General features: G+C 53.7%; 39 protein-coding genes and 1 riboswitch. Of the genes, 21 read left to right on the top strand and 18 right to left on the bottom strand.

Going from position 1 to position 41,292, the window contains the following annotated elements; genetic code table 11:
- Positions 1–140: 140 nt before the first annotated feature.
- Both ACP5D4_RS09085 and glyA read right to left on the bottom strand, forming a co-directional pair.
- Positions 141–1,202 carry a glycosyltransferase family 4 protein gene (locus ACP5D4_RS09085; RefSeq protein WP_428011304.1) on the bottom strand — a complete coding sequence of 354 codons (1,062 nt, stop codon included), beginning with the start codon at positions 1,200–1,202 and terminating at the stop codon, positions 141–143.
- Between the two features lie 171 nt (positions 1,203–1,373).
- Positions 1,374–2,657, bottom strand: a complete 1,284-nt coding sequence (glyA, locus tag ACP5D4_RS09080) for a serine hydroxymethyltransferase (protein WP_428011303.1) — start codon at positions 2,655–2,657, stop codon at positions 1,374–1,376.
- A gap of 296 nt (positions 2,658–2,953) precedes the next feature.
- Here glyA and ACP5D4_RS09075 point away from each other — a divergent pair, with 296 nt between their 5' ends.
- From ACP5D4_RS09075 to ACP5D4_RS09060, 4 genes are all read left to right on the top strand, one after another.
- A complete protein-coding gene (locus ACP5D4_RS09075) occupies positions 2,954–3,151 on the top strand; it encodes a hypothetical protein (RefSeq protein WP_428011302.1) in 198 nt (65 codons plus the stop codon).
- A 518-nt stretch (positions 3,152–3,669) separates the two neighbouring features.
- Positions 3,670–5,283 (top strand): NAD(P)H-quinone oxidoreductase subunit 4, encoded by a 1,614-nt coding sequence (locus ACP5D4_RS09070; protein WP_428011301.1) that lies wholly within the window; start codon positions 3,670–3,672, stop codon positions 5,281–5,283.
- 163 nt (positions 5,284–5,446) lie between these two features.
- Positions 5,447–6,739: a PAS domain-containing protein gene (locus ACP5D4_RS09065; protein WP_428011300.1), complete on the top strand. Its 1,293-nt coding sequence runs from the start codon at positions 5,447–5,449 to the stop codon at positions 6,737–6,739.
- A 72-nt stretch (positions 6,740–6,811) separates the two neighbouring features.
- Positions 6,812–7,714 (top strand): putative bifunctional diguanylate cyclase/phosphodiesterase, encoded by a 903-nt coding sequence (locus ACP5D4_RS09060; RefSeq protein ID WP_428011299.1) that lies wholly within the window; start codon positions 6,812–6,814, stop codon positions 7,712–7,714.
- Here ACP5D4_RS09060 and ACP5D4_RS09055 read toward each other — a convergent pair.
- From ACP5D4_RS09055 to ACP5D4_RS09025, 7 genes are all read right to left on the bottom strand, one after another.
- Positions 7,711–8,124: a DUF1636 domain-containing protein gene (locus tag ACP5D4_RS09055; RefSeq protein WP_428011298.1), complete on the bottom strand. Its 414-nt coding sequence runs from the start codon at positions 8,122–8,124 to the stop codon at positions 7,711–7,713. The genes ACP5D4_RS09060 and ACP5D4_RS09055 overlap by 4 nt on opposite strands.
- A 27-nt stretch (positions 8,125–8,151) precedes the next feature.
- Positions 8,152–8,309, bottom strand: a riboswitch (cobalamin riboswitch).
- A gap of 70 nt (positions 8,310–8,379) precedes the next feature.
- The gene (locus ACP5D4_RS09050) at positions 8,380–10,050 is read right to left on the bottom strand and encodes a serine/threonine phosphatase (RefSeq protein ID WP_428011297.1); all 1,671 of its coding nucleotides are present in this window, start codon (positions 10,048–10,050) and stop codon (positions 8,380–8,382) included.
- A gap of 37 nt (positions 10,051–10,087) precedes the next feature.
- Positions 10,088–10,720: a pseudouridine synthase gene (locus ACP5D4_RS09045; protein WP_428011296.1), complete on the bottom strand. Its 633-nt coding sequence runs from the start codon at positions 10,718–10,720 to the stop codon at positions 10,088–10,090.
- Positions 10,721–10,795: 75 nt separating this feature from the next.
- On the bottom strand, positions 10,796–11,125 hold the full coding sequence (locus ACP5D4_RS09040; RefSeq protein WP_428011305.1) for a DUF760 domain-containing protein: 330 nt from the start codon (positions 11,123–11,125) through the stop codon (positions 10,796–10,798).
- 444 nt (positions 11,126–11,569) lie between these two features.
- Entirely contained in the window at positions 11,570–11,713 is a 144-nt protein-coding gene (locus ACP5D4_RS09035) for a hypothetical protein (protein ID WP_428011295.1), read from the bottom strand.
- Positions 11,714–12,005: 292 nt separating this feature from the next.
- Complete coding sequence (locus ACP5D4_RS09030; protein ID WP_428011294.1) at positions 12,006–12,596, bottom strand: DUF4178 domain-containing protein; 591 nt, start codon at positions 12,594–12,596, stop codon at positions 12,006–12,008.
- Positions 12,597–12,668: 72 nt separating this feature from the next.
- Positions 12,669–14,213, bottom strand: coding sequence for a polyamine aminopropyltransferase (locus ACP5D4_RS09025; RefSeq protein ID WP_428011293.1), 1,545 nt, complete (start codon positions 14,211–14,213; stop codon positions 12,669–12,671).
- A 168-nt stretch (positions 14,214–14,381) separates the two neighbouring features.
- Here ACP5D4_RS09025 and ACP5D4_RS09020 point away from each other — a divergent pair, with 168 nt between their 5' ends.
- The 4 genes from ACP5D4_RS09020 (at position 14,382) to hisS (ending at position 17,359) form a co-directional block, all read left to right on the top strand.
- Positions 14,382–14,717: a helix-turn-helix domain-containing protein gene (locus tag ACP5D4_RS09020; protein WP_428011292.1), complete on the top strand. Its 336-nt coding sequence runs from the start codon at positions 14,382–14,384 to the stop codon at positions 14,715–14,717.
- Positions 14,718–15,070: 353 nt separating this feature from the next.
- Complete coding sequence (locus tag ACP5D4_RS09015) at positions 15,071–15,346, top strand: hypothetical protein (protein ID WP_428011291.1); 276 nt, start codon at positions 15,071–15,073, stop codon at positions 15,344–15,346.
- 42 nt (positions 15,347–15,388) lie between these two features.
- Positions 15,389–15,961, top strand: coding sequence for a Uma2 family endonuclease (locus ACP5D4_RS09010; RefSeq protein WP_428011290.1), 573 nt, complete (start codon positions 15,389–15,391; stop codon positions 15,959–15,961).
- A gap of 129 nt (positions 15,962–16,090) precedes the next feature.
- Complete coding sequence (gene hisS / locus ACP5D4_RS09005; RefSeq protein ID WP_428011289.1) at positions 16,091–17,359, top strand: histidine--tRNA ligase; 1,269 nt, start codon at positions 16,091–16,093, stop codon at positions 17,357–17,359.
- Positions 17,360–17,541: 182 nt separating this feature from the next.
- Here hisS and ACP5D4_RS09000 read toward each other — a convergent pair whose 3' ends face one another.
- Positions 17,542–19,113: a hypothetical protein gene (locus ACP5D4_RS09000; protein WP_428011288.1), complete on the bottom strand. Its 1,572-nt coding sequence runs from the start codon at positions 19,111–19,113 to the stop codon at positions 17,542–17,544.
- A gap of 133 nt (positions 19,114–19,246) precedes the next feature.
- Here ACP5D4_RS09000 and ACP5D4_RS08995 point away from each other — a divergent pair, with 133 nt between their 5' ends.
- Positions 19,247–20,941, top strand: a complete 1,695-nt coding sequence (locus ACP5D4_RS08995; protein WP_428011287.1) for an ArnT family glycosyltransferase — start codon at positions 19,247–19,249, stop codon at positions 20,939–20,941.
- A 47-nt stretch (positions 20,942–20,988) separates the two neighbouring features.
- Here ACP5D4_RS08995 and ACP5D4_RS08990 read toward each other — a convergent pair whose 3' ends face one another.
- Entirely contained in the window at positions 20,989–21,363 is a 375-nt protein-coding gene (locus ACP5D4_RS08990; RefSeq protein ID WP_428011286.1) for a hypothetical protein, read from the bottom strand.
- A 323-nt stretch (positions 21,364–21,686) separates the two neighbouring features.
- On the opposite strand from ACP5D4_RS08990, the gene ACP5D4_RS08985 reads away from it, so the two are divergent.
- From ACP5D4_RS08985 to ACP5D4_RS08970, 4 genes are all read left to right on the top strand, one after another.
- Positions 21,687–23,006 (top strand): SWIM zinc finger family protein, encoded by a 1,320-nt coding sequence (locus ACP5D4_RS08985; RefSeq protein WP_428011285.1) that lies wholly within the window; start codon positions 21,687–21,689, stop codon positions 23,004–23,006.
- A 62-nt stretch (positions 23,007–23,068) separates the two neighbouring features.
- Positions 23,069–23,233, top strand: coding sequence for a type II toxin-antitoxin system HicB family antitoxin (locus ACP5D4_RS08980; protein ID WP_428011284.1), 165 nt, complete (start codon positions 23,069–23,071; stop codon positions 23,231–23,233).
- A gap of 559 nt (positions 23,234–23,792) precedes the next feature.
- Positions 23,793–24,524, top strand: a complete 732-nt coding sequence (locus tag ACP5D4_RS08975; protein WP_428011283.1) for an alpha/beta hydrolase — start codon at positions 23,793–23,795, stop codon at positions 24,522–24,524.
- Between the two features lie 18 nt (positions 24,525–24,542).
- Entirely contained in the window at positions 24,543–25,190 is a 648-nt protein-coding gene (locus tag ACP5D4_RS08970) for an alpha/beta hydrolase (protein WP_428011282.1), read from the top strand.
- Between the two features lie 98 nt (positions 25,191–25,288).
- Here the strand turns inward: ACP5D4_RS08970 and ACP5D4_RS08965 are convergent, their stop codons facing one another.
- From ACP5D4_RS08965 to ACP5D4_RS08945, 5 genes are all read right to left on the bottom strand, one after another.
- Entirely contained in the window at positions 25,289–26,650 is a 1,362-nt protein-coding gene (locus ACP5D4_RS08965) for a DUF4335 domain-containing protein (protein ID WP_428011281.1), read from the bottom strand.
- A 15-nt stretch (positions 26,651–26,665) separates the two neighbouring features.
- Positions 26,666–27,298: a DUF3038 domain-containing protein gene (locus ACP5D4_RS08960; RefSeq protein ID WP_428011280.1), complete on the bottom strand. Its 633-nt coding sequence runs from the start codon at positions 27,296–27,298 to the stop codon at positions 26,666–26,668.
- Between the two features lie 166 nt (positions 27,299–27,464).
- Positions 27,465–28,583, bottom strand: coding sequence for a phospho-N-acetylmuramoyl-pentapeptide-transferase (gene mraY, locus ACP5D4_RS08955; RefSeq protein ID WP_428011279.1), 1,119 nt, complete (start codon positions 28,581–28,583; stop codon positions 27,465–27,467).
- A gap of 150 nt (positions 28,584–28,733) precedes the next feature.
- The gene (locus ACP5D4_RS08950) at positions 28,734–28,976 is read right to left on the bottom strand and encodes a DUF3134 domain-containing protein (protein ID WP_428011278.1); all 243 of its coding nucleotides are present in this window, start codon (positions 28,974–28,976) and stop codon (positions 28,734–28,736) included.
- A 119-nt stretch (positions 28,977–29,095) separates the two neighbouring features.
- Positions 29,096–30,265, bottom strand: a complete 1,170-nt coding sequence (locus tag ACP5D4_RS08945) for a class I SAM-dependent methyltransferase (protein WP_428011277.1) — start codon at positions 30,263–30,265, stop codon at positions 29,096–29,098.
- Between the two features lie 283 nt (positions 30,266–30,548).
- Between ACP5D4_RS08945 and ACP5D4_RS08940 the strand changes: the two genes are divergently transcribed.
- Positions 30,549–31,631, top strand: coding sequence for a class I fructose-bisphosphate aldolase (locus ACP5D4_RS08940; RefSeq protein ID WP_428011276.1), 1,083 nt, complete (start codon positions 30,549–30,551; stop codon positions 31,629–31,631).
- A gap of 92 nt (positions 31,632–31,723) precedes the next feature.
- Here the strand turns inward: ACP5D4_RS08940 and ACP5D4_RS08935 are convergent, their stop codons facing one another.
- Complete coding sequence (locus ACP5D4_RS08935; RefSeq protein WP_428011275.1) at positions 31,724–31,867, bottom strand: hypothetical protein; 144 nt, start codon at positions 31,865–31,867, stop codon at positions 31,724–31,726.
- Between the two features lie 109 nt (positions 31,868–31,976).
- Between ACP5D4_RS08935 and metH the strand changes: the two genes are divergently transcribed.
- Together metH and ACP5D4_RS08925 are read left to right on the top strand one after the other, a co-directional pair.
- Positions 31,977–35,525 carry a methionine synthase gene (metH, locus tag ACP5D4_RS08930; RefSeq protein WP_428011274.1) on the top strand — a complete coding sequence of 1,183 codons (3,549 nt, stop codon included), beginning with the start codon at positions 31,977–31,979 and terminating at the stop codon, positions 35,523–35,525.
- Positions 35,526–35,597: 72 nt separating this feature from the next.
- Positions 35,598–35,969: a DoxX family protein gene (locus ACP5D4_RS08925; protein WP_428011273.1), complete on the top strand. Its 372-nt coding sequence runs from the start codon at positions 35,598–35,600 to the stop codon at positions 35,967–35,969.
- A 41-nt stretch (positions 35,970–36,010) separates the two neighbouring features.
- Here the strand turns inward: ACP5D4_RS08925 and ACP5D4_RS08920 are convergent, their stop codons facing one another.
- Complete coding sequence (locus ACP5D4_RS08920; protein ID WP_428011272.1) at positions 36,011–36,598, bottom strand: Uma2 family endonuclease; 588 nt, start codon at positions 36,596–36,598, stop codon at positions 36,011–36,013.
- Positions 36,599–36,770: 172 nt separating this feature from the next.
- On the opposite strand from ACP5D4_RS08920, the gene ACP5D4_RS08915 reads away from it, so the two are divergent.
- The 5 genes from ACP5D4_RS08915 to pseC form a co-directional block, all read left to right on the top strand.
- Positions 36,771–37,628, top strand: coding sequence for a DUF2887 domain-containing protein (locus tag ACP5D4_RS08915; protein ID WP_428011271.1), 858 nt, complete (start codon positions 36,771–36,773; stop codon positions 37,626–37,628).
- 30 nt (positions 37,629–37,658) lie between these two features.
- Complete coding sequence (locus tag ACP5D4_RS08910; RefSeq protein WP_428011270.1) at positions 37,659–38,309, top strand: Uma2 family endonuclease; 651 nt, start codon at positions 37,659–37,661, stop codon at positions 38,307–38,309.
- A gap of 31 nt (positions 38,310–38,340) precedes the next feature.
- Positions 38,341–38,907 (top strand): Uma2 family endonuclease, encoded by a 567-nt coding sequence (locus ACP5D4_RS08905; RefSeq protein WP_428011269.1) that lies wholly within the window; start codon positions 38,341–38,343, stop codon positions 38,905–38,907.
- Between the two features lie 270 nt (positions 38,908–39,177).
- Positions 39,178–40,167 (top strand): UDP-N-acetylglucosamine 4,6-dehydratase (inverting), encoded by a 990-nt coding sequence (gene pseB / locus ACP5D4_RS08900; RefSeq protein ID WP_428011268.1) that lies wholly within the window; start codon positions 39,178–39,180, stop codon positions 40,165–40,167.
- A gap of 4 nt (positions 40,168–40,171) precedes the next feature.
- The coding region (gene pseC, locus ACP5D4_RS08895) for a UDP-4-amino-4,6-dideoxy-N-acetyl-beta-L-altrosamine transaminase (protein WP_428011267.1) at positions 40,172–41,292 on the top strand (1,121 nt) is incomplete at its 3' end.

Genomic DNA, 41,292 nt, shown 5'->3' with positions numbered 1-41,292 from the left:
ACGGAGACTCGTAGAACGATGAATCCCCCTGCCTTTAGGCGGGGGAGAACGTCAAAAGAATCTTTTTAACAAGAATCTTTGGAGTTCGAGATCGAACAAGACATCTCGAATCTTTTTGATTTCGCGTTGGATTTCACGTTTTACTTGGCGTGTTTCCAGGCTCTCCAAACCGCGTATCCCAGTAACGAGGTCGATCCCAACGCATAGGCCGGACCGCTGGGAAGTCCCGCAAAGGCCAACGCCAACCCGCCCACCCACAGGGTCAAGGCATAAATCAACAATACCGTGAGACGGTGAGACAACCCCGCATCCAGTAAGCGGTGGTGGAGATGTCGCTTGTCGGCGGCGAAAGGAGAAATCCCGTTACGAAGTCGATCGACAATCACCGCCGACATATCGAAAATGGGAACCGCCAGAATAATATAGGGCAGTAACACCGCCGTCACTGCCGCACTTTTCACCAATCCAATAACGCCCACCCCCGCCAGAGTAAAACCGAGATAGTACGCCCCTCCATCTCCCATAAAAATCTGAGCGGGATTAAAGTTGTAGCGGAGAAATCCCAACGCCCCCCCAGCTAAGGCGGCGGCGATTAAAGCGGCGGCGGGTTGTTCCATAAACAAACTCACCACCAGCATCACCACCGCTGCAATTCCCGAGACGCCAGCGGCTAAACCGTCTAATCCGTCAATCCAGTTGATGGCGTTCGTCATCCCCACCAGCCAAATCACCGTGACGGGTAAACTCACGGCGTCGGCGAGTTCCACCACGCCCAGAAAGGGAATCGATAAAAACTCGATGCGAACGCCGCAAATGGACCAAACTAAGCTGGAGACGAGAACTTGGAGTAACAGCCGAGTGACGGGAGAAAGGCTGAACAAATCGTCCGCCAAGCCGATGATGAAAAAGAACAAGCCGCCGATGGTGACGCCCCAAATTTCGTATTCCGAGGCGGGATCGAGGATTTGTCCGTCTGTGTCGATAAATCCCCCCAGTCCCCAAACTAACAGAAGGGCGACGAGGGTTCCCAGGAAAATCGAAACGCCGCCCAACCGAACCATCGGGCGATCGTGAACTTTTCGATCGCCCGGAAGATCGACTCGTCCGCTTCGCAATCCGATCGCTTTCACGATGGGCGTTGTAACGAGAACGACAGCAGCCGAGACCAGAAATGCGAGAACGTGATACAGATGTTGCGGCATCTGAAATGTTGGGGGGACGAGATCGCGCTTAGTGTACCGCGATCGAGGGAGATCGCGCTATAAAAAAACCGAGTGTAAAATTGACGCGGGTCACTTTTTGCGTCCAATTTGCCTGAAAAAAAGGGCAGCCCGCAAGACTGCCCAACAACTCTGTTATCGCGAGAATTTAGGTTACGCCAGAGCCGCAACCGGAATCCGTAAATGTGGATACAACGGGAACCGCTCGCATAAGGTAGCGACACGCTGACGGCATTGTTCGGCGATCGCCTCATCTTCAGGGTTCAACAGGTGATCGGCGATAATATTGGCGATTTCGGTAAACTCTTCGCTGCCCATGCCCCGAGTGGTCATGGCCGGCGATCCCAGACGCAAACCGCTGGTGACAAACGGCGATTCAGGATCGAAAGGAACGGTGTTTTTGTTGGCGGTAATATTAATATCGCTAACCAGGGCGTCGGCTTTCTTACCCGTCATGCCGATCGATCTCAAGTCTAGCAACATTAAATGGTTGTCGGTGCCATCTGAAACGATTTTTAACCCGCGATTTTGCAGTTGCGCGGCCATGGCTTGGGCGTTTTCGATGACTTGGGCGGAATAGGCTTTGAATTCCGGTTTCAGGGCTTCGCCAAAGGCCACGGCTTTCCCGGCGATAACATGCTCTAAAGGACCGCCTTGGCTTCCGGGGAATACTGCTTTGTCGAATTTTTTACCCAAATCGGCGTCGCGGGTCAAAATCAAGCCGCCGCGAGGTCCGCGAAGGGTTTTGTGAGTGGTGGTGGTGACGACATCGCAGTAAGGGATGGGGTTGGGATGGTGTCCCGTCGCCACTAACCCAGCGATGTGGGCGATGTCCGCCAGCAGGTAAGCCCCCACTTCGTCGGCGATTTCGCGGAATTTATCGAAGTGGATGGTTCGGGGATAGGCTGAGTAACCGCAGATGATGAGTTTGGGGCGGTGTTCTAAGGCCAGTTCGCGAATTCGATCGTAGTCGAGTTGTTCGGTTTCCTGGCTGACGCCGTAGTGTTGGACGTTAAACCATTTCCCCGAAACGTTGACGGGGGAACCGTGGGTGAGGTGTCCGCCGTGAGACAAGTCCATCCCCATGATGGTGTCGCCGGGTTTGAGGAGGGCGAGGAACACCGCGAAGTTGGCTTGGGCGCCGGAGTGGGGTTGAACGCTGGCGTGGGCGGCGCCGAAGAGTTCTTTGGCGCGATCGATGGCCAATTGTTCGATACCGTCGATGAATTCGCAACCGCCGTAGTAGCGTTTTTTCGGCAGTCCTTCAGCGTATTTGTTCGTCAGTACCGATCCCTGGGCGGCGAGAACGGCGGCGGAGGTAAAGTTTTCGCTGGCGATGAGTTCGAGGTGATCCCGTTGTCGTTGCAGTTCGCGTCCGATGAGATCGGAGACGGCGGGATCGGTAGTCGCGAGGAAGTCTAAGTTCGTCTGAGTCATAGTTTCGGGTTTCTGACGATTGGGCAGAGGAAGGTGTTACGGACGAGACCGGGCGATCGAGCGAAAAACTCGAGGTCGAGAGCTTGCAGAGAACCACTTCGGAGCGATCGAGACTCTCCCACCTTCTCAACGCCTCCAAATTTACTATTTTACCTTGTTTGTGTGTGGCAAGGAAGATGAGGTGATGGGGTGATGAGGTGATGGGGTGACACGGCTCGCTGTTCGCTGCTCCCTGTAAAAGTCGGCGTCTACAATGGAACTAGGGCAATTTAGCCAGAGTCGGAGGTGTCGGAAAGATGCTTGTAATTTTGATGGAGGATCGCGTGCTTCCCCCTTGTCAAGTGTGCCAAGGTTGTTTGCTTGCCGATCGCAACGGACAACCCCGGTGGCACCACGGAAAACTTGACTGCGGACACGCTGTCGGGAAACTCAGTGACAAACATCCCAATCGATATGAGTGCATGATGGGATTTTCGATCGCCGATATCGATTAATCTTTTTTAATCTTGTCGTTTTTTTCCTGGGTGCTGAAATCACAGATTTTCCGGTTTGACCGGGTTTCTGCATCAGTCCTCAACCGTTACTCAACCGTTAAATCCACAAAAAACTATAGCAACCATAGAAAACGCCCCCACTCGATCGCCCGTTTGCGACAACAGGGGGGGCGTATTTTAACCGTTATATCTGGATATTTCGACCAACACGATCGAACCGAAACCTCGATCGAGCCTCGAGGCGTCCAGTTGAGAACAAGCGTTCTCTACGAGCTTACACAGTAAATCTTGTATCGACAACGAGTCCCATCTGTATAAATACAGATGTCAGGTGAGAGTGACACTCTCGGGCGATCGCTCGAAGCTCTTTCCCTGGGGTACTCGTTCCCTTTTATTTCAATAAGTACAGATTATTTTCTGTATTAAAATTTAATATATTGCAAAAAAAGTTTGCATAACTTCATCTGAGTCCATACAATGGAGTCTAAGACATAAGTATATATGCTCATTTTAGATCGATGACACAGTTTCCTTGGCTCACCGCCATTCTCCTCCTGCCCCTCGTGGCGGTCGCCGCCGTTCCGATTTTGCCAGATAAAGGAGGCAAAACGCTACGTTGGTACACCCTGGGCGTAGGACTGGCCGATTTTGCCCTGATGCTCTATGCCTTCGGACGATTTTACGACTTTGACGACCCCAGCTTTCAACTGGTGGAGCAAGTGTCGTGGATTCCCCAACTGGGTTTGAACTGGTCTCTGGCAGTGGACGGACTCTCCGTTCCGCTCATCGTCCTCACCGGACTGGTGAACGTTCTGGCAATCGCGGCCGCCTGGAACGTCGATCGCAAACCCCGTCTTTTCTATAGTTTAATGCTCGTGCTGCTGAGCGCCCAGATCGGGGTATTCGCCGCGCGAGATACGCTACTGTTCTTCCTGATGTGGGAAGTAGAACTGGTTCCGGTGTATCTCCTCGTCTCCATCTGGGGCGGCGCCAAGCGTCTGTACGCAGCCACCAAATTTATTCTCTATACCGCACTAGCTTCTATCTTTATCCTGGTTGCCGCCCTGGCCATGGCCTTCTACGGCGACACCGTAACCTTCGACATGGCGGAACTGGGAGCCAAACACTTCCCCGTCGCCTTCCAAATCTTCACTTACGCAGGCTTGTTAATTGCCTTCGGCGTGAAGCTGCCCATCTTCCCCCTCCATACCTGGTTGCCCGACACCCACGGCGAAGCCTCCGCCCCCGTGTCGATGATTCTGGCGGGGGTGCTGCTGAAAATGGGCGGTTACGCACTCATCCGCCTCAACGTGGAAATGCTGCCCGACGCCCATATCTACTTCGCCCCCGCCTTGGTGATTTTAGGGGTTGTAAACATCGTGTACGGGGCGCTGACGGCGTTCGCCCAAGACAACCTGAAACGTCGTTTGGCCTGTTCCTCCATCTCTCACATGGGCTTCGTCCTCATCGGTATTGCTTCCTTCACGGATGTTGGTATGAACGGTGCAGTCCTGCAAATGCTGTCCCACGGACTGATTGCAGCGATGCTCTTCTTCCTGGCTGGCGTCACCTACGAACGGACTCATACGCTTTCGATGGAAAAAATGGGCGGTTTAGCTAAAACCATGCCGAAAACCTTTGCGTTGTTCACCGCTGGCGCGATGGCGTCCCTGGCACTCCCGGGAATGAGCGGTTTCATCGGCGAACTGACGGTGTTTATCGGTATCTCCTCCAGCGACGCTTACAGCAACATCTTTAAAGTGGTGGTCGTGCTGCTGTCGGCGGTGGGACTGATTGCAACGCCGATTTACTTGCTCTCGATGCTGCGTAGTGTGTTCTACGGCAATGAAACGGGTATCGAAATCGATTCTTGGTTGGATGCCAAACCTCGGGAAATTGTCATCACCGCTTGTCTGTTGCTGCCGATTATCGGAATTGGTTTCTATCCCAAAATCGCCACCCAAACCTACGACGTGAAAACCACCGAGGTGGCGGCCGAAGTTCGCAACGCTTTACCGGTGTTCGCCCAACGTCGCCAACAGAACCAACTGTTCTCGGGCGGTTTGTTCGCTCCCGAAACGGCAAATTCGCAAGGATTGTTGAGTGTCGCCGATTTAGGAAAAGGCGCCTAGGGGTTCGATCGCTTTCTTTCAATATTGCTCTCGAGGCAATTTTCTCTCGATGCAGAATATGCCTCTCTCGATTTCGAGGGAGGTATTTTTTTGTGCCAGTGCCGCCAATTTCAAGCTGTGCGATTCGCTATGCTGGATGGTTAAGCAGCTTTTTCGATCTATCGTGAAATTCGATCGATTCCAACCGAATTACTCTGCTGTCGAAATCGCGTTAATTTACGCCATCATCGGCAGTTTGTGGATTGTCCTGTCCGATCGCGCCATCGATGCCGTTTTTGAGACGCCTCATATCGTCACCGAACTCCAAACCCTAAAAGGCTGGGGTTTCGTGTTGGTCACGAGTTTACTTTTATATGGGTTGGTACGGCGGAGCGTTCGATCGCTCCAACGCAGTTACAATTTGCTTTACACCGTCCTCGAAAGTACCACGGACGCCATTTTTGCCAAAGATATCGAGGGGCGGTACGTCCTGGCGAACTCCGCCAGTGCCAGAGCCTTAAAGCTCCATCTCGAGGAAATGCTCGGCGCCACCGATGAGGAGCTGTTGGAGGCGGAAACCGCCCGTCAAATCCGCCAAAACGACCGACAGGTTCTCGCCCGAGGAGGCACTCAGCTATTTAAAGAAAACGTTCTCGTCGAGAACCGACCGACCACCTTTCTCACTACGAAAGATGTTTGGTACGACCCTCGGGGTAAGGCCATCGGAATTATCGGCATTTCGCGAGACATTACGGAAATCGATCGAGCGCGTCAAGCTCTGGCTGAGTCGGAACGTCGCTATCGGCTGTTGTTCGAGTGCCACCCACAACCCCTGTGGGTTTACGACCTGGAAACCTTGGCATTTTTAGCCGTCAACCATGCGGCGATCGATGCCTACGGATATAGCGAAGCGGAATTTCTCGAGATGACCATCGCCGACATTCGCCCCTCGGAAGACGTACCCCAGTTACTCGACAACGTGGCTCAGGTGGGGGAGGGAATCGATCGCGCGGGACTTTGGCGACACATCAAAAAAGACGGCTCGACGATCGATGTTGAAATTACCTCCCATCCGCTGGAATTTGACGGACGCCGGGCTGAAGTCGTCCTGGCTAACGACGTGACCGAACGCTTAGCCGTCGAACGCCGCCTCGAACGTTACGCCTTTTGCGATTTGGTGACGGGACTGCCCAACCGCAACAATTTTTTAACCTATGTCGAACGGGCGATGACGAGGGTGCGACGGCGCGAAACTTCCCAGTTTGCCGTGTTGTACCTGAGTTTAGACAATTTCGTGCGGCTGAAATTCAGCCTCGGTCACGATCTGGTGGAACAAATGCTCGTGCAAGCGGCGACGCGCCTGGGGTCTGTTGTTCCCGAAGCGGTGGTGACGCGGGTTGAAAGCAACGAATTCGCCGTTCTCCTTGAAGCAACGCCGTCGGACATCGACGCCAGCGCAGAACGGATACAGGCGTAACTGTCCCAGGAATACGTTATCGGCAACCACGAAATCTTTACCGATGTCAGCCTCGGAATCGTGTTCAGTTCCATGAGGTTCGATCGACCCGAAGACTATTTGCAAGCCGGAGATACGGCGATGCACCGGGCGCAACTGTCCAAACGCCACCGGGACTGTTTGACCTTTACCCCGGCCTGGCAAGAAGAAGCCAGACGTCGCATCGAACTCGATACCGCCCTGCGTCGGGCGTTGGAACGACGAGAATTTCAACTGCACTACCAACCGATTTTCGAGTTGGAATCGCGGCAACTGGTGGGATTCGAGGCGTTGGTGCGCTGGTACAGTCCTCAGCGAGGTTTGGTGTCGCCGAACGAGTTCGTTCCGCTGGCGGAGGAGACGGGGTTAATTGTCATTTTGGGAGAGTGGATTCTCGAGGAAGCCTGTTGGCAGTTGCGGGATTGGCAGTTACGTTTTGGCTGGCCGAGACTGTCGCTGTCGGTGAACGTGGCGGCGGTGCAGTTGACGCAACCGGGGTTTGTGGAACTGGTCGATCGCCTGTTGCGGGAAACGGAGATTGCGCCCGCTTCCTTGCGCCTCGAAATTACCGAGACGGCGTTGATGGACAACACGCAGCGATCGCAAATCTGTTTGCAACAGCTCAAACAGCTCGGCGTCTCGTTGAGTATCGACGATTTCGGGACGGGGTACTCGTCGTTGAGTTACCTGCACTCGTTCCCCTTCGATGTGATGAAGATCGATCGATCTTTTGTCATGCAACTGTTGGAGAATCCCAAAAGCTTGGAAATCGTCCGTAACATTTTGCTGCTGGCGCAAAATTTGCGGTTGCAGACCATCGCCGAAGGGGTCGAAACTGAGTTGCAATTGCGCCAACTCGAGCTTCTCAACTGTGATTTCGGACAGGGATATTGGTTCGATCGACCCCTTCCGGCAGAAGACGCCCGAAAACGCATCGAACGACATCTTTCCAGTTAACGGTTGTCCGCCACCGGGGGAATTTTAGCAATAATGCGTTTTTTGAGGAGTTTCGGACGTTCCGACCAGCGCAACAAGCCCTGGGGGGACTCGCAATAGCGATCGACGAATTCCAATACTGAGGCGGAAAGGCTGTCGAGTGCGCTGTCGTCGGCATTTAAGTCGCCGAAAAGATAAGTGTATTTACCCGAAGCCGAAAGAGACACCGTACAGCCGCGATCGCAGGCGTCCATACATTCGACGGGACAGACGGACAATCGGTCTTTTAACGGAGAAGTTTCGGCGTTCGATCGCAAGCGATCGAGGAGTTTCTCGCCATTGCTTCGACCGATACGGCGTCCGTTTTCCCAGGCGATACCGCAGGTCGTGCAGACGAACAGCGTCGGTTCTGCTTTAGAAAAATCCATCATCTGTACCTCGCAGACGTGATGTGTATGGTGGATCGATCGTCAGCGGCGGGCATCCTGACTCAGAGGCATCGAACGGGAACCGTTCCACCTCAACACAGTTGCGGGACAGCGTCGGATTTTCACCGAACTTTCCCCCTTACGTTTGACGGCTGATCCCCGCCAAAACCGCTCAATTTTTCGATTCTAACACCTTGGAACCGGGAACCGGGAACGGGGAACCGGGAACCGTTCCTCCTCGATCGCACCATCACCCCCTCAAGGCTGCGATCGAACGCTGACGCGAACCAGAACAGCGGTGATATTATCGCGTCCGTTTTGAGTATTGGCTAAATTAATGAGTTCGGTGGCGGCGGCGTCGAGGTCGCTAGATTCCCTGAGAAACGGTTGTAAGTGGGTTTCCCAGTAGATTTCCACGAGGTTGTTATCGGTGAGGCCGTCCGAGGCCAGAAGAAATAAAGTATTTTCAGAAAGATTGAAAAAGCGAACGTCCGGCCGCAGGGCGTCGTTATCGCGAGGTCCGAGGGCTTGGGTCAGTTGGTAGGCTTCCGGACGACTGTAGGCCACAGCGGGGTCGATTCCTTGTCGGATGGCGTGTTGTCCCACTTCGTGATCGGTGGTGAGTTGTTGGAGTCCCCCTCGGGCGGTGAGGCGATACAGGCGGGAGTCTCCCACATGGGCGACAGCAGCGCGATCGCCGTTGACCAAAAGCATGACGAGGGTGGTTCCCATGCGGCCGCTTCCCTGGCGGCTTTGGTCTTGATTCAGGTCGTAAATGGCGCGGTTGGCGCGATCGATGGCCTCGCGAATAGCGGTTTCGTTGGGGAGGTCGTCGCCCCACTGCTGAGATAGGGTTTCGACGATGATTTCCGCAGCCATGCTACTGGCGATATCGCCGCCCTCGTGGCCGCCCATTCCGTCGCAAAGGACGTACAAGCCCCGGGAGGTGACGGTTCGAGCGGCGGGGGTTTCGCGGAAGTCTCGTTGCGTCCAAATGGCGAAGGTGTCTTCGTTGCGGGGGCGATGGCGTCCGATATCAGTTTTTCCGCCGTGTTCGAGATAGACGACGGGGGCGATGGGGGCGGTTACGGTGATGTCCTCTTCTTCGAGGGACTCGATATCGTCCCAGGCGGTGGGTTCGCTATCCTCTTCTTCGCGCCTGTCGATGAGGTCGTCGAGTCCGTCGCCGATGCTTTGGGGATGGTCGAGGATAGCCCGTTCGACTTGCTGTAAAAACCGAGCGATATCGGACGGGGGCGGTTCGGAGAGGGATTGAAAGAGCGTCCTCCAGGCTTGTGCGAGGACGGTCAAGGTCAGGGGTCGATCGCTCGGGTCGGAATACAGCCGTTGCAAGCAGATGGCGCGATCGCCGTCGAGGTGAAGGTTGTGCAGTTGGGTCAAACTGCTGCGACAGGAGAGCGCCGTTAAAATCGACCACAAATCGAGCATTTGGTACATCCAATACAAGCGTTGCAACGACGAAACGGTTCGCCATCGATCGAGAACGCGGGGAAGGGTCGATCGATCTTCAAGGAGAACTACCGTATGGCCGTTATTGTGCCAGGTATCTTGAAGTCGCGGCAACGCGGAGTTGGACTGACAGCGGGGATGGAGATAGGGTCGCGCTAAGTCGGGAACTTGATTGTCTGTACTGTAGGAACTGACGCCGTTGGTGAAATAGGGAGGAAGTTGGGGGTGAAGGTCGTAGGCGCGGGTTTCGATCTCGCCGTATTCGTTGAGTTTTCCCAGGTCGAAGAAACGGTAGCGTTGTTGGGAATCGAGATAGGGGGGAAGGGTGGAGGCGGTGAACTTGGCCGAGACCACCGCTGCAAACCAGATCGGGTTTTGGGAGGGGAGAGGCGCACCACATTGGGAACAGGATTCGCGATCCTTGGGGTTGAGGGTGTGACAGTGGGGACAGACCAGCATGGCGACGGCGATCGAAATTGATATCTTCTATGGTGCGCTATTTCCAGCTTCGCGATTTCGATCGCCGAAACGGGACGCTCCGGCGTTTTTCACCACACCGCCGTTGCAGTTCGGAGAGTTCGGCGGCGCTGAGGTCTCGCCACTGTCCCGGTTGTAGGGTCTCTATCTTCAGATTTTCCATCCCGACACGCACCAGTCGCAAGGTGGGATATCCCACGGCGGCGGTCATGCGTCGGACTTGGCGGTTGCGTCCTTCGGTGAGGGTCATTTCCAGCCAGCCGGTGGGGACGTTTTTACGAAAGCGAACGGGGGGATTTCGCGGCGGTAAGTCCGGTTCCACGCTTAACCGTCGCACCTTCGCCGGTCGAGTGCGATACTGACGGATGGTCACGCCGTCTCGCAGCCGTTGCAAACTCGCCTCGTCGGGAATGCGTTCCACCTGTACCCAGTAGGTGCGATTTTTGCCAAATTGCGGGTCGAGCAGTCGATGTTTGAGCCGTCCGTCGTTCGTCAGCAGTAACAGACCTTCGCTGTCGCGATCGAGCCGTCCGACGGAATACACTGAGGGAACGTCGATGTAGTCTTTGAGGGTACGCCGAGGGCTGTCGCTGTCGTCCGTAAACTGACACAGCACGTCATAGGGTTTGTAAAACAGAAGATATCGATACAAGGTTGGAAATCTCGAATCAAAACGGAAACACTGGCGCCGGACGGACGCCAATGGGGGGTTCCCACCTCGGAGAGGTCAATCCTCTGTTTCCTCCGAACGCGGCGAAGGGGGTCGATGGATGGACTGCTCGAAATTGAGGCGTTGTTCGACGTTGCGGAGGAAGTAGCCGCTAATCATCGCCGAAGCCAGCAACCGCCCTAAGTTTTCGCGACTGGTGGTCACGCTGACGCCGAAGTGTTCCGGAGGTAAACTTCCCAGCAAACCGACGATGTTCCGTTCCATCACTTGTACCACTTCTGTGGAGCCAGGTTTGGAGAGATGAGAAACCACTTCCGGACTGAGCGACTGGACGTAATCCCACAGTAGGTTTTGGGCTTCGTCGTCGCTGTCTAAAAATTCGGGCATCTGGTTTCGATCGAATGGGTTCGTCAAGATGGCCTCCTCGCAGCCGAGACTGCTGCCTCGCTACTTTCGTCCTATACCGCTAGTTTGCCACATTTTTCCGGGCGATCGAAAATCTGGAAGCTAAGTTTTGTGGTTGTCTCTGTTGAAATTTGCTCGGTTTCCACCGACCTGGCTCCTCTAATTTTTAGCCCGTATTTTCTCTGCACCCTCTCCCTTTGAAAGGGGCTTTTGCCGGAGGTTAGAGTCGCTTCGCTTCTCGGGACAATGAGGTGGGAGATTGTCGGTTTGACCGCTCGACTTTTTTTCGCAGGTTCCCTGATTTTAAAGTTTCGTTGCCTGGGGCGATCGCACTTCTCAAGAAACAGCCAACCTCGTCTTTGATGGGGTTGGCTTCCGAAGATTTGATGGCCACCGGTTAAATCGGCTCTGTTTTTCAAGATCGGGTTAAACAATGCCGCTGACGATGGCAACGGTGGCGAGGCAGATGACGATGCCCATTATCAAGGCAATGGTAAAATAAGGGGCGTGGTTTACGTTGTGAAGATAGCGATTCACTTCTTCATCTTCTGGCTCTGGATGCCAAATCATAGGCTTCATAATACGTTCTCCGTAAATTCTGCTAGAATCTTTGTATTTTTAAATTAGTCAATTTTACGGAGAAATGCCAGTATTGAAGTTAATCTTAAATTTTCTTCTTGAAAATTAATAGGATTTTCTGTTAAAATAAGCAGAAAGACTTTTCTATGAGAGCGACAAAATTTTCGATCGCATCTCATATAGACTCGGAAGATCCCCGGCATCTCCAAGATGCCGGGGATATAGAGCGAAATCTAGAGCGAAACGCAGTAAGTTCGATTGAGATGCGAGCTGTCGATCGCATCTATCGATAGACGCTTCCGCCGCCACCGGGAAGCAAGGACAGTTGCGAGGGACGAATACTGTAACCGACGCTAACCTCAATATCGCCATCCCAATTTTCAACAGACAAGCGGCGATCGCCGTCACCTTCGTAATCGTAATAGCGACAGGATTCCGCCTTGCGTTTTTGAATCGTTCCCATACGACTCATATTCGCTTTTCCCGACTCCACCCGAGTAAAAGTTTCGCCGCCGTATTCAAGAGATTTCGGCGGTTTCCCCGAAATCCCCAAATCCTCAGAAACCGATTCCAACCAAGACACCTCGATGGTGTCGTCTTCGGAGACAGACAGCCAGCGAATATCGTCGCCATCTTGCAGCATATATTCCAGCCACACGAAGCCGTCATCGTCGTAAGTCAGTTTTCCCTCAACCACCCAATCGCGCTCTTCAAACTGCACGATATCGCCAATTTGCAGCGTAAACAGCGTTCGGTTGAGGGGCGGAAGTTCCTCCGCGAGGGGACGTTGAGACGCGAGACGTTTCTGATTGGTGACGAGGTAAACCGCCACGCCAACCACGACCACAACAGCAATCCAGAATAAAAAAACCATAGTTTTTAAGATGGGGAAGACGGAAGAGGGAAAAGCGAAGACAGTTATCAATTATCAATTATCAATGGTCAATTAATACATCTGCCATCGTCCTTCGGTTTGATATTGAACGATTTTAGGATGGACGAGTCGGTTAATTTCAACGTTGTCGAGGGAAATGTCGGCGGGGAGGTGGAACAGTCCCGGTAGGATATCGGCGGTGAGGAAACGGGTATTGATGGGAAGATCGAGGGTGGCGGGGTTGAATTCCCCTTGGGTGGCGAGGACGAATCCCCAAGGTCCGAAACTGGGTACGTCGATACTGTAGGGATGGGATGAAAAACCGGCGGACTCTAGGGTGGCGGCGATGCAGGCGAAGGCTTTGGTGGCGAAGAAGGGACTCGAGGCTTGGGTGACGAGGACGCCGTTGGGACTCAGGCGCGATCGCAGTCTCAGATAAAATCCCTGGGAATACAGTTTGGCGATCGCGTCGCGATCGGGATCGGGAAAGTCGGCGATAATGACATCGAAGGTTTCCGATAAACTGGGGGCGACGGAAAAGGCGTCGCCGTAACGGATTTCAACGCGAGGGTCGGAAAAGGAATTTTGGTTCGATCGCACCAAAAAGGGATGTTGACTCGCCAGTTTGACCATCTTGGGATCGAGTTCGAGTAACACCACCTTCTCGACGGAATCCCATTTCAATACTTCTCGCAAGGCGAATCCGTCTCCAGCCCCCATCACTAACACCCGTCGGGGAGTTCCACTCGCACTCAGGGCTGGGTGAACCAAGGCTTCGTGATAGCGGTATTCGTCCAGGGTGGAAAACTGAAGTTCTCCGTCGAGATAGAGTCTCACGTCTTGGTTCCAACGGGTGAGGACGATACGTTGGTATTGGGTTTGAACTCGCGCCACCACGGGAGCGTCGTAAAGGCGGTTTTCGAGTCGATCGCCGAGGGGGACGGTCAGCGGTGCGATCGCCCACAAGGCCGCACAAGTGGCTAATCCCGCGATTCCCCAGCGTTTCATTTCGGGGAACGATCGACCGATGAGAAACACCATCAACGCCGGAAAAGACCCCAGAATGGCGGCGGTGGGAAACATTCCGAATACTGGAAGCAGCAACAGGGGAAACGCCAGCGATCCCACCAAGGCCCCGGCGTAATCCAACGCCAACACTCCAGCCAGGGCGTCTTTCACGCTGCTATCGCTCTCCATCATCCGCGTCAGCAGGGGAACTTCTAACCCGGCGAGAATTCCCAACAGGATGGTCACGAGAATCAGTCCCAACCATAGGGAACTGTTGGCCACGAAGAGAACGAACAGCAGTAACGGTAAAAACGCCGAAGCGGGAGCGATAGCCAGTTCCACTTGCACGAATCGCGTTAAAAGTTGGGTTTTGAGGGGGTTTTCGGGGGAGTCCTCTACGGCGACGAACTGACTCAGATAGGACCCCAATCCCATCGCGGCGAGAAAACCTCCCACGGCGACGCCGAAGGAGAGGGCTTGGTTTCCCACGAGATAGCTGGCGAGGGTGCCGAGTAGTAACTCGATGGCTAAGCCGCAGGCGGACGATACGGCGGCCGCTGCGAGGATGACGTTCCGCTGTCGTCGGTTCAATGTCCACACTTGCATCATGGTTTGGGTTGGAATCTGCGCGATTTTTTCCGTGACATCTACCGCAAAGCGGTCGATCGCACCTCCGGACGAGAAATTTCAGCGATTTGAATCCCCGTGGCGGCGTGAGTTTTCGCGCAAAATTGCCTAGAATGGTAATAAGTAGATATACACGGATAAGTAAAGGTTATGTCCGGAACTGAATCCCACGCCTTGCCGCTCTTGTCAGATCGAGAGTTACAGGTTATCGAATTGGTTGCATCGGGATTAACCAATCAAGAAGTTGCCGATACTTTAGAAATTAGCAAACGGACGGTCGATAACCATATTAGTAATATTTTGAGTAAAACGGAAACGGAGAACCGCGTGGCTTTGGTGAGATGGGCGTTGCGCTGGGGCAAAGTCTGTTTGGACGATGTGAATTGCTGTACGCTCCCGCCGTCGGCGGTCTCTTCTAACGCCAACAGTTCGATGGAATCGGCGGAGGGTTCGGCGGATAGTGTCGAGCCGGAAGTGGCGTCTTAAGGACGCGGTTCGATCGATTTTTTCGTCGGTTCTCTCGTCAAAAAAACATCCTCTTGCATTCAGAATCATTCGGACTCGATTGGCGAAAAAACGTCGATCGGGGCGTTTTCTATGTTTTGGAGTTTTGGAGAATTCCTTTAACTGATGGATATTTTTGACGTAAAATGTGGCAGAGAAATTGGCTCAAAAACACGAGAATCTATGGTGAATAAATGATTCACCACAGAGACACAGAGGACACAGAGGGTTGAGTATAGAAACGATCGAAGCTTGTCAAGGCTATAATGTTTGTGGTACAATGTAAGTTTTATTCTGTAAAATTATTGAATTCTAGAACTTATCGTTGAAGAAAGATGACCGATCGATCTCGTCAGTATTTTTCGATTTCTACGTTACCCCTGGCTCTGTATCGGGAAGTGGTCGCCCATTTACGGCAAATTGAAGGGGTCGATGCGGGGTTGTTACCGCAAACGGCGACGGATTTCGATTACTATCGCAGTCAAATCGGCGGTTTGTGGGTGGAAACCGCGCCGGAGACCGACGCCAAGAGTCGATCGACCCTCGAACGGGTGTTAGCCTATTACGGCGATCGCTTCGGACCTTGGCAGGCGATCGAAATCGAGGGCTAACGATGGCAGAACTGAAACATTAACCCCCAAGGAGAACTCGCCATGACCGTCACAGTAGACAGCCGACAGTTGAGTTTTGAAGAATATTGCCAACTCAACGATTCAGATCGACGCTACGAATTAGTTAATGGGGAGTTGCACTTGATGAATCCGCCCACGATGCGGCATTTTTTTATCGCGAAGTTTTTAGAACGAGCGTTCGACGCTGAAATTCAACGCCTACAGCAACCCTGGACTTGCGTTCAAGGGGCAGGAGTTCGGACGGGACTGGCGAAATCGCGCCTGCCAGACTTGATGGTGGTATCTATAGACGCCGCAATGGAACTCTTGGATCGCTCGGCCGTGTTTCAAACGGCGCCGTTCCTGGCGGTCGAGATCGTCAGTCCCAGTTCGTCCGTGGATGATTACCGCTACAAACGGTCTGAGTACGGCGCGATCGAAATTCCCGAATATTGGATCGTAGACGGACACGATCGCAAAGTGACAGTGTTGCACTTGGACGAAGGGTTTTACGAGGAAACGATCTACGCCGACGACAAGGCGATCGCCTCAAAAGTGTTTCCCGAGTTAAACGTGACCGCAACTCAAATATTCGCGATCGGCGAAAAAAAGTGAGATGCCCCCCGATCGGGTGGCGAGCCAACGTGAGGTACAATCGAGTCGCTAATTGGTTGAAGCCCTTACTGGATAGGAATTTCAGCTTTTTTGCCGAACCCAAACTGACGTTAGAATTACGGTTGGTTGATGTCTAAACTGCAAGCAATTCGAGGAACGCGAGATATCCTTCCCGACGAAGCCGCTTATTGGCAAACCGTCGAAGATACGGCGCGAAATATTCTCCAAAAAGCCGCTTACCGCGAAATTCGGACTCCCATTTTCGAGCAGACGGAACTGTTCGAGCGGGGAATTGGGGAAGCCACGGACGTGGTGGGGAAAGAAATGTATACGTTTGTCGATCGCGGCGATCGATCGATTACCCTGCGTCCCGAAGGCACCGCCGGGGTGGTTCGCTCCTACATTGAAAACAACCTCCACGCCGCAGGTGGCGTTCAGCGTCTCTGGTATTTGGGGCCGATGTTCCGCTACGAACGTCCCCAAGCCGGACGCCAGCGTCAGTTTCACCAAATAGGCGTCGAGGTGTTGGGAACGGACGACCCGCGAGCCGATGCGGAAGTTATCGCTTTGGCGACGGATATTTTCAAAACCCTGGGGTTAAAAAACCTGCATTTGGCAATTAATTCCATCGGACGGGGCGAAGATCGCGATCGCTACCGTCAGGCGTTGGTAGACTACTTCACCCCTTACCAAGAGGACCTCGACCCGGATTCTCAGGATCGCCTGACGCGCAATCCCCTGCGAATCCTCGACAGTAAAGACCCAAAAACCATCGAAATCGCCAAAAACGCCCCCAGTATCCTCGAGTATCTCGGCGACGACTCCAAACGGCATTTCGATCGCCTGTGCGCCTTACTCTCCCAGTTCGGCATCCCTTACCAACCGACGCCGACCTTAGTACGGGGACTCGATTACTACACCCATACCGCCTTTGAAATCCAATCCGACGACCTCGGCGCCCAAGCGACCGTGTGCGGCGGCGGCCGTTACGACGGTTTGGTGGAACAACTCGGCGGAAAACCCACCTCTGCGGTAGGTTGGGCCATCGGTTTAGAGCGATTGATTTACCTGTTGCAACAGCTTGGAAAAACGGTCGATCGAACCCTGGACTTTTATCTCGTCTCCCGTGGCGAAAACGCCGAAAATGCCGCCGCCTCCTTAAGCCAGCAGTTACGGCGAAGCGGATTCAGCGTCGAAATGGACTTAAGCGGAAGTGCCTTCGGGAAACAGTTTAAACGAGCCGATCGCAGCGGCGCCGCAGCCTGTTTGGTTCTCGGCGATGCCGAAGCCGAAGCGGGAACCGTCAACCTCAAATGGTTGAAAACCGGAGAACAGGAAACCTGGATGCAATCGGACTTGTTAGCGAAAGCCGACGAATTGCGAGAGAAGCTGGGTTAGACAGACAAGTTGTCGGGTGCGTGACTTGAAAAATCCGGTGTCGAACCTGAGACAGAGAAATCGTCACGCACCGACAAAGTACGCCGCCAACAGACAAGGGGATGTGACGCAGCTAGAAAATGGACTCGAAGTCAGGCCAAGGGTACGTTACCGCGTCACGCACCGCCCCCAATCGGGAGCTATCAATTGTCAATTGTTTTGCTGCCTTGGTCTCCGGTATTCTTGACGTTAATCACTTTCTTGAGCAAGTCGTACCAGAACGCCGACCCCATGGAAATGGCCACGCCACTGATAAACCAGCCAAAAATACGGCGCAGATAGGGCATGGGATTGGGGAGGCTGAGTTGGGTACGGGGAATCGACACCATCGTGGCTTGTTCGGCGGGAATTTGTTGTTTTCGGAGATCTTCGGACCATCCCAGAGGGAGGGATAGATCGTTGAGGGCGTCGCGAACGTTGGTTTTCAGGGCGTCCGGACTGACGTTGCGATTGGCTTGACTTTCGGCGTATGCGTTGACGGTTTCTCGCAGGGTGGAATTTTTCGAGAGACTGTCCACCATGAATAAGGTATCGGCGTTGGTGGCGATGGCGACGAGAAAACCGATGGCGATGGCGATTCCTCTGGCGTTGCGGCGATAGACGCCTTTGGCTCGAGCCATGGAATTGTCGAACCAGCGTTCGATTTCCGTTTGTAAGTCTTGAACTTCGTCTTCGATGTTATCTTTCGTGGTTTTAATGCGGGACGTGAGGGCGCTGAGGCTGCGTTGGACGGGTTCGGGAAGGTCGGGCAAACTGTCGATAATTTGCACGAATTTTTGATAGGCGGGGCTATCTTTGTCGCGAACGGCCTGTTCGAGTTCTTGATAAAGCCGGGGTTTTTCGCGCACCAGTTCCACGAGTTCGTTTAAACTGGGTTTTAAGGCAGCGATAACGGCTGGTTTTTCGGTGGGACTGTAATATTTGTTTTTAATGAATTTGAGTTCGTGAATAAAGAATTTTTTGACGTTTTCGGGTTCTTGGATAAATTCGTGACAATAGCTGATATAGGCGTCGAAGGTGTTTTCCATGCGATCGAGCGTCGCCGGAAGCGGCGTGATGCCGTTTGAAAAATCGTCTCGCGCTCGATTCCATTCCCGCGTGGATTGGCGCGAACGCTCCGTTGCCAAGCGTCGCGATTCGGGATCTGTGAGGTAGCGAATTTGTTTGAGAACTTCCGAAGTTTGCCGTTGTTGGAACTTTTCGAGCCGCGACAGACTGACGAGTTTTCCGACTTCCGACATTTGGAAGGTTTCGATAATCGTTGAGGCAAATACCTGAGCGGGAATGTACGACGGGGCGCTCGGTTGTTTGGAAAAGGGGTTTTGTAACGGTGTTGATTTCCGCCCGAAGAGCCGATTGACGGCTTGATAAATCCACGAACTGATTCGATAAAATCCGTTAATAATTTTATTAAAAATATCGCGATTTAAGGTTGCGACTTTCCCCTTTGCTTCTTGATTGAGCGTATTAATTAAAGGGTGAGAATACAGGCGCTCTGTGAGTTGTCCGACTTCCTGGGCAAGGTGATCGCTTTCACGATAGCGATCGGTTTTTCCGCCTCCTTCTAATAAAGTTTGAATCGATTGGCGTAAATGCTCGGCACGCCATTGAAAAATGGTGGTCAGCAGTTCTTGTATCTCAGATGCTAGTAAGCTTAAAATGAGATAGATAAAAATAATACCAATAGCAATATCAACAACAAGTGGTAAATTCATCGCTTATGCCTCGATCGAACAGAACCTCGGGAGAAAACGAACAAACTGAACAGCGAACAAACTGAACATAGTTTAAAGCCTAATTTCCCGATCGCTTCGCTTTGTTAACAAATTTGTCTCGAACTGTCTCCCTATGATGCGTCCGCAATTTAAAGGAAGAACCTGGGGCTTCGTCCCCCGTTCGATCGATCGCGCCGCCGATCGCGCTTGGGGCGTGGCATTGCTCTTAGCTGCCCTCCTCCTGTTTGGCATTCATCTCGGGGATGTCCCCTTACGGGATTGGGACGAAGGTACCGTGGCTCAAGTGGCTCGCGAAATTTGGCGATATCCGCAATCCTGGCTGTATCCCACCCTGCACGGGGCGCCCTACACCAACAAACCCCCCTTAATGCACGGCTTTATTGCCTTAGCCTATCAGTTCGGCGGCGTCAGCGAGGCGATGGCGAGGCTGCCGGGAGCCTTGCTGACGGCGGTTTCGGTGCCGTTGGTGTACGGTATCGGACGGGAACTCTGGCCTCGTCGATCGATGGCGGTCTTCTCGGCGTTAGTGTATCTTACCTGGCTTCCGGTGGTGCGTCACGGCCGTTTGGCGATGCTGGACGGGGCGATTTTATGTTTTTGGACGTTGTTGGTGTGGTGGACGTTGCGATCGCGTCGGGATTTACGTTACACCCTGGGCGTCGGCTTCGCCTTCGGTGCCATTTGTCTGACGAAAGGGGTGATGCTGGCGGTGTTGCTGGGGGCGATCGTCGTGGCGTTTCTGCGGTGGGACACGCCCCGTCTGCTGCGAAGTCCCTGGTTGTGGGGCGGCCTGGTGTTGGGAACGGTTCCCGCCGCCGCCTGGTACGTGGCTCAAGTCCACCTCTACGGTATCTCGTTTCTCGAAGGAAATTTACTGTTTCAGTCCGCCGAGCGAGTGTGGACCTCTGTGGAAAATAACGGCGGCCCGCCCTGGTATTACCTGGGGGAACTGCTGAAATACGGGCTTCCCTGGCTGGTATTCGTTCCCTACGGCCTCAAACTGGCCTGGGGCGATCGCGTCTTGAGTTGGGCGAAATTGCTGTTAGTGTGGAGCGGCCTGTATTTCGCGGCCATTTCGCTGATGGGGACGAAATTACCTTGGTATATTTTGCCCCTATATCCGGCCTTGGCGCTGTTGTGCGGGGCGGCGATCGATCGCTTTTGGTGCGAGTCGGCGGTGACGGGGATGTTAGACGACAAGCCCAAACCCTATCCGAAACTGTGGTTGGCAAGCTTTTCCCTGTTAGCGGTGGCGGGATGGGGCGCCAGTGCAGTTTTGGCGCGACAGTATTTCGCCGACACCGCCACCGTAGACGCGAATTTAGTGGTCGCCTTGCTCTCTGTCGCCATGACGATGACGTTGGCGGCGCTGTTGACTTGGCGGCGAGACGCCCAGGTGATACTGGTGTTGGTGTGGGGGTTGTACCTGTCGCTGTTGCTGTTCGTCACCTCGTCTCAGTGGGTATGGGAGTTGAACGAAGACTATCCCGTGAAGCCGGTGGCGGCGATGGTGCGCCAGGGAACCGATACCCGTCCGATTTATACTTCTCATCCCTACAGTCGTCCCTCGTTGGATTTCTACGCCGATCAACCCGTCGTCCACGGGGAACTCGAGGAATTACAGCAACGGTGGAACCAAGACGAGGAAACCTGTCTGTTGCTGGATGTGAAGGCGTTAGAGACGCTGTCGCTGCCCCAAGCGGACTATCGCGGTTGGGCGGAAGGATGGCATTTGCTCTGTCACCGCAAGGCGATCGCGTCCGAGGGGCAGGTGAAGGAGAGAGAAAACCCCGATTTCGCCAGTTAATCGGTAATTTGACGTGGTGTTTGGGGATTTTTCGATAACGTTGGCAATTATTCTGAGGATTCGATCGACTCGTGGAAGGGTAGCACCTCGGGAACGACCGACTTAGAAGACTCCCCCGCGTACAGGGACACCAGCGTGACGCCGAGGGCGACGACTCCGATGGCAGCGAACCACTTCAAGGCTCCCACATCTCGCAGAATTCGGGAAAAGGGGCGACTCTGGCGGCGGAGAATCTGCCCGAAATCGAGGCGGTGGAGGGAAACCGGATCGCGGACGAAATGACCGCTCCAGCAAACCACGAGGCGGGTTTGGCAGGACGGACAGGTGTATAAGCCGTTAAAGAGCTGTCCGGCGTGAATTTTGTCCGTATGGTGGCAAATCGGACAGGTGATAGAGTGAGTGTTGGAGGTGGGAGCGCTCATAGCCGATGCCGCGATAGACTGTACGACCAAAGGATCGATCGAGACGAGTCCAAATGCTTTGATGTGCCGCAAGCTGGGCTGACTCGATCGGCATTTTTGGGAGGTCTATTTTCACTTTAATACGAATTTTCGAGTTGGTGCGATTGCAGACTCTAATTTAAAAAAATGCAGCCGACCCGCTGTAGAGACGCCAAGATCGCCCTAATGAGGATTTTTCCTCAAAAAAGACTTTATAAAATTTAAAGTTTTTTAAAGTTTCGAGCGAGCGTAAATCGGCATCTATACTCAAAAAAATCGCACAACTATCGAAAAACGGGTTTTCCATGTCATTGAGTTGGACGATCGAGCGGGTTGTCAGCTTAGCCACCGACGACAAATCTCAGAAAGCGGCGCGAGGGTTAGCCCAACCCCGCCATTGGGACAGTTGCGGGCGCAGCGATCGCGCGGTATGGGGAGAATGCCTCGGAAGCGGCAAAACCCCCTATCGCACCCAAGTCGATTTGACCGAACCCGCGTTTCGGTGCAGTTGTCCCAGTCGCAAGTTTCCCTGCAAACACGCTTTGGGGTTGTTGTTTCTCTTCACTGAACATCTCGAGGCGATTCCGGAAACGACGCCCCCAGACTGGGTACAACAGTGGTTACAAGGGCGAGACGAACGGGCGGCGAAATCGACGAACCCGACGCAAGAGCGGCAAAAATCCCCTCAAAAATCCAGAAAAACAATCGATCGCCGCGCCGCGAACGTCAAAGGAGGGATGGAGGAATTATCCCTGTGGCTGCGAGACGTGATGCGGCAAGGGTTGGCGTCGTTACAGGGGAAAAGCGATGTAAATTGGGAATCGATCGCCGCCAGAATGGTAGACGCCCAAGCCCCCGGAATCGCCAAACAGCTTCGAGACATGGCGCGAATTCCCTACACCGGGGCGGGCTGGCACGAGCGCCTGTTGGAACGACTGGGGTTGTTGTGGCTGCTGCTGGAAGGCTACCAGCGCCTCGAGAGTTTACCCCCAGGGATGCAAGCGGAAATTCGCGCTCAAATCGGTTGGACGCAGCGTCAAAGCGAGGTTTTAGAGGGTTCCGGGGAGATCGATCGCTGGTGGGTGGCGGGGCAATCCCTGGAGAACGAACATACTGGGGCGACGACGTTAAAGGCACAGCGAACCTGGCTGGTGGGGGAACGAAGCCATCGATGGGCGGTTGTTCTCCACTACGTTCACCACTCTCAGGCGTTAGAAAACAGTTGGGTTCCCGGTACTGGCTGGAAAGGGGAAGTGGTGTTTTACGACGGGGCGTATCCCTTGCGGGGGTTGGTGAAGTCTCGGGATGAGGCGGTGGAGTCGCTGACGCAGTTACCGGGGTTTGCGGATATCGAAGCGGGATTGACGGCGTATGCAGAGGCGTTGGGGCGAAATCCCTGGCTTGATCGCTTTCCCTTGTCGCTGTCGGCGGTGGTTCCCCTTGACGGCGGCACTCGAGTCGTCGATGAGTTGGGGAATACGTTCCCGATTTCGCCCAAGTTTCAGCAAAATTGGCAGTTAATGGCGGTGAGTGGGGGGCGAGCCGTCTCGATTTTTGGCGAGTGGGATGGGTTGGCGTGGTTGCCGTTGGGAGTTGTGGCGGACGGGCGATTTGTGGGGTTTTGAAATCGCGCGATCGCTCTATATTTTAGAATTGAGACAACAGGCCACAATCGAAAATTTGCTCTATGAAATTGCTTCGAGACTCTACTTGCATTATTCGCCCAGACGATAACAATACGTTGGTCGCCTACGTTCCAGCAATCCCCGGATGTCATGCGTTGGGAGACTCCCCAGAAGAAGCACGACAGGAACTTGAAGATGTGGAAGTTTCGATCGCACGTGCAGGCTAGTTGCTTTTAAGATTGGTGGGAGCGAGTCTATTGCCTTGTCAAGTTAAAGATATCCGAGTCGCCAGAAAGCTCGGATTTAAGAAAGCTCGATAAAAAGGAAGTCATCCCTAATTTGTTAATTTAAATACAAAACCTGGGTCGGGGGGATATAAAATCCGCTTATTACCTCAAACTCAGAAGACCCATCGTACATTTAAATTGAGTAATAAATTGAGTAATAAATTGAGTAATAGAACCCATACCAAAAGGTCTCGGCCTGGCTGTATCGCGAAACACAAAATCTCAAATCGTCCCAATCTTAATCTAAAAAATTATTAATTTTTAACAAATATTAAGCCTTGGGTCTTGACAAAAGGGTCGATATCGGGGAAGTTTGGCTTAAATATAACTTAAGATTCTAGCAAACCTTACAGTTCCCTAAAGTTCGTTGACTTTTCCCGAACCCGGCTATAGACTCAAACCGAATACAGATCCCTAAAACTCCAGAATATATCCAGAATACGATAAATCCATGCCTTTCATCCAGCAATCTCGAAAGATTCTGAACACTGCGGCTAAGATGCTCGGTCGCACTCTCGCGGTAGGCGCGGGTGCGAGCTTGCTGGCCTTTTCTGCCCCCGCAGATGCCCTCGAAACTATCATCATTCGGTATAACCAAGACGAAGTAACCGTCACTCTCGACGAGATTCTCGACTTCGCCGCCACCGGAGAACTTCCGGAACTCGAACAACTCCTCATCGACCAAGAAGATCTCCTCCAAGAAGCCGCCGAAGACGTTCTCAACGTGCTTCAAGATGCCCTGACCGAAGAAGTTCGGCTCAGTGCCAGACTGCGCGGCGACATCGAGAGTTTCCTCAACAGTACCACCGGGGAATTCTTACTCACGCAGCTCGAACAAGTCATCACCCGGGCTGACAACACCAGCGACCTAGAATCCATTCGGGGGGCGTTGGTCAACGTCTACGAAGAGCAAGATTACGTCTCAGTGCTGACGCTCCTCGAGGCGTACCCGGAAGATATTGTGAAAATCAACGCCAGCGGCTTAGAAGGCGTCGTGCGGGATGTGGATTCCTTCATCACGCAAATCGAACCCGCGCTGCAAGCGATTAAAGACGTACTGCAAGACATCATCTGCGATTGTCCGCCTCGGGACGAAAGTAACTTACCCACCGACGAACTCCGGGCTGAATGCCGTCCGACCCCCGACTCCACCGTTGAAGCTGACGCCGCAACGGATTCCGAGACCCTCTCAGCGGCAAAATCCTTAAAGCCTAGCAAAGCTGACCAGTAACGCTCTTGGAGAATATTCATGCCTGATTCGAGATTCCATGTAGGGGCGAACGGCCGTTCGCCCCTGCTGCAGCCCGTGACGAAACTGCTTTCGGTCGCGTCGGCGTTAGTCCTCGGTGTTGCAGGGATGGCCTCCGAGGCGGCAGCCGCTGACCGACTGGTTTTCACCTACGGGGCTGCTAACCGAAACATCGATATTGCCGATTTACAAACCTTGGCGGAAACCGGGGAAATCCCCCGCGATGCCTCGACGTTGCGGTTTATTGCCAATACGGCTGACCTGACGGCGGAAGATATGCAACTGGCTCTGAACCAGGAACTCAGCGTCAGCCTGCGCTTCATCGACGACGTGACCTATTCTCTGCCTGGGGAATACGTTTTGTTTCAAATGGGGCAAGTGTTCCACAATCGAGGTCGCGTGGCGGAGATTCAATCTCTGCGCGCGGCGTTTATTAACTCCGTTAGTGAAGACGGTCGGATTACGTTATTGGAATTCTTGCAAAACTACCCCAACCGCGACCTGTACATCGACGGGGCGCGGCTGCTCAACAACGCGCAAGATGTGATTGCGTTCGCGCAAGATGTTGGCGATCGATTGGAAGTTCCTCTAGCGGTGGCGAAAGAGGTTCTCGAAGGCGTCGTCTGCGAGTGTGAAGTGGAAGAATGATGAGGGGATGAGGGGATGAGGAGATGAGGGTACGATCGGGAAATTCTCTCCCCATCTCCCCCCTCTCCCCATCTCCCCATCTCTTCCTCTCCTGAGTTTTACTGAACGAAGGTTTGAACCCGGCCGTCGTGACCGAGAACCAGTCGTAGGCTAACCCCTGAGTTGGCAGGCGATACGAAGGTTTCGCCCAGGTCGGGTAATTTGGCGCTGTCGATAAACTGCGTGGCGGTTTTCCCGAGGGGAACTACGGTTTCGAGGCGACCTTCGGCATCGATCGACAGGGTATATTCTAGGGTCTGTGTCAGACCGTCGGGGGGTTGCCAGCGGTCTTGGAAGTAACGGCGAACTTCCGCCACTTGCGGCACCACGTCGAAGGCGGTTCCTAAGTCTCTCGGCGGCGGTGCGGTGCGCGCCACTTGCGGCGAGTCGAATGGCGCTTCGGAGGGCGAAACCTCGTCGAAGCGAACTTCGGGAACGGTGGGGGCGATGGGGGAAACGGTCGGTTCGGTGGTCGGTGCGGCCATCATGGCAGGGGCGTTGGGAATAGGCGTCGCTGTCTCTTCTGCTGCTGAGGAAGGGGTTTCGCCGGACGGGGTCGCTCTGCGGGAGTGGTCGGAGGAGGCGACGGGGGTGGCCGAGGTGGGAATTTCGATGGGGGTGGGATCGATCGACGTCGGTGGCGGTACCGTGGGACGGCTCAACGGCGGCGGTGTGGCGAGGTTTTTCGGAGCGGGGGGTAAGGTGCGCTGTGGCAGGGGTTCGGGTGCGTCGGCGGGGGAGGATTCTAACGCTGAGACGGTGATGGGAGTGGGTTGGGGCGATCGCGCCAGGTCGAGGCGTCCGAGGGCTGCGGTCAAGCCCAGGGTGGCGACGACGCCGGCCGCTGCACTCATCCACAGGGGCAGGGGATCGATCGAGCCGTCCCGTTCCGGCAATTGTCCCAAATCTGCCGCGTACTCTTCCAACGCTGCGGCTAAATCGAACAGTTGCAGGGTTCCCAAGCGAATCGCCGTTCCGGTTTCTTCGGTGGCTAAAGACCCCAAAACCAACTCGTGAGAGACGAAGCCTTTCGGTTGCAGGTAGATGGAATCACTGCGGTAGGGTAACGGCGCGATGGAGGCGGCCGTCACCGGCCAGCGATCGCCCCGCTGTCTTCTGCCTCCGGCCGCCACGGCGGTCGGTTGCGGCGGTTGTGCCAACAGATGCCCCACGTAGGTGGTTACGGCGTCGCAGAGGCGATCGAGTTGGGCTTTGTCTCCCCGTACTGTTTTTTGCTGCTCGTCGGGAAGGCGGGGATCGTCGAAAGATAACTCGAACCGCACCCGCGAGATCTGGGGCGTTTTCGATCGAAACCACGAGGCCCCGCACTTGGCTGTCACCACGAGGGAACAGGTGGGGGGCGTGTACTGACGGCGAATTGAGCCGCGCAATACAGTAGTGATGGCGTCAGACGACAGCATAGACGAACGGCAACCTCATGTTTTCGGCAAGTCCAACCCAGACGGACGCTGCGATCGCGGCAGGTTTCGCGGTGGCGATTTGGGAAACGCGGCTTCGGCGTTGCGGGGAACCCTCTGCGCCACTTCCCCATCGAACAACGCCAACCACAGCCGACGCGCTCCTTCTGGACCGCTATAAAACAACAAATCGACCAGCAGCTTCAAGGCTAACTGTTCGAGAACCTGCGGCGAGACGCGATCGCCGTCTACCATGCGCTCTTGATAGGCTTCCGTGAAGCGATCGAGATAGTCCCCTAACAAGCCAGCCTCGTGGGGGGGGCGATCGATGGCGTCGTACTGTTCCAGCAAAGCCATCGCCCGCCGAATCAGTTCGTGGTATTCCCGCGCCAGCGCACAGAGGACTAACACCAGCGATCGCGCTTCTTCCACGTCTAACTTTTTACGTCCCCCCTGACCGTTTCTCAGGGGACTCGACTGGCGCAGTCGCCACAAGGTCACGCGATCGCCGATCGTCTCCGCTTGTCCCAGTTTGTCGGCCGCACGCAACACGGCATCCGACCCGATTCCGGCCAGCGCTTCCAACGCCAAAAGCGTCAGGTCGAGTTTGGCTCTGATATTCTCCAACTGAGCGAGATCGATCGTTTGCACGACAAGCACATCTTCACGCATGGGACATCACACACACAGTTCGGGGGATGGGGGTACGATCGGGATGAGGTCGGTGCGTGACGATTTCTCGGTCTCGCCATGGACTCCCGATTTGTCAAGTCACGCACCCTACGCCTGTTGACTGTTCGCTGTTCCCCGTTCCCTATCAACGTATTACCAACGCGATTACCGCTAGGATAGCCGTTACGCCGTAAAACGTCGCCACCACCTGCAACTCCGACCAACCCGATAACTCAAAATGGTGGTGCAACGGTGCCATTTTGAACAGACGCTTTCCGACGCCTTCGGAGTTCTTCGTCGCTTTGTAATACCCCACTTGGGCGATGACAGAGAGGGTTTCGGCAAAAAACAGCCCGCTGAGGATTAACAACCCGAACAGGACGTTCGCCAGCACTCCGACGGCAGCTAAGGCACCCCCTAACGCCAGGGAACCCGTATCCCCCATAAAGACCCGTGCGGGGTTGTGGTTGTGGACTAAAAAGCCCAAACAAGCCCCGCTCGTGACGGCGCAAAACAGCGCCAAACCGGGAAATGTCGGGGCGACGACGGCCGCCAGTCCTAAAAAGGCGATCGATCCCGTTCCCCCCATCAAGCCGTCGAGGCCGTCGGTGAGGTTGGTGGCGTTGCTTTCGGCCACGAGGACGAATCCGGCTAACAGCCAAAACAGCGCCCCCAAGGGAAGTACCCAACCGCCGGGAAACGGCACGGCTTCGCTGTCGGCCAAGCCGGGGGTCACTTTCGCCCAGGCACAAAACAGGATGGCGAAGCCGATTTGCAAGGCCAATTTCGTGCGGGGGGAAATCCCCTTATTGGATTTACGGCGCAACACTTGCCAGTCGTCGAGCCATCCAATGAATCCGTAAGCGAGGGTCAAGGCGGCTGCGCCCACGACTGAGGTGCGATCGATCGTCGAGAGTTCCCCCGACAGCCGCACCCACGCTAAAGCGACGATCGCCGCTACGGGAACGAACAGAATTCCCCCCATCGTGGGAGTTCCCGCTTTTTTGAAATGGCCTTGTGGCCCTTCTTCGCGAATCACCTGACCGGTTTTGAGCCGTTGCAAGGCCGGAACCCCCCAAACGCCGACGATCGCCGACAATCCCGCACCGACCCAAAACGGTAACGTCAGTGAAAAGGCGGCATCGAACAGGCGATCGTTGAAAACATCAAAGATAACGGCGGCGAGACTCAAGACCCCAGCCAACACCCAGGAGAGACGCCCTCCGGTGAGGGTCTCTCTTCGATTCGAGACTTTCGTATCCACAGCACTTCCTCGTCACTCCCCACACTCGACTTTGTTGTAGGCTGCTTTTCAAGGTTGAGTTTTCAAGTTTGAGATCGATCGCCGTTTTCCTTTGGTTTTGACGGAAACTTCGAGCGATCGACCCTCAAAACCCACACCTCAAACCCGTACCTACAAGTCGTCGCTGTCGTTGCTGTCGTCGCTCTCGTTATAACTATCGTCTTCTTCCTCTGCAATCAAACCGATGAATTCTTCCTCTTCGCGAGCGGCAGATTGTTCTCGATCGTCGCGAGGAATGATGCGCCCCGAGGCTTTGAGCCATTCTAAAAGAGAGGTTTCGCGAAGGGACGGAATCAATTCCGCCGGTTCGTGGCGCGGAAGTTGACGTAGAGATGGATTGATCGGATCGTTCATTCTCGTTTTTGGAACTCTATGGAATTCGCCGTTGAATGGTAACACTTTGTCCGCAATCGCTCGGCCCTCTTTGAGAAAAAACTCTCTAGAAAATAGCTGAGTCGATTACCTCATCGATTTTAGAACATTGGCGGCGGCGTTAACCCTTTTAACGGTTCGCGATCGCTCTCTAAGCCTTTGCTTTGAACCAACACGCCGAATCCCCCCAATCCCGTGGGGTCGATGAGGGAGTGCAACACCTGGCGACGCTGCATGACGTTGATAATATCCTCTCCGGTGGCCGGACGGTTTTCCTGTCCTAGTGCGGCCAGTCGGTCTCCGAGTCCCAACGCCATTAAAAACAAGCCCTGTTGGGTAAATCCTTCTGTGGTCAGACCGCAGGCCTCCCCCTGACGCTGCAAGGCGGTAAAATCCACGTGGGCAGTGATGTCTTGTTCTCCGACGGCGATATAGGGATTGTCGTGATAGCGATGTTGGCAGTAACACTGTAACGTCCCGCTCGATCGACCGGGGCTGTAGTACCGTTGCGCTTCGTAGCCGTAATCGACGGTCAAAACGTAGCCTCGCTGGAGTTGGTTAGCCACGGTTTCCAACCACGAGAGGGCTTGCCGGTTGACTTCGGTTCGATAGCCGTCCCGAAAGCCGCTGGGGTCGATTCCCACGAGGTCGAAGTACTCCCGCAGTTGCGGCGTCGAGAGTTCCCCCGTCACCTCTTGAAAGCCGCCGGATGCGTCGAGGGTGGTGTAAATTTCCCGTAACTGACCGTTTTCGACGGCGAGGCGGTGGACGGGAAAGGCGTCGACGAGTTCGTTAGAGAGAAAACAGCCGACGATCGACGCCTCGGGAATTTCGTCCCCATCGCACCAACGTAGGTTGGCCCCTTGAATTTGCTTTTGGTGCGATCGCAAACTCGGGGAAGTTTCGACAATAATGTATTCGATCGCCTCGAAACAATCCCTCGCCTCGCGCTGGAGATATCGCAAGGTATCGACGGCTAAAATACCTTGACCCGCCCCCATTTCTACGACGGAAAACGGGTTGGGTTTTCCTAAAATTTCCCAAATCTGACGCAATTGTTTCGCCAACATTTCCCCAAAATCTGCACTGAGGTGGGTTGACGTGACGAAATCGCCGCCCGCGCCGAATTTCGCCCCTCGGGAGTAATAGCCCTGTTGGGGGTGATATAAGACCGTTTCCATGTACTCAGCAAAGGAAATGCGGCGGTTGGGGGCGGTTTCGAGGCGCTGTTGGAGAAGTCGAATCAGTTCGGGGTTGGAGTTGGGCGTCATAGCCACGAAAATCGGTGTGAAGGACGAATCAAAAAGCTGCGATCGATTGTAATACCGTTGCGGGCGAGATTTGGCGATCGCATCGAAATTTGAAGGTTCTCGCCAGTTTAGACGAGGCGGCGATCGCTATCGACCTTTGGGGATTGTAACGATTAAGCCCCAATTTTTTCTCAACTCTCTCTATAGAGAGAGGTAACCTCTCGGGTTAATTCAATACCCTAGAAACAAGACTCGGTTAATGTCTTAAAAACCATTGGTAGGCTGTAAACAATCAACGATTGATATGACGACTACAGTAAAACGCCCCACCTCGATCGAATCCTATCTCGGCGAGGAAGCCGACGATCTCCTAAACTATCAAGCGCGACTTCCCAAGGAGATGTTAAACCTTCCCTCGGGAGATGTGGTCGATCACCTGTTCGCCCAGAGCGATCGCAATCCCCAAGTCTTGCGCAGTCTCCAACAACTCTTCAGCCACGGTCGCCTCGCCCATACCGGCTATCTCTCCATCCTCCCCGTAGACCAAGGAATCGAACATTCCGGCGCAGCATCCTTCGCCCCCAACCCCCTCTATTTCGACCCAGAAAACCTAGTACGCCTCGCTTTAGAAGGCGGATGCAACGCCATCGCCACCACATTAGGCGCGTTGGGGTCCGTATCTCGCCGCTACGCCCACCGCATCCCCTTTATCGTCAAACTCAACCACAACGAGTTACTCACCTATCCCAACCGATACGACCAAATTCCCTTTGCCTCCGTCGACCAAGCTTGGAACCTCGGCGCCACCGCCGTAGGTGCGACCGTTTACTTCGGTTCAGAAGAATCAGCCCGACAAATTCGCGAAGTCGGCCGCGCCTTCGAACGCGCCCACGAACTGGGAATGGCGACGATTCTGTGGTGTTACCTACGAAACTCCGTCTTCAAACAGGATAAGGACTACCACACCGCCGCCGACCTCACCGGACAAGCCAACCACATGGGCGTCACCCTCGAAGCCGACATCATCAAACAGAAACAGCCCCAGTGTAACGACGGGTACGACGCCGTGGCGCGGGGAACGGGCGGAAAATACGGACGCACCCACGAGCGCGTTTACGCCGAACTCACCAGCCAACACCCCATCGACTTGACGCGATATCAAGTCCTCAACTGCTACGCCGGACGCATCCCGTTGATTAATTCCGGCGGCGCTTCGGGAGACAACGATTTCGCCCAAGCGGTACGAACGGCGGTGATTAACAAACGGGCTGGCGGTGGCGGTTTGATTTCCGGCCGCAAGGCGTTTCAGCGCCCGATGGAAGAGGGGGTGAAACTCCTCCACGCCATTCAAGATGTCTATCTGTCGCCGGAGGTTGCGATCGCCTGAATTCGCGCGGACTTACGCAGAAACCCGGTTGTTAAAATCATCGATCGCCGTGAGATTCCCGGTATTTCGGAAATACCGGGGATTTGTTAATTTCACGAGATTTCCAGTTCCCTCAGACCGCCAACCTGTCCTGTTCCGTCGCGATATTCGGCGACGATTTCGAGAAATCGCCGTTGTCCCCAAATGCCGTTGTCCCCAAATCCCAGAGTCTCCGGGTTGACCGTATCGATCGCCACTCCTTCCCGAATTCTCCCCTCAACCCCTCTGCTTCACCGCTCCTTCACAGACTGCCCCCCAAACAGCCATGTAAAATTGTAAAGCTACTCCTTATGTGTGACTTAGTTTATGAATAGCGCCTTCCTCGATCGACTCCACAGTCCCGAGCGTCCCGTTCTCGTGTTCGACGGCGCCATGGGAACCAACCTGCAAGTACAGAACCTCACCGCCGAGGATTTCGGCGGTCCCCAATACGAAGGCTGTAACGAATACCTCGTCCAAACCAAACCCGACGCCGTCGCCACCGTTCACCGCGCCTTCCTCGAAGCCGGTGCCGACGTCATCGAAACCGACACCTTCGGCGGAACCCCAGTCGTCCTCGCCGAATACGACCTAGCAGACAAAGCCTACGAACTCAACAAAGCCGCCGCCGAACTGGCCAAAAGCATCGCCGCCGAATACTCCACCCCCGAAAAACCTCGCTTCGCCGCCGGGTCGATGGGGCCCGGAACCAAACTCCCCACCCTGGGACATATCGACTTCGACAGCCTTCGCAACGCCTACACCATCCAAGCTGAAGGACTCTACGACGGCGGCGTCGATTTGTTTCTCGTCGAAACCTGCCAAGACGTTCTGCAAATCAAATCCGCACTCAACGCCATCGAAGACGTATTCGCCAAAAAAGGCGATCGCCGTCCCATCATGGTCTCCGTCACCATGGAACAGTTCGGCACCATGCTCGTCGGCTCCGAAATCGGCGCGGCGCTGGCCATCCTCGAACCCTACAATATCGATATCCTGGGTCTCAACTGCGCCACCGGCCCCGACTTGATGAAAGACCATATCCGGTACTTATCGGAACATTCCCCCTTCATCGTCTCCTGCATCCCCAACGCCGGACTTCCCGAAAACGTCGGCGGTCAAGCGCACTACAAACTCACCCCCCTCGAACTGAAAATGTCCCTGATGCACTTCATCGAGGACTTAGGGGTGCAAATTATCGGCGGATGCTGCGGAACCCGACCCGAACATATCGCCGCCTTAGCCGAAATTTCCCAAACCCTCCATCCCAAAGACCGGAAACCGAACTACGAACCCTCCGCAGCCTCCATTTACTCGACCCAAACCTACGAACAGGACAACTCCTTCCTCATCGTCGGCGAACGCCTCAACGCCAGCGGGTCGAAAAAAGCCAGAACCCTCCTCAACAACGAAGATTGGGACGGTCTCGTGGCTTTGGCGAGAGCGCAGGAAAAAGAAGGCGCACAAATTCTCGATGTCAACGTCGATTACGTAGGACGGGACGGCGTGCGCGATATGCACGAATTAGTCTCGCGTCTGGTGAACAACGTCAAACTTCCGTTGATGCTGGACTCGACCGAGTGGGAAAAAATGGAAGCGGGGTTGAAAGTGGCCGGCGGTAAATGCCTCCTCAACTCCACCAACTACGAAGACGGCGAACCGCGATTTTATAAAGTATTAGATTTAGCCAAAAAATACGGCGCGGGAATTGTCGTCGGAACCATCGACGAAGACGGTATGGCGCGAACCGCCGAGAAAAAATTCGAGATTGCCAAACGCGCCTATTACGCGGCGATCGAATACGGCATTCCGGCGCGAGAAATCTTTTTCGACCCCCTGGCACTTCCGATTTCGACAGGGATTGAAGAAGACCGAGAAAACGGCAAAGCCACCATCGAATCCATTCGCCGGATGCGGCAAGAACTCCCCGACTGCCACATTATTTTAGGGGTGTCTAACATCTCCTTCGGTTTGAACGCCGCCGCGCGACAAGTCCTCAACTCCGTCTTTCTCCACGAGGCGATGGAAGTGGGATTGGATTCGGCCATCGTCAGCGCCAGCAAGATTTTACCCCTGGCGAAAATCGACCCCGACCACCAAAAAGTCTGCCGCGATCTCATTTACGATCGCCGGGAGTTCGACGGCGACGCTTGCACCTACGATCCCCTCGGAATTCTCACCACCCTGTTTGAAGGAAAATCGGCGAAGAAAACTAAACAAATCGACGCAAATCTTCCCATCGAAGAGCGGTTAAAACAACACATCATCGATGGCGAACGGATTGGGTTAGAAGAATCCCTCGAAACCGCTCTCAAACAATATCCACCCCTGGAAATTATCAATACCTTCCTCCTCGACGGCATGAAAGTTGTCGGCGAGTTGTTCGGTTCGGGACAAATGCAACTTCCGTTTGTGTTGCAGTCGGCGCAAACGATGAAAGCAGCAGTTGCCTATCTCGAACCCTACATGGATAAAGAAGACGCCGACGACAGCGGCAAAGGCATTTTCTTAATCGCCACTGTAAAAGGAGACGTTCACGACATTGGTAAAAACCTCGTCGATATCATCCTCTCTAACAACGGTTATAAAGTCATCAACCTCGGCATTAAACAACCCGTTGAAAACATCATTCGCGCCTACCGCGAACACAACGCCGACTGTATCGCCATGAGCGGTTTGTTGGTTAAATCTACTGCCTTCATGAAAGATAATTTAGAAGTCTTTAATGAAGAAGGAATTACCGTACCCGTGATTCTCGGCGGTGCGGCGTTGACGCCGAAATTCGTTTACCAAGATTGTCAGAACGCCTATAAAGGGCGAGTGATTTACGGAAAAGATGCCTTTGCCGACTTGCACTTTATGGACAAGTTGATGCCCGCCAAGGCCGATGGCGAGTGGGACGATTTGAAAGGCTTCTTAAATGAAGAAAACGGCAAGGTGGAAGTGGTGGAAACTGCCGAACCCGTGGCGGAGAAGCCCGAAAAAGACAAATCCCAACCCGCCGAACCCGTCGAAGTCGATACTCGCCGTTCCGAAGCGGTGGATGTGGAGATAGATCGACCCACACCGCCGTTTTGGGGAACGAAAATCCTGCAACCGGAAGACATTCCCCTCGAGGAACTCTACGGCTATTTGGACTTACAAGCCTTGATTGCAGGTCAGTGGCAGTTCCGCAAACCTCGCGAACAGTCTCGGGAAGAGTACGAAGCGTTTTTAGAAGAAACGGTTTATCCGATTTTGGAAACTTGGAAACAACGCATCGCCGAGGAAAATTTACTGCACCCTCAACTGATTTACGGCTATTTTCCCTGTCAGTCGGAAGGGAACTCCCTGCATCTTTATAAACCCGAGGAAGCGGAATCGGGACAGTTAACTGAACCCGTGGCGACGTTTACTTTTCCCCGTCAAAAATCCATGCGTCGTCTGTGTATTGCAGACTTTTTCGCACCGAAAGAAAGCGGACAAATTGACGTATTTCCCATGCAAGCGGTGACCGTGGGGCATATTGCCACAGAATTCGCTAACAAACTGTTTGCGGCGAACGAGTACACCGATTATTTGTACTATCACGGTATGGCGGTGCAGATGGCGGAAGCGATGGCAGAATGGATTCACGCGAAGATTCGCCGCGAATTAGGATATGGGGATTTGGAACCGGAGAATATTCGCGATGTGTTGGCGCAACGCTATCAAGGTTCGCGATATAGTTTCGGTTATCCCGCTTGTCCGAACGTTTCCGATCAATACCGTCAGTTGGAGTTGATGGGAGTCGATCGAATCGGAATGTATATGGACGAAAGCGAACAGTTGTATCCGGAACAGTCTACAACGGCGTTTGTGGCGTATCATCCGGTGGCGAAATACTTCAGCGCATAGTTTGAAGGGATGGCGTAAGTTGGGTTAGCGAAAGCGTAACCCAACCCCTTTTCAAGTCAATTTACAAACCTCATGAATTACATCCCACTCGTCGCGCGAATTTGCCTCGCTACCATCTTTCTGAGAGCGGGAATCAATAAAATTACGGGATTTGCTGCAACTGCTCAAATGATGGGCGATCGCGGGTTGCCGATTCCCGCAGTGCTGCTTGTCGGAACCATTGTGTTTCAACTCCTCGGCGGCTTGTCTCTAGTTCTCGGGTACAAAGTTCGTATCGGAACGATTTTGTTAATTCTGTTTCTCGTCCCCGCCACGATTGTGTTTCACAATCCCACCGATCCCGCACAAACCACCGCGTTTTTCAAAAATCTGGGGTTACTGGGGGGGTTGTTGATGGCGTTTTATTTCGGTTCGGGGCCGGTGAGTTTGGACAGAGGGCGGTAACGGTTGGCGAACCAAAACCCTAACTTCTAGCTGCTCCCTCGTCACCAAATCCGCTGCAAATTCAACCGAAACTCCGGTAAAACCACCTCCCCCGACAGTTCCAGCGGACGGTCTAACACCTCGACTTCTCCTCCGTCGCGGTAGACTTCCACCTGTTGCCGTTGGGGGTCGATGAGCCAACCCAGTCCCGTGCCGTTGTCGCGATATTCCTGCATTTTGGCTTGTAGCGGCAGCAGGTTATCAGAGGGCGATCGCAGTTCGATAACGAAATCCGGACATAGCGGCGGAAAACCCCGACGTTGTTCCGGGGTGAGAGCGTCCCAGCGAGAGCGACTCACCCAAGCCGCATCCGGGGAACGGATGGCACCGTTGGGGAGGATAAATCCAGTAGAAGAGTCGAACCCTTCACCGAGGTCTGAATGGGTTTCGACCCAAATGCCAAGCTGGGCGGTCAAGCTGAAGTTTCGTTGACCGGATTCGCCGCCAGTGGGGGGCATGACAATCAATTCTCCTTTGGCAGTACGTTCTAAGCGTAAGTCGCGGTTGGCCGCGGCCAGGGCTTCAAATTGTTCCGGAGTGACCTGGAGAATGGTGGAGGTTGGCAGTTCCAGGGTGAGGGTGGCGTCCATGGGATGGCCTCCTGGTAATTTGGGGCGATGTTTGTATTTTAGGCGATTGGAAAGGGGGGAAATTTGAGGGTCGATCGTCTTGTTATTACAGTGACGTAGGGTGCGTGACTTGAAAACTCGGGGGTCGAACCTGAAACCGATACATCGTCACGCACCGCCAACGTATATCGCTATGAAAACCGACAAGATTTTCTACCGCATTTTCCTGCGACAACCGGAACTCATCGCCGAACTCGTCCCCGGAATTCCGCCAGATTGCGAGTTCGAGTATAGCGCCCCCGTCCTCAAAGAACGGGAACGGCGACTCGATGGCTTACTGACTCCTATCGGCGACGACCTCAACCTCCCCCTGGTATTCCTCGAAGCCCAGATGCAGAGCGACAACGGGTTTTATCGACGCTTTTTCGGGGAAATTTTCCTGTATTTGGAACAGTACGAGGTGACGCGACCTTGGCGGGGATTGTTGCTGTTTCCCCGTCGTACCTTGGATTTTGGCGTTGAAACGCCCTATCGCAGCCTGTTAGACAGCCAAGTGGAACGGTTCTATCTCGAAGACTTAATCCCATTGACGGACTTGAGTCCCAATTTAGAACTGTTGCGGTTATTGGTGGTTTCGCCAGAAGAAGCGGCCGAAAGTGCCCGTCGTCTGTTAAGTCGAGAAGCGAGTGAGGCGGCATTTCAGCGACGCTTAGATTTGCTCGAAAGTATACTGGTGAGTAAGTTTCCAAAGTTGAGTTGGGAGCAGATACGGGAGATGTTGGATATCACGAACGTCAGACTTCAGGACACCCAGTTTTACAAGGATGTGTTCGCCGAAGGTCGCCAGGAAGGTCGCCAGGAAGGTCTCGACCAAGGCGAACTGGAGATACTGCTGCGACAGTTAAGCCGCCGTTGTGGGGAACTGTCCCCCCAGCAGCAACAACAGGTGAAATCGCTTTCTCGAACGCAGCGGGAAGCCTTGGCGGATGCACTGTTGGATTTTACGGGAATGGCGGATTTTCAGGTTTGGTTGCAGCAGCAGTCTGTCTAGACCGGTTTGAGAACGAGGGGAGGTTTTGTCGTGAGTCGAGGAAAACAGGTGGAGGCGAAACCCGTGCCGGTTTTGGAAAGCGGAGATCGCTTGTCTCGGGTCGAATTTGAGAAACGCTACCACGGAATGCCTCATGTTAAGAAAGCGGAGCTAGTTGAGGGAGTTGTTTACGTGGCATCTCCGGTGAGGATGGGAAAACACGCGAACCCTCATGCCAGAGTTATAACTTGGTTGGGAGTGTACGAAGCGATCGCGCCAAGTGTAACGCTTGGAGATAACGCGACAGTTCGCCTAGACTCGAAAAATGAAGTTCAACCCGATGCCCTCTTGCGGCTCGATGAGGCGGCGGGGGGACAGTCGCGGATTAGCGAGGACGATTATATTGAAGGTGCGCCGGAGTTGATTGTGGAGATTGCGGCGAGTACGGCATCTTACGACCTCCACGATAAGTTACGGGCGTACCGTCGGAACGAGGTTCGGGAATATCTGGTTTGGGTGGTTCTGGAAGAGGAGTTTCGCTGGTACGTTCTCGACGAGGGGGAATATCGCCAGCAGGAACCGGACGCGGCGGGTTGTTTGAGTAGTCCGTTTTTTCCGGGGTTGGTGTTGGATGTGAAGGCTCTGCTGGCGGGGGAGATGGGGCAGGTTTTGACGCGGTTGCAGGTAGGGTTGGGGTCGTGACGGTTGTAATTTGACGGTTTGGAGGTGTTTTATGGTTGCGGTTCCTCCCTTGACGGGTCAACTCACGCTTGAGGAGTTCTTGGCTTATCCCGAGACTCAACCGGCTTGTGAATATGTTGAGGGGAATGTTCGGCAAAAACCAATGCCGCAAGGGGAACATAGCGCGTTACAGATTCGTTTGGGGACGGCGATTAACGAGGTGGCGGTTCCGGGGAAGTTGGCTCATGGGTTTACGGAACTGCGGTGTACGTTTTCGGGGCGCTCTATTGTTCCCGATATCGCCGTGTTTGCTTGGAGTCGGATTCCCAAGACGGAACGGGGGAGAATTGCCAATCGCTTCGACTGTCATCCGGATTGGGTTATCGAGATTCTGTCGCCGGAGCAGTCAGCGAACCAGGTGATTGAGAAAATTCTCTATTGCTTGAATGCCGGGACGCAATTAGGATGGTTGATTGACCCTCAAGACGAGTCGGTGGTAGTATTCCAACCGGATAGCTTGCCGCAGGTTCGCTCGGGGGTGGAACCTTTACCGGTGTTGGAGGGTCTGGACAATCTGAGCGTGTCGGCAAAACATATATTCGATTGGCTGGTGATTTAGTGGAGTGGGAACTTAGAAAAACATCTTTCGTCAAGCAACTTTAAGTAGTCTTGAGTGTTTTTGTTTGAGGTTTTCTTCAGCCACAAATTCTTCGGAGCTGTAGGTTCAGTTAAGCCAATCTAATTCTGAAATCTTGGGATTAATTCGCAAAAAGCCTGAGTAGCTATCTGGTAAAAGTCTATTTCTGGATTTTGCTATTCATTCAATTGGTACACCGAGAATGGTGTCGAGGTCAAGCTTAATATATTTGGAATTGTAAAGATACACAAAATGTTTGATGGTAAGACGATATTAATTACGGGCGGAACGGGTTCCTTTGGAAAGCATTGCGTCAAAACGTTGTTGGAACGCTACCAGCCGCGAAGAATCATTGTTTACTCCCGTGACGAACTCAAGCAATTTGAAATGGCGCAAGTATTCGACGCGCCATCTATGCGCTATTTCATTGGCGACGTTCGGGATGCGAAGCGTTTGGGGCTAGCAATGCGGGATGTGGATTATGTCATCCACGCCGCAGCACTCAAGCAAATTCCTGCGGCTGAATACAATCCAATGGAGTGTATTAAAACAAATATTCACGGTGCGAATAATGTTATTGATGTTGCTTTAGAACAGGGAGTTGAAAAAGTTATTGCTTTGTCTACAGATAAAGCAGTAAATCCCGTTAACCTTTATGGCGCGACAAAGTTAGCGGCAGATAAACTATTTGTTGCGGCGAATAACATCGCGGGTAGCCTCAAAACTCGCTTCTCGGTCGTTCGCTATGGTAACGTTCTTGGGTCGCGCGGTTCTGTTATTCCCTTTTTTAAACGACTGATTGCGGAAGGTGCGACAGAGCTTCCCATTACGGATCCTCGAATGACTCGGTTCTGGATTACGCTTCAACAAGGTGTAGATCTGGTTTTGTCTAGCTTCGATCGCATGCAGGGCGGTGAGATTTTTGTCCCCAAAATTCCGTCGATGAAAATGACGGATATGGCGAAGGCTTTAGCACCCAATCTTCCTCACAAGATTGTTGGAATTCGACCGGGAGAAAAACTACACGAGGTGATGTGTCCGGCTGAGTCCTCGCACTTGACCTTAGAGTTTCACGATCGCTATGTCATCACGCCGACCATCGAATACTCTCACAAAGTAGACTATAGCTGTAACGCAGTGGGAGAAACGGGAAAACCCGTGCCGGAAGGATTTGTCTACAGTTCTGATAACAACACGGACTGGCTAACGGCAGAGCAGTTACTTGATTTGATTCGAGAATAGGCTTATGGCAGAGTATATTCCCTACGGCCGTCAGGATATTTCGCAGCAGGATATCGATGCTGTGGTTGAAGTGTTGCGATCGGACTGGATTACCCAAGGTCCGGCAATTCAACGCTTTGAAAAAGCGGTTGCGGAGTATTGCGGCGCGAAATATGCTGTAGCCGTGACGAGTGCCACCGCCGCTTTACACATTGCCTGTTTAGCGGCCGGATTGGGAAAAGGGGATATTCTCTGGACTTCGCCGAATACCTTTGTGGCTTCGGCAAACTGTGGGTTGTATTGTGGCGCAGATGTCGATTTTGTCGATATCGATCCTCGGACTTACAATCTCAGTATTGAGGCATTGGAACAGAAGCTCGATCGCGCCGAACGGGAAGGGAAACTGCCAAAGGTTGTCGTTCCCGTTCATCTGGCGGGACAATCCTGCGAGATGGAACGCATCGAACCGCTGGCGCGACGTTATGGGTTTACGGTGCTTGAGGATGCCTCCCACGCGATCGGAGCGCAGTATAGAGGTAAGCCAGTCGGATCTTGTGCGTATTCCGATCTGGCAGTGTTTAGCTTTCATCCTGTGAAGATTATCACTACGGGGGAAGGCGGAATGGTGGTGACGAATCGAGATGATTTGTACGAACGGCTCGTTCGGCTGAGAACCCACGGCATCACGCGCAATCCTGACTTAATGACTGAAGCACCTCATGGTTCGTGGTACTACCAACAGTTAGAGTTGGGATTGAACTATCGCATGACGGACATTCAAGCAGCGTTGGGTGCAAGTCAGATGCAGCGTCTCGATGAGTTTGTGTCCCGTCGTCGTTTTTTGGCGTGTCGGTATGACGAGTTACTGCAAGGGTTGCCAGTTACGTTACCCGAGCAACATTCAGATACTGCATCGAGTTGGCACTTATACGTCGTTCGCTTGAACCGAGAGAAAATTGAGAAAACCCATCGGGAAGTGTTTGAAGCGTTGCGAGGCGCGGGAATTGGGGTAAATTTGCATTATATCCCCATCCATACTCAGCCGTACTATCAAAAACTCGGCTTTCAATGGGGAGATTTTCCGGAGGCAGAGCGGTATTATCGAGAGGCGATTAGTTTACCGTTATATTACGGGTTGACCGAATC

Origin of the sequence: Baaleninema sp. (genome assembly GCF_049974805.1) — a bacterium.
In the GTDB taxonomy this organism is placed as follows: Bacteria; Cyanobacteriota; Cyanobacteriia; order Cyanobacteriales; family Geitlerinemataceae; genus Baaleninema.
Note: the sequence above shows the minus strand (reverse complement) of the source record. Positions and strands in the feature narration are given on the sequence as shown.

Excerpts from the sequence above, each read along its gene's own strand:
- ACP5D4_RS09085 (WP_428011304.1), bottom strand. The coding sequence starts at position 1,202 with ATGCCGCAACATCTGTATCACGTTCTCGCATTTCTGGTCTCGGCTGCT.
- glyA (WP_428011303.1), bottom strand. The coding sequence starts at position 2,657 with ATGACTCAGACGAACTTAGACTTCCTCGCGACTACCGATCCCGCCGTC.
- ACP5D4_RS09075 (WP_428011302.1), top strand. The coding sequence starts at position 2,954 with ATGCTTGTAATTTTGATGGAGGATCGCGTGCTTCCCCCTTGTCAAGTG.
- ACP5D4_RS09070 (WP_428011301.1), top strand. The coding sequence starts at position 3,670 with ATGACACAGTTTCCTTGGCTCACCGCCATTCTCCTCCTGCCCCTCGTG.
- ACP5D4_RS09060 (WP_428011299.1), top strand. The coding sequence starts at position 6,812 with ATGAGGTTCGATCGACCCGAAGACTATTTGCAAGCCGGAGATACGGCG.
- ACP5D4_RS09055 (WP_428011298.1), bottom strand. The coding sequence starts at position 8,124 with ATGATGGATTTTTCTAAAGCAGAACCGACGCTGTTCGTCTGCACGACC.
- ACP5D4_RS09050 (WP_428011297.1), bottom strand. The coding sequence starts at position 10,050 with ATGCTGGTCTGTCCCCACTGTCACACCCTCAACCCCAAGGATCGCGAA.
- ACP5D4_RS09040 (WP_428011305.1), bottom strand. The coding sequence starts at position 11,125 with ATGCCCGAATTTTTAGACAGCGACGACGAAGCCCAAAACCTACTGTGG.
- ACP5D4_RS09035 (WP_428011295.1), bottom strand. The coding sequence starts at position 11,713 with ATGATTTGGCATCCAGAGCCAGAAGATGAAGAAGTGAATCGCTATCTT.
- ACP5D4_RS09030 (WP_428011294.1), bottom strand. The coding sequence starts at position 12,596 with ATGGTTTTTTTATTCTGGATTGCTGTTGTGGTCGTGGTTGGCGTGGCG.
- ACP5D4_RS09025 (WP_428011293.1), bottom strand. The coding sequence starts at position 14,213 with ATGATGCAAGTGTGGACATTGAACCGACGACAGCGGAACGTCATCCTC.
- ACP5D4_RS09020 (WP_428011292.1), top strand. The coding sequence starts at position 14,382 with ATGTCCGGAACTGAATCCCACGCCTTGCCGCTCTTGTCAGATCGAGAG.
- ACP5D4_RS09015 (WP_428011291.1), top strand. The coding sequence starts at position 15,071 with ATGACCGATCGATCTCGTCAGTATTTTTCGATTTCTACGTTACCCCTG.
- ACP5D4_RS09010 (WP_428011290.1), top strand. The coding sequence starts at position 15,389 with ATGACCGTCACAGTAGACAGCCGACAGTTGAGTTTTGAAGAATATTGC.
- hisS (WP_428011289.1), top strand. The coding sequence starts at position 16,091 with ATGTCTAAACTGCAAGCAATTCGAGGAACGCGAGATATCCTTCCCGAC.
- ACP5D4_RS09000 (WP_428011288.1), bottom strand. The coding sequence starts at position 19,113 with ATGAATTTACCACTTGTTGTTGATATTGCTATTGGTATTATTTTTATC.
- ACP5D4_RS08995 (WP_428011287.1), top strand. The coding sequence starts at position 19,247 with ATGATGCGTCCGCAATTTAAAGGAAGAACCTGGGGCTTCGTCCCCCGT.
- ACP5D4_RS08990 (WP_428011286.1), bottom strand. The coding sequence starts at position 21,363 with ATGAGCGCTCCCACCTCCAACACTCACTCTATCACCTGTCCGATTTGC.
- ACP5D4_RS08985 (WP_428011285.1), top strand. The coding sequence starts at position 21,687 with ATGTCATTGAGTTGGACGATCGAGCGGGTTGTCAGCTTAGCCACCGAC.
- ACP5D4_RS08980 (WP_428011284.1), top strand. The coding sequence starts at position 23,069 with ATGAAATTGCTTCGAGACTCTACTTGCATTATTCGCCCAGACGATAAC.
- ACP5D4_RS08975 (WP_428011283.1), top strand. The coding sequence starts at position 23,793 with ATGCTCGGTCGCACTCTCGCGGTAGGCGCGGGTGCGAGCTTGCTGGCC.
- ACP5D4_RS08970 (WP_428011282.1), top strand. The coding sequence starts at position 24,543 with ATGCCTGATTCGAGATTCCATGTAGGGGCGAACGGCCGTTCGCCCCTG.
- ACP5D4_RS08965 (WP_428011281.1), bottom strand. The coding sequence starts at position 26,650 with ATGCTGTCGTCTGACGCCATCACTACTGTATTGCGCGGCTCAATTCGC.
- ACP5D4_RS08950 (WP_428011278.1), bottom strand. The coding sequence starts at position 28,976 with ATGAACGATCCGATCAATCCATCTCTACGTCAACTTCCGCGCCACGAA.
- ACP5D4_RS08945 (WP_428011277.1), bottom strand. The coding sequence starts at position 30,265 with ATGACGCCCAACTCCAACCCCGAACTGATTCGACTTCTCCAACAGCGC.
- ACP5D4_RS08940 (WP_428011276.1), top strand. The coding sequence starts at position 30,549 with ATGACGACTACAGTAAAACGCCCCACCTCGATCGAATCCTATCTCGGC.
- metH (WP_428011274.1), top strand. The coding sequence starts at position 31,977 with ATGAATAGCGCCTTCCTCGATCGACTCCACAGTCCCGAGCGTCCCGTT.
- ACP5D4_RS08925 (WP_428011273.1), top strand. The coding sequence starts at position 35,598 with ATGAATTACATCCCACTCGTCGCGCGAATTTGCCTCGCTACCATCTTT.
- ACP5D4_RS08920 (WP_428011272.1), bottom strand. The coding sequence starts at position 36,598 with ATGGACGCCACCCTCACCCTGGAACTGCCAACCTCCACCATTCTCCAG.
- ACP5D4_RS08915 (WP_428011271.1), top strand. The coding sequence starts at position 36,771 with ATGAAAACCGACAAGATTTTCTACCGCATTTTCCTGCGACAACCGGAA.
- ACP5D4_RS08905 (WP_428011269.1), top strand. The coding sequence starts at position 38,341 with ATGGTTGCGGTTCCTCCCTTGACGGGTCAACTCACGCTTGAGGAGTTC.
- pseB (WP_428011268.1), top strand. The coding sequence starts at position 39,178 with ATGTTTGATGGTAAGACGATATTAATTACGGGCGGAACGGGTTCCTTT.